The 57,671-nt window shown below is 71.6% G+C and carries 44 protein-coding genes; 15 read left to right on the top strand and 29 right to left on the bottom strand.

From position 1 onward, the window contains the following. Window positions 1-617 precede the first annotated feature (617 nt). The gene (locus DEI82_RS02385) at window positions 618-7,262 is read left to right on the top strand and encodes a PA14 domain-containing protein (RefSeq protein ID WP_146242808.1); all 6,645 of its coding nucleotides are present in this window, start codon (window positions 618-620) and stop codon (window positions 7,260-7,262) included. Window positions 7,263-8,624: 1,362 nt separating this feature from the next. On the opposite strand, the gene DEI82_RS15930 is transcribed toward DEI82_RS02385, so the two are convergent. Together DEI82_RS15930 and DEI82_RS15925 are read right to left on the bottom strand one after the other, a co-directional pair. Beyond that, entirely contained in the window at window positions 8,625-8,852 is a 228-nt protein-coding gene (locus DEI82_RS15930) for a hypothetical protein (RefSeq protein WP_146242806.1), read from the bottom strand. Next, on the bottom strand, window positions 8,849-9,133 hold the full coding sequence (locus DEI82_RS15925) for a hypothetical protein (RefSeq protein WP_146242805.1): 285 nt from the start codon (window positions 9,131-9,133) through the stop codon (window positions 8,849-8,851). The genes DEI82_RS15930 and DEI82_RS15925 overlap by 4 nt, the downstream gene beginning before the upstream one ends. A 200-nt stretch (window positions 9,134-9,333) precedes the next feature. Here DEI82_RS15925 and DEI82_RS02380 point away from each other — a divergent pair, with 200 nt between their 5' ends. Then, complete coding sequence (locus DEI82_RS02380; protein ID WP_111035816.1) at window positions 9,334-10,050, top strand: TetR/AcrR family transcriptional regulator C-terminal domain-containing protein; 717 nt, start codon at window positions 9,334-9,336, stop codon at window positions 10,048-10,050. A gap of 182 nt (window positions 10,051-10,232) precedes the next feature. Here DEI82_RS02380 and DEI82_RS02375 read toward each other — a convergent pair whose 3' ends face one another. Then, complete coding sequence (locus tag DEI82_RS02375) at window positions 10,233-11,429, bottom strand: MFS transporter (RefSeq protein WP_111035685.1); 1,197 nt, start codon at window positions 11,427-11,429, stop codon at window positions 10,233-10,235. 91 nt (window positions 11,430-11,520) lie between these two features. Here DEI82_RS02375 and DEI82_RS02370 point away from each other — a divergent pair, with 91 nt between their 5' ends. The 4 genes from DEI82_RS02370 to DEI82_RS02355 all read left to right on the top strand — a co-directional run bounded on the left by DEI82_RS02370 (window position 11,521) and on the right by DEI82_RS02355 (window position 19,308). Then, complete coding sequence (locus tag DEI82_RS02370; RefSeq protein ID WP_111035684.1) at window positions 11,521-12,084, top strand: TetR/AcrR family transcriptional regulator; 564 nt, start codon at window positions 11,521-11,523, stop codon at window positions 12,082-12,084. A 309-nt stretch (window positions 12,085-12,393) separates the two neighbouring features. After that, the gene (locus tag DEI82_RS02360) at window positions 12,394-18,030 is read left to right on the top strand and encodes an RHS repeat protein (RefSeq protein ID WP_181435073.1); all 5,637 of its coding nucleotides are present in this window, start codon (window positions 12,394-12,396) and stop codon (window positions 18,028-18,030) included. Window positions 18,031-18,087: 57 nt separating this feature from the next. Continuing rightward, window positions 18,088-18,393 (top strand): hypothetical protein, encoded by a 306-nt coding sequence (locus tag DEI82_RS15920; protein ID WP_146242804.1) that lies wholly within the window; start codon window positions 18,088-18,090, stop codon window positions 18,391-18,393. Window positions 18,394-18,813: 420 nt separating this feature from the next. Further along, on the top strand, window positions 18,814-19,308 hold the full coding sequence (locus DEI82_RS02355; RefSeq protein ID WP_111035681.1) for a hypothetical protein: 495 nt from the start codon (window positions 18,814-18,816) through the stop codon (window positions 19,306-19,308). A 173-nt stretch (window positions 19,309-19,481) separates the two neighbouring features. Here the strand turns inward: DEI82_RS02355 and DEI82_RS02350 are convergent, their stop codons facing one another. From DEI82_RS02350 to DEI82_RS02315, 8 genes are all read right to left on the bottom strand, one after another. Further along, window positions 19,482-21,224 carry a discoidin domain-containing protein gene (locus tag DEI82_RS02350; protein WP_111035680.1) on the bottom strand — a complete coding sequence of 581 codons (1,743 nt, stop codon included), beginning with the start codon at window positions 21,222-21,224 and terminating at the stop codon, window positions 19,482-19,484. 95 nt (window positions 21,225-21,319) lie between these two features. Next, window positions 21,320-22,573 carry an RNA polymerase sigma factor gene (locus DEI82_RS02345; protein ID WP_111035679.1) on the bottom strand — a complete coding sequence of 418 codons (1,254 nt, stop codon included), beginning with the start codon at window positions 22,571-22,573 and terminating at the stop codon, window positions 21,320-21,322. Beyond that, the gene (locus tag DEI82_RS02340) at window positions 22,570-22,956 is read right to left on the bottom strand and encodes a YciI family protein (protein ID WP_111035678.1); all 387 of its coding nucleotides are present in this window, start codon (window positions 22,954-22,956) and stop codon (window positions 22,570-22,572) included. The genes DEI82_RS02345 and DEI82_RS02340 overlap by 4 nt, the downstream gene beginning before the upstream one ends. Before the next feature lie 121 nt (window positions 22,957-23,077). Then, window positions 23,078-24,268: a Fic family protein gene (locus tag DEI82_RS02335; protein WP_111035677.1), complete on the bottom strand. Its 1,191-nt coding sequence runs from the start codon at window positions 24,266-24,268 to the stop codon at window positions 23,078-23,080. A 181-nt stretch (window positions 24,269-24,449) separates the two neighbouring features. Beyond that, entirely contained in the window at window positions 24,450-26,018 is a 1,569-nt protein-coding gene (locus DEI82_RS02330; protein ID WP_111035676.1) for an alpha/beta hydrolase, read from the bottom strand. 164 nt (window positions 26,019-26,182) lie between these two features. Continuing rightward, window positions 26,183-26,806, bottom strand: a complete 624-nt coding sequence (locus DEI82_RS02325; protein WP_111035675.1) for a trans-aconitate 2-methyltransferase — start codon at window positions 26,804-26,806, stop codon at window positions 26,183-26,185. 34 nt (window positions 26,807-26,840) lie between these two features. Beyond that, window positions 26,841-27,152 carry a hypothetical protein gene (locus tag DEI82_RS02320; RefSeq protein ID WP_111035674.1) on the bottom strand — a complete coding sequence of 104 codons (312 nt, stop codon included), beginning with the start codon at window positions 27,150-27,152 and terminating at the stop codon, window positions 26,841-26,843. 137 nt (window positions 27,153-27,289) lie between these two features. Beyond that, a complete protein-coding gene (locus tag DEI82_RS02315; RefSeq protein WP_111035673.1) occupies window positions 27,290-27,694 on the bottom strand; it encodes an arsenate reductase ArsC in 405 nt (134 codons plus the stop codon). A gap of 149 nt (window positions 27,695-27,843) precedes the next feature. On the opposite strand from DEI82_RS02315, the gene DEI82_RS02310 reads away from it, so the two are divergent. Beyond that, complete coding sequence (locus DEI82_RS02310) at window positions 27,844-28,455, top strand: TetR/AcrR family transcriptional regulator (RefSeq protein ID WP_111012057.1); 612 nt, start codon at window positions 27,844-27,846, stop codon at window positions 28,453-28,455. Between the two features lie 76 nt (window positions 28,456-28,531). Here the strand turns inward: DEI82_RS02310 and DEI82_RS02305 are convergent, their stop codons facing one another. Then, window positions 28,532-29,332 (bottom strand): sugar phosphate isomerase/epimerase, encoded by an 801-nt coding sequence (locus tag DEI82_RS02305; protein ID WP_111010277.1) that lies wholly within the window; start codon window positions 29,330-29,332, stop codon window positions 28,532-28,534. 151 nt (window positions 29,333-29,483) lie between these two features. On the opposite strand from DEI82_RS02305, the gene DEI82_RS02300 reads away from it, so the two are divergent. From DEI82_RS02300 to DEI82_RS02290, 3 genes are all read left to right on the top strand, one after another. Beyond that, on the top strand, window positions 29,484-30,728 hold the full coding sequence (locus tag DEI82_RS02300; protein WP_111035672.1) for an MFS transporter: 1,245 nt from the start codon (window positions 29,484-29,486) through the stop codon (window positions 30,726-30,728). A 123-nt stretch (window positions 30,729-30,851) separates the two neighbouring features. Next, window positions 30,852-31,697 carry a helix-turn-helix transcriptional regulator gene (locus tag DEI82_RS02295; protein ID WP_111035671.1) on the top strand — a complete coding sequence of 282 codons (846 nt, stop codon included), beginning with the start codon at window positions 30,852-30,854 and terminating at the stop codon, window positions 31,695-31,697. Window positions 31,698-31,888: 191 nt separating this feature from the next. Next, on the top strand, window positions 31,889-32,569 hold the full coding sequence (locus tag DEI82_RS02290; protein ID WP_111012061.1) for a phosphatase PAP2 family protein: 681 nt from the start codon (window positions 31,889-31,891) through the stop codon (window positions 32,567-32,569). Window positions 32,570-32,626: 57 nt separating this feature from the next. On the opposite strand, the gene DEI82_RS02285 is transcribed toward DEI82_RS02290, so the two are convergent. Both DEI82_RS02285 and DEI82_RS02280 read right to left on the bottom strand, forming a co-directional pair. Continuing rightward, window positions 32,627-33,496 (bottom strand): ABC transporter permease subunit, encoded by an 870-nt coding sequence (locus DEI82_RS02285; protein ID WP_111035670.1) that lies wholly within the window; start codon window positions 33,494-33,496, stop codon window positions 32,627-32,629. Then, a complete protein-coding gene (locus DEI82_RS02280) occupies window positions 33,493-34,401 on the bottom strand; it encodes an ABC transporter ATP-binding protein (RefSeq protein WP_111027326.1) in 909 nt (302 codons plus the stop codon). The genes DEI82_RS02285 and DEI82_RS02280 overlap by 4 nt, the downstream gene beginning before the upstream one ends. 165 nt (window positions 34,402-34,566) lie before the next feature. Here DEI82_RS02280 and DEI82_RS02275 point away from each other — a divergent pair, with 165 nt between their 5' ends. After that, window positions 34,567-34,875, top strand: a complete 309-nt coding sequence (locus DEI82_RS02275) for a hypothetical protein (protein ID WP_111012064.1) — start codon at window positions 34,567-34,569, stop codon at window positions 34,873-34,875. 12 nt (window positions 34,876-34,887) lie between these two features. Here DEI82_RS02275 and DEI82_RS02270 read toward each other — a convergent pair whose 3' ends face one another. The 5 genes from DEI82_RS02270 to DEI82_RS02250 form a co-directional block, all read right to left on the bottom strand. Beyond that, window positions 34,888-35,976: an acyl-CoA desaturase gene (locus tag DEI82_RS02270; protein WP_111012065.1), complete on the bottom strand. Its 1,089-nt coding sequence runs from the start codon at window positions 35,974-35,976 to the stop codon at window positions 34,888-34,890. A gap of 228 nt (window positions 35,977-36,204) precedes the next feature. Beyond that, the gene (locus tag DEI82_RS02265) at window positions 36,205-37,380 is read right to left on the bottom strand and encodes a pyridoxal phosphate-dependent aminotransferase (RefSeq protein ID WP_111035669.1); all 1,176 of its coding nucleotides are present in this window, start codon (window positions 37,378-37,380) and stop codon (window positions 36,205-36,207) included. 120 nt (window positions 37,381-37,500) lie between these two features. Further along, window positions 37,501-38,460 (bottom strand): DMT family transporter, encoded by a 960-nt coding sequence (locus DEI82_RS02260; protein WP_111035668.1) that lies wholly within the window; start codon window positions 38,458-38,460, stop codon window positions 37,501-37,503. A gap of 3 nt (window positions 38,461-38,463) precedes the next feature. Then, a complete protein-coding gene (locus tag DEI82_RS02255; protein ID WP_111035667.1) occupies window positions 38,464-38,880 on the bottom strand; it encodes a GNAT family acetyltransferase in 417 nt (138 codons plus the stop codon). Between the two features lie 75 nt (window positions 38,881-38,955). Then, window positions 38,956-42,453 carry a bifunctional proline dehydrogenase/L-glutamate gamma-semialdehyde dehydrogenase gene (locus DEI82_RS02250; protein ID WP_111035666.1) on the bottom strand — a complete coding sequence of 1,166 codons (3,498 nt, stop codon included), beginning with the start codon at window positions 42,451-42,453 and terminating at the stop codon, window positions 38,956-38,958. A 168-nt stretch (window positions 42,454-42,621) separates the two neighbouring features. On the opposite strand from DEI82_RS02250, the gene DEI82_RS02245 reads away from it, so the two are divergent. Further along, on the top strand, window positions 42,622-43,524 hold the full coding sequence (locus DEI82_RS02245) for a LysR substrate-binding domain-containing protein (RefSeq protein WP_111035665.1): 903 nt from the start codon (window positions 42,622-42,624) through the stop codon (window positions 43,522-43,524). Window positions 43,525-43,544: 20 nt separating this feature from the next. Here the strand turns inward: DEI82_RS02245 and DEI82_RS02240 are convergent, their stop codons facing one another. The 9 genes from DEI82_RS02240 to DEI82_RS02195 all read right to left on the bottom strand — a co-directional run bounded on the left by DEI82_RS02240 (window position 43,545) and on the right by DEI82_RS02195 (window position 52,758). Continuing rightward, window positions 43,545-44,105 carry a hypothetical protein gene (locus tag DEI82_RS02240; RefSeq protein ID WP_111035664.1) on the bottom strand — a complete coding sequence of 187 codons (561 nt, stop codon included), beginning with the start codon at window positions 44,103-44,105 and terminating at the stop codon, window positions 43,545-43,547. Continuing rightward, on the bottom strand, window positions 44,102-45,553 hold the full coding sequence (locus tag DEI82_RS02235) for a DUF58 domain-containing protein (RefSeq protein ID WP_146242803.1): 1,452 nt from the start codon (window positions 45,551-45,553) through the stop codon (window positions 44,102-44,104). The genes DEI82_RS02240 and DEI82_RS02235 overlap by 4 nt, the downstream gene beginning before the upstream one ends. Next, window positions 45,550-46,638, bottom strand: a complete 1,089-nt coding sequence (locus DEI82_RS02225; RefSeq protein ID WP_258371914.1) for a MoxR family ATPase — start codon at window positions 46,636-46,638, stop codon at window positions 45,550-45,552. The genes DEI82_RS02235 and DEI82_RS02225 overlap by 4 nt, the downstream gene beginning before the upstream one ends. Further along, window positions 46,635-47,138 (bottom strand): hypothetical protein, encoded by a 504-nt coding sequence (locus DEI82_RS02220; protein ID WP_146242802.1) that lies wholly within the window; start codon window positions 47,136-47,138, stop codon window positions 46,635-46,637. Before DEI82_RS02220 ends, DEI82_RS02225 begins: the two co-directional genes overlap by 4 nt. Continuing rightward, window positions 47,135-47,899 (bottom strand): DUF4129 domain-containing protein, encoded by a 765-nt coding sequence (locus tag DEI82_RS02215; protein ID WP_146242801.1) that lies wholly within the window; start codon window positions 47,897-47,899, stop codon window positions 47,135-47,137. Before DEI82_RS02215 ends, DEI82_RS02220 begins: the two co-directional genes overlap by 4 nt. 117 nt (window positions 47,900-48,016) lie before the next feature. Then, window positions 48,017-49,603, bottom strand: a complete 1,587-nt coding sequence (locus DEI82_RS02210; RefSeq protein WP_111035660.1) for a hypothetical protein — start codon at window positions 49,601-49,603, stop codon at window positions 48,017-48,019. Between the two features lie 83 nt (window positions 49,604-49,686). After that, on the bottom strand, window positions 49,687-50,847 hold the full coding sequence (locus DEI82_RS02205) for a hypothetical protein (RefSeq protein ID WP_111035659.1): 1,161 nt from the start codon (window positions 50,845-50,847) through the stop codon (window positions 49,687-49,689). Window positions 50,848-51,083: 236 nt separating this feature from the next. Next, the gene (locus DEI82_RS02200; protein ID WP_258371913.1) at window positions 51,084-52,037 is read right to left on the bottom strand and encodes an AraC family transcriptional regulator; all 954 of its coding nucleotides are present in this window, start codon (window positions 52,035-52,037) and stop codon (window positions 51,084-51,086) included. Window positions 52,038-52,164: 127 nt separating this feature from the next. After that, entirely contained in the window at window positions 52,165-52,758 is a 594-nt protein-coding gene (locus tag DEI82_RS02195) for a TetR/AcrR family transcriptional regulator (protein WP_181435071.1), read from the bottom strand. Between the two features lie 258 nt (window positions 52,759-53,016). Between DEI82_RS02195 and DEI82_RS02190 the strand changes: the two genes are divergently transcribed. Further along, complete coding sequence (locus DEI82_RS02190) at window positions 53,017-54,291, top strand: FAD-binding protein (protein ID WP_111035656.1); 1,275 nt, start codon at window positions 53,017-53,019, stop codon at window positions 54,289-54,291. Between the two features lie 217 nt (window positions 54,292-54,508). Here DEI82_RS02190 and DEI82_RS02185 read toward each other — a convergent pair whose 3' ends face one another. After that, on the bottom strand, window positions 54,509-55,537 hold the full coding sequence (locus tag DEI82_RS02185) for a LacI family DNA-binding transcriptional regulator (protein ID WP_111011212.1): 1,029 nt from the start codon (window positions 55,535-55,537) through the stop codon (window positions 54,509-54,511). A gap of 183 nt (window positions 55,538-55,720) precedes the next feature. Here DEI82_RS02185 and DEI82_RS02180 point away from each other — a divergent pair, with 183 nt between their 5' ends. After that, the gene (locus tag DEI82_RS02180; protein WP_111011213.1) at window positions 55,721-56,668 is read left to right on the top strand and encodes a carbohydrate ABC transporter permease; all 948 of its coding nucleotides are present in this window, start codon (window positions 55,721-55,723) and stop codon (window positions 56,666-56,668) included. Next, on the top strand, window positions 56,665-57,630 hold the full coding sequence (locus DEI82_RS02175) for a carbohydrate ABC transporter permease (protein ID WP_111035655.1): 966 nt from the start codon (window positions 56,665-56,667) through the stop codon (window positions 57,628-57,630). Before DEI82_RS02180 ends, DEI82_RS02175 begins: the two co-directional genes overlap by 4 nt. Window positions 57,631-57,671: the final 41 nt, after the last annotated feature.

The following is a 57,671-nucleotide window of genomic DNA, read 5'->3' as shown; positions in this document are numbered from 1 at the left end:
ACCGCCAGTGTGATCGATCTACAGACCGGTCTCCAGAAGAGCCCTCGGCCGCGGCCGGGGGTTCTTCTGTTTGAGGCGGCGCGCTCGCGAGCCGGGCGCTCTGATCAGCTCTTTCGCCGTCAGTTCTTCGCCATTGTCACTAGGGCTGGCTGGCCGGTGTCCGAAGCCTGTAGGAAACCTCAGATCCGCTGATTTGTACCCTTTCCCCCCTCGGACGCATTCTGGTGTTCCTGTGTTGGCTACCAGCGAAGTGGATCCGATGACCCCCTGTTGAGGGGAATTACTCGTACCCCGACACTTCATTCGTGTGAAGTAGTTCAGTCGGCTACCCACTTGGCTCTTAGGCTCCGCTGTCCCTACTCTCAGCTTCGCGCGCTCGGTCGCGCGTTCGCCGCGGGGGAGCCCGCTGACGCTTTGGGGTGTTGATGCTGGTCCGGGGGTCTCGTCGTTTCGCGACGGCTGCTGTTGTTCTCACTGCTGCATTGTTTGCGGAGGTGCTGGTCACCGTGCCGGCGCATGCGGATACGCCGAAGGGCTCGGATTACTCCATCGTCCCGCCGGAGTCGTCGAACGCGGTGAAGGCGGCGAAGCCGACGGTGCCGGTCGGGGATCTGACGATGCCGGAGCAGGATCTGCCGACGGCGCCGGACGCGATCACGCATCAGCCGAAGCTGCTAACGGCGAAGGCGGACGCCGCGATCGATGACTCCCCGAAGTCGTCGTTCGACCCGGACACCTCGGATCTGGTGTCGCAGTCGGAGTTCCGGAACACATACCGGAACGATGACGGCACGCGGACCGTGGTGATCTCCGAGACGCCGTTGAACGTCAAGGGCAGCGACGGTGACTGGACGCCGGTGAACACCGACGTGACCGTCCGCTCCGACGGAGACGCGGTCGTCAAGGACCACCCGCTGACGCCGGAGTTCGCCGACCAGGCGTCCGACACCGGGGTGCTCACCGTGCACCACGACGGGTACACCATCCGGTACACCCTCGAGGGTGCGGCGGACAGTGACCTGCACCACAGCAGCAAGGACGCCCTGTCCGACGTGGTGACCTACCCGAACGTGTTCCCGGACACAGACCTGCGGTACACGGTCTCGAACGCGCAGGTGAAGGAGGAGCTCGTCCTCGGCGCGGTGCCCGACGCGGACGAGGAGAGCTGGACCTGGGACGTCGACGCGGACGGCCTCTCCGCAGCCACCGAGGACGACGGCACCATCGTGTTCACCGCCCCGGATGGGACCACGGAGTTCGCGATCCCCGCCCCGCGGATGTCGGACTCCTCGGGCGTCGCGGGCGTCCAGGAGCCGGCTTCCACGACCGTCGCAACGACCTTGTCGAAGACGGACAGCGGATGGACGATCCGGATGAGCCCGGACCGTGCGTGGCTGACGGACCCGGCGCGGGTGTACCCGGTGTCGGTGGACCCGTCGTCCGCCACAGCATGGTCGGACGACCAGCACGCCTACAAGTCCGACGGCAGCACGATCACCGACGGCATCATGCGCATCGGGAACTCCCGTGATGGCGGCGACAAATACTGGCGCAGCATTCAGCACTTCAAGTACGAGCAGCTGTTCGGCAAGCAGATCATCTCCGGCCGAATTGACGGCTACTACCACAACGCCGGCACCCAGGACGCGTTCACGGGGTCCGTGCACGAGGCAACGTCGTTCTCCTACGGCGGGGTCGGGACCAAGCTCAGCGGGTGGACGATCAGTTCCTCCGGCAGCGCGCACGAGGACGGCGTCGCGAACGAGTACGCCTCCCTCGTGCGGGCACAGCGCTCGGGCATGTACATCATGGCGCGCGGGTCGGAGACGCCCGGCTCGTACACGTACAAGACCATCGACGCGGCACTGATCCTCGGGTACAAGGACTTCCCGAGCGCCGGCGGCGCAATATCCCCGGCCCCCGCCAACGGCGGCCGCAGCTCCCTCTCCCCGACCCTTGCGGTGTCGGCCACGGACCCGTCCGGGGAGGGCCTGCAGTGGGAGTACGAGGTCAGCACGTCCTCGAACCCGGACTCGAGCACGGTGTGGAACTCCGGCTGGGGTGACCAGCAGGCGCAGGTCCCGGACGGCACCCTCAAGCCGGGCACGAAGTACTACTGGAAGGCGTACGTGAAGGACGCCTACGACGGCGTGTACGGCACCAGCACGCAGGAGCCGTCGTCCGTGTTCTCCTTCACCACGAACACCCCGGCCGTGGCGTCACAGTCCTCGGCGCTGCCGGTGGACAAGGCCGTGCAGACCTCGACGACGCCAACCCTGTCGACGCCGCTGCTCACCGACGTCAACGGCGACAAGGTCAAGTACGACCTCACCATCGCCACCGGCTCCGACGCGGTCAGCGGCGCCGTGATCTCCACCGGCTGGGTGGACCCGTCGAGCCTGCCCGCGGGCGGCGCGGTGACCTCCGCGAACGGCCGGTTGAGCTGGACGGTCCCCGCGAACGCCTTGCAGGACGGCGGCCACTACACCTGGACGGTGCAGACCACCGATGGCTACGACCCGCAGCTGACCCCGTGGGCGAACGAGCTGACGGTGAACAAGCGCATCGGCGACGCCGGCCCAGCACCGACCGACACCGCAGGCCCGGTGACGGTGAACCTCGCCAACGGCAACGTCGGGATGAGCTTCTCCTCACCGACGGTGTCCACCCTCGGCGGCAGCATGGGGGAGGGCTTCAGCTACAACTCCCTCCAGACCGCCTCCGGCGGCCTCACCGGCTCCTACTACGACGACACCCCCGCCTCGGGTGCGTCCCCGGACTACTCCTTCACCGGGAAGACCCCGGTGCTGGTGCGCACCGACCCGAACGTCTCGTTCAACTGGGGGAAGAACTCCCCCGGGCCCGCGGTGCCGAAGGACTACTTCCTGGCACGGTGGACCGGCTACATCCACGTCCCCACCGCGGGCAGCTACACCTTCAGCGTCACCCGTGATGACGGTGCGCGGGTGTGGATCGGCGCCGCCGGCACCACCATCAAGGACACCGACAAGCCCCTCTACGACGGGTGGACGCCGTCACCGCACGCGGAGCAGACCGCCGCGGCGGTGCAACTCGGCACCGGCGCGCTGCCGTTCCGGATGGACTACTACGAAGGGTCCGTCGACGCGAACATCTCGCTGATGGTCACCGACCCGCAGGGCAACAAGTACGTCGTGCCCTCCGACTGGTTCAGCCGCGACGTGCAGACCCTGCCCGCCGGATGGTCCTCTTCCACCGCCCTCGAGGGCGACGCGGGCAGCTGGGCCAGCGCCCAGGTGACCGAGTCCGCGGTGATCCTCACCGACGCTACCGGCACCGCCCACACCTACACCAAGACCAGCGGCGACGGCTCCGGCACCGGCTACACCGCACCCGCCGGCGAGTACGGCATCGTGTCGCTGGACCAGAGCGGCCGCGTCACCTACACCGACGACGACGGCACCGTGACCGTGTTCGCCGCGAACGGCCTCGTGCAGACCGTCACGAACCCCGCCGACGCGATCAAACGCGCCACCCCCATCTCCACCTACCGGGGCGGGACCGGCATGATCGACAGCATCCGCGACCCGCTGTCCTCCGACACCAACCCGCGACAGATCCGCTTCGCGTACTCCGGCGACAAGGCCGCCGACGTCGGCCTCGCCGCGGCCGACACCGACAGTTCCGGCCTGGCCTGCCCGACCGCGACCGGGTTCGGTGCGGTCCCGCCGAACATGCTGTGCCGGATCATCTACCCCGGCCACACGCCGGGCAGCAACGACACCACGCAGCTGTTCTACGACGCCGCCGGGAACCTCGCCCGAATCCAGGACCCGGGCAACGAGATCACCGACTTCGGATACGACAACGGCAAGCTCACCCTGCTCCGCGACTCCACCGCGAACGACTGGCTCGCCGCGGACCCCACCCGTACCGCCACCGCGAACGCCGCGACCACGATCAGCTACACCAGCGACGGCAAGGCCGCCAGCGTGCAGCTGCCCTCACCGGACGGCACCGCGAACACCACCCGGCCGCTGAAGACCTACACCTACGGCGACCACACCACCTTCGTCGACGTCCCCGCGCTCGGACTGCCCGCCGGCACCCACGCGGAGACCGTCACCTTCGACGACGGTTGGCGGGAGACCTCCAGCACCAGCCCCTCGGGCTTGAAGAGCAGCCAGACCTGGAACGAACGCGACATGCAGCTGTCCTCGACGGACCAGCAAGGCCGCGTGTCCACCACCGTCTACAACGACCAGGACCGCGCCATCGCCAGCTACGGGCCGGCGCCGGCATCCTGCTTCAACGCCGACCGCACCCCTACCACCGCATGCGCGGCGACCGTTCCCGCATCGACGACCAAGTACGACGAGGGGATGCAGGGCCTCAGCGCCGCCTGGTACACCAACGACTCCCTCTCCGGCGCGCCGAAGTCCTACAGCCTCGGCATCGGGAACACCGACGGGTCCGTGAACCAGACCTGGGGGAAGACCACCCCGCCAGCAGCGGGGAACGGCTTCGTCGCCGACAAGTTCTCCCTCCGCCTCACCGGCCTGGTCACCGCGCCGCAGGACGGGACCTACACGTTCCTGACCAAGGCCGACGACGGCAGCCAACTCTGGATCAATGACGAACCCCTGATCGACGACTGGGGACCCCACTCCGCGACCGAGACCACCGCCTCCAAGTCGATCACGCTGAAGAAGGGGCAAACCGCACGGATCCGACTGCAGTACCGCGAGATCACCGTGGACGCGTCCCTGGTCCTCGAGTGGAAGATCGGCACCGGCGCGACCACCGTCGTTCCCGGCTCCGCCCTCACCCCCGACTTCGGACTTACCACCTCCACCACCACCGCCGACCAGGCCCCGTCCGGCTACACCGCATCGCAGGTCTCGCCCACGACGACGAGCACCAGCTACACCGACCCGTGGCTCGGCATGGCGACCACCACGACCGTGGACCCGGGGAACCTGAAGCTGCAGTCCACGAGCACCTACGAGCCGCTCGGCACCGGGTACCTGCGTGAGACGTCGAGCACCCTGCCCGCGCAGGCCGCCGGTGGGGCGAGCACGTCGACGTACTTCGGTGACACCCAGACGATCAAGGACGCCTACGGCACCACCGATGGGCAGATCTGCGGCGTCGACGTCACCACCCCGCAGTACGGACAGCTGATGACCAGCACCGACGCGACCCCCGCCTCCGGGAGCCCCGTCGTCACGTCGTACATCTACGACCTCTGGGGCCGCGTTGCCGGCACCAAGGAGTCCGGGGACGCCGACTGGTCCTGCACCTACTACGACACCCGCGGCCGCACGGTGAAGACCACCACCTCAGCGTTCAACGGGCAGCCGGGTAGCACCGAGACCACCAGCTACTCCGCCGACGGCCTCACCACGGCCGTCACCGACAACGGCGTGACGGGGTCCCCGAACGGCGCCACCGTCACCACCAGGACCGATCTCCTCGGACAGACGGTGAGCTACACGGACGTGTGGGGGACCACGACGACCAGTCAGTACGACGCGGCCGGGAGGGTCACCTCCGTCACGGCGACCACGCCGGACGGCGCGACGCACACGACCGCGTTCGAGTACAACAGCGACTCGCAGGTCGAACTCGTCCGCGTCGACGGGAAGCCGATCGCGGATCCCACCTACAGTCAGGGTGAGCTCGCGACGGTGACGTACCCGTCCGGTGCGGGGAACGCCGGGAACGGGTCGGCGTTGGCGCAGATCGTCAAGGACGCGACCGGCGCGGAGACGAGCAGCACGTGGTCGTTCCCGAACAACCAGCCCTCCGTCACCGACTCTGTGGTGCGGTCGCAGTCCGGTAACATCCTCCAGGACACGACCACGAACGGGACCATCTCCAACGTGTCCACGTACGGCTACGACACCGCAGGACGCCTGACCTCAGCAACCATCCCGCGGCACAAGCTGACCTACGGGTTCGACGCCAGCAGCTGCACCCAAAGCGGCGCGGTCGCGGCGGCCGGGAGGAACGGCAACCGCACCAGCACCACCGACCAGCTCACCGACACGGCCGGGAACCCGGTCGCTTCGAGCCCGGCGACGTCCACGGCGTACTGCTACGACGCCGCGGACCGGCTGCTGAGCACGACCGTGACCAACCCTGTCCCCGGTGCAACGCCAGTGAACCAGACGCTGCCGGCGTCGGCGATCGCCTACGACGCGCACGGGAACACCACCCGCCTCGCAGACGAGACCCTGCAGTACGACGGCGAAGACCGGCACGTCGCAACCATGCTGGACGACGGGTCGAAGGTCACCTACGTCCGCGACGCCACCGACCGGATCGTGCAGCGCACCGAGACGGGGAAGGACGGCACGAAGAGGATCACCCGGTACGGGTTCACCGGTGACGGCGACACCCCGGACTTCACCTACGACGGCACCAACGTCACCACGGAGTGGGACGTCGCCCTCCCCGGCGACGTCACCGCTGAACTGCGCGGAACCACGAGCTCGTGGTCGTACCCGAACATCCACGGCGACATCATCATCACCGCCAACCAAACCGGTACCGCAGCCGCTGGTCTTGCCGTGTACGACCCGTTCGGGCAGGTCGAAGACCCCGCCACCGGGCTCCTCGGCACCACCGCCGCCAACCAAGCCGGCCCCGACACCCAGTCCGGGAACGCCGACTACGGATGGCTCGGACAACACCAGAAGCTCAGCGAACACCTCGGCGACATCGCCACCATCGAGATGGGCGCCCGACAGTACGTCGCCGCACTCGGACGATTCCTACAAGTCGACCCCGTGAAGGGCGGCACCGACAACGCGTACGTGTACGTCAACGACCCCATCGGCGACTTTGACCTGAATGGGCAGTCCGCCTGGCGTAGATTTCTTCACGGGCTCGGCGCTGTGACTAAGAATAAGTGGGCGAAGGCCGCGGTGAGTGCCTGTGGATACATTCCGGGATGGATCGGGATGGGTTGCAGCGCACTGCAGACCGCCTCCTACCTGGCCCGGGGGCGCCGATACTATGGCGAAGCAGCGGCGTCTGCAGTCGGGATGCTTGGCGGCGGAGTGGTCGGAAAACTGGCGGAGCGAGGCGTCAAGTTCGCGGCAACTGGACGAGTAGTGCGGTGGGCAGCCAGGCGGGCGCGACCCAGGGCCTGGATGAAGCGCATTCGAGGAGCAGTGGGCTGGGGTGCCAGTAGCGCGTTCGGTTATGCTTGGGGGAAGGTGTCTGTTCCCTCGCGTTCCTGGAAGCGCCGCCCGCGTTATAATCGGTGGGTATGAGCAACCGCGGCTTATCTATCGTAGGAATTGTGCTGGGAACTCCGGCCTTGGTCTCGACGGCACTTGGGGTGATAGGTTTTCCGCTGCTCTACCTGCCGTCGAGAGCTGGCGCGGCGGAAAGCGAGCGAAACGCTCATACCTTCCATCAGGCTATGGAGGCTTGGGAACAGCACGACGGCTGGCGGTTGAGCGCTGCGAGTTGGATATACTTTGCCATTGCACTCGGTCTTCTTGGTCTTTACCGAAAGTTCCAGCAGGAAGAAAATGGCAAAATTGGGAGCGTTTGGAAACAAAGCTTGCGGTTTGCTCTCCCAGCGGTGATGGTCTTCGCTGCGGGTGTAACGCTTCAAATCTCCCTTGGCCTAGGGCAGGATAACTACTCCAACGACGCCGCCTTGCCTACGCGGTTGCTAGCGTTGCCGGCTGCGGCTATCGCGATATGGTTGGCGATCACTGGGGTAGCCGCCGTTCGCGCACGTCAAAGTCGAAAGAGGGTTCGCCACGTCGGCCGCACAGGACGACACTCCTAAACTGCCTACGCCGCGTACGCGAATACAACTCGTCGCGCGGCCGAAGCCCCGCACTACGACGGCGCGCCAAAGCCGCCGCACGACCACGCGCGCGATTGCGCACTCCGCGCACGAGTCCTGGCGATGATCGACTAGCTGCGGCCCCGACTCATGGCTACGACCTGGATCTCCGTCGTCTTAGCGCACGGCGGTAAGCAGACGGAGCTCGCCGCGCCGGCAGGCCGCGGCTGAGGACTTCCTCGTCATGATCAGGGGCGACGACCCAACGACGTTGATGCCGCGGGTGCTCGGGGTGACGCAGCTGCTCTTGAACCAGCAGCGGGTTACCGCCGGGAGTCTTAATTGGCTCCGCGCAGGGCCTCGTCCCATCGTCGATTCGCGGCCGTCCTTGACCTCGGCCTCGTCGACGCTCAGCTGGACGGTATCAAGCCGAACCCCATCCGATCAGGAGATTCGCCTCGCGAGGGGAAAATCGACGACGGTACAGGGGGGCATAGCCACCAGTGAGGAGTCAACCCCTGTCGTTGCCCGGAGAAACGGGCTTGTCCGAGACCTGCAAACGGACCGCCACGGAAAACCCCCGTTCACGCGGGGGTTTTCTTGATTCCGGAGAGTGGCTGTGGTTCAGACACCCTCGGCCTCGGCCGGGGGCTTTCTCTGTTTGGCGCCCACGGTCTCGATGATCCTCATCCTGCTGGCAGTGTTCGATCTTCCGGTTGCTCCTCATCGGAACGGCGCGTGGCTCCCACTGTTGGTGGTCATGCCCTGCATTCTTTGGCTTCGCCATCGAGCGACCGACGCCGCCTGCTGGTGTTCCCGTTGAGGTTGTCGTTCACCTGAAGAAGTCGGCGTACTTCGGCCCCATGTCGCCGAAGGGCGGCACGTACTCGCTGCGGTCTTCGATTGCCTCTGCGGCTTGCGGACTGACGGTGGTCGAGCTGTCCTCGCGGAGCCGAGCTTCGATCATCGCCGCGAGCTCGCTCGGAGGCGTCAGCCCTCGGCGTCGCCACTCCCGCGGTGACCGCCGCAAGGCATCGAGTTCCGAGTTCCCCAACTTCATCTGACATTCCCTCTTTGCGTGTGGTGATCGCGCCAGACGGAGCGGCAGAACACGATGGGCATGTGCTGCAGTGCCATGCCGCACAGCATCCGTGTCTGGCCCTGAGGAGCTGCATCTCGTGAGCGCCGCGGGCTCCGCGAAGCGTTGCCTCGCTCTTCCGCTGCGATGCGCGGCGCGTCCTTCACAGACGGCTTCTCGTACCCCGCCCGGAGGACGCCGCTCTCGAAGTCCGCGTCGTCCAGGGGCGCGGAGGGTTCGGAGGAGTCGCTGTTGTCGATCACGTACTTCTCCTTCTCAGCGGCGTCGTCGTCCGAGCGCAGGTGCGGAGTCTCGAGGTGCGCACACCTGGCGCGCTTGTCCGGCTTACGGCGTAAGTCACGTCGGAACTTACGCCGTAAGCGCGGGTACCGTCACCAGGACCGGTCGCTGCCTCCCGGTGACCGGGAGGCGCGGGATCGCGAACCAGCAGGGAGACGTGTCGGTGGCAGAGCATCCGAGGACGAACCGGTCAGGATCGGGAGCGCCGAAGCTGAGTCGCGACCTCGTGGTCGAGACCGCGCTCGCGCAGATCGACCGGTCGGGCACGCAGGGCCTGTCGATGCGATCCCTCGCGCAGGAACTCGGTGTCGAGGCGATGTCCCTCTACCGGTACGTCCACGGGAAAGAGGATCTCCTCGAGGGGGTCGTCGCGTCACTGATGGGCGAACTGACCTCGCAGCTCGAGGAAGCGCAGGGGGAGCACTGGCAGGTCTTCCTGCAGACGGTCGCGCACGAGGTCCGCCGGATCGCCGACAGCCACCCGAAGGCGTTCCCGCTCGTGGCCACACGCCACCCGGCAGCACCGTGGCTGCGTCCGCCGCTCCGGAGCATCGAGGTCGTCAACACGTTCCTCACCGCGTTGACCAGGAACGGCTTCACCGATGCACAGGCCGTGAACGCCTACCGCGCGTTCAGCAGTTTCCTGCTCGGGCAGCTGCTGCTGCAGTCTGTCGTCCGCGGAGCCGAAGCAGGGCCCGCTGAGGAACCCCTCGACGAAGGAGGCGCCTCGGTCCCCGAGGGAGATGGATCGATGTCGTTGGACGCCGCGCCGGAGGTCCGTCGACTCCGGGCGTTGCTCAGCGAGGACCGGAGTGACGAAGAGTTCGAGGTGTCCCTCGAAAGTCTCCTCGATCGTCTCGACCGCGAGCTGTCGCAATGAGCAAGTCCGGGTAGCGCATCGGTCGGAGCACGACACCCATTCCCGCCTGGCCTCCACAGGGAATGGGTAACCGGGCAGTAGGGCACGTCAGAGTAACTGAACCTGCAGCAGTCCCTCATCACCGAGCCTGATGGCGTGTGCGGCACGGGCACGCAGGAGCCGGCCTCGGCGTTCGGCGCGGGTCAGCCGGTCACCGCAGCCGTCCGCTTGCCGGCGTGGAAGTGCACGAGCGCAGCGACGGCGACGAGCGCCACCACCAGCGCACCGTACGCGACGGCGGTCCGCTGCAGGCCCCAGACGCCAGCGGCGAGCCCGGCACCGAGCGCCGGCACGCTGAACGCGGCGTAGCTGACGATGTACATGGTCGCGAAGACCTGACCGCGCTGGTGCCCCGGCGCCTCCCGACCGAGCGCGTCGATGATGTGCCGGAACGTCGCGCCGTACCCGATGCCGGCGATCGCCGATCCCACGGCGTAGAGCGGGAGGGCGCCGAGCAGGGTGGCGGCCGTGGTGACACCGACGCCGGCGGCGAGCACGGCGGCGCCCGCGACCGAGCGGAGCCGTTCGGGGACGGTCGAGGCGAGTGCGGTCCCCGCGGTCCCGGCCACGAAGAAGACGGCGAGGACGACCCCGACCACGAAGTGGTCCTGCACGCCGAGCACCCCGCCGATGACGGACGACCCGAGCGACAGGTACAGGCCCGCGAGAGCCCAGGCGGCGCAGATGAGCGGGAGCAGCGCGAGGAACGTGGAGCGGACCTCCCGGGGGAGGCCCGCGGTCGGCAGCAGCGACCGGAGGAGCGATTCGCGCGGTACCGGACGGTCCTCGCTTCGTTCGCCGACCCTCCAGACCAGCGCCGCGAGCGCGAGGTCGACCGCGGCGAGCACCCAGAACACGAGCTGGCGCGGCAGGGGCGCGTACTCGACCAGGCCGCCGGCGAGGACGGCGCCGACGGCGATGCCGAGCGAGGGCACCGCGCTGCTCACGATCGAGCCGGACCGGGCGGTCGGGGCCGCGTCCACGATCATGGCCGTCAGTGTGCCGGTGGCCGCGCCGACCGCGAGACCCTGGAGGACCCGGGCTGCGATGAGCGCACCGGTCCCGTCGGCGCCGGCGAACACGAGCATCCCCACGGCGAGGACGAGCAGGGACGCCGAGGCCACCAGACGGCGACCGACCCGATCCGAGAGGGCGCCCACCGCGAGCAGGGCGACGAGCAGTGTCGCAACGTAGACCGCGAAGACGACCGTGAGGGTGAAGGTCGAGAAGTGCCACAACCGCTGGTACGTCGGGTACAGGGGCGCGGGGGCAGAGGCGGCGGTCAGGATCGCCGTGCCGGCCGCAGCGGCGATGGCGAACGCGACGGGTCGGGACGGCATGCGGACGGTCCTCCTTAACGCAGTGATCGTTGCGATAAGAACGTTAGGTCAGGACCGACACAAAAGCAACGGACGTTGCGACAATGGAGGCATGCCCTCCTCGGAACCGGTCAGCCGTCCCGGCGGGCGGAGCGCGCGCGTCCTCGAGGCCGTCTACGCGGCCGTCGGCCAGCTGGTCGGCGAGGGCGCAGAGCGGATCACCTTCCCGCTCGTCGCCGAACGGGCCGGCGTGAACCCGACGACGCTGTACCGACGGTGGCCGGACGTCGGCGCACTCCTGCAGGACGCCACGGTGGCGGCACTCACGCGTGAGGGGGACCCGGTTCCCGACACCGGGTCGCTCGACGGCGACCTCATCGGCTGGGCCACCGCCGTGGTCCGGGACATCGGCCGGATCGAGCGCGCACGGTTCCTGCGTGCGATGGTGTCGGCGCGGACGGACCTCGTGGTGCACTGCGCCGTCACGGAGCGGCGTCGGGAACAGGCCGCTGCCGTGATCGGCCGGGCCGCCGCCCGTGGTGAAGCATCGCCGACCGTCGACCAGGTCCTCGATCACGTGATCGCACCGCTGTACTACCGGACGGTGTTCGCCCTGCCGGTGAGCGAGGAGGACGCGGTGCGGTTGGTGGGGGACGTGCTCGCGATGGCGCGGTGAGCCGGAGCGGGGCTCCGTGGCCCGCCATGACTTCGGCTGGATGAGGGTCCTGACAGTAACGGGTCCCTCGACCCCCGGAAACATCGCGCACCCCTCGGACAGGGGTGCCCAGCGCCGTCACGCTGCTCGCTAGCATCGCGCCTGAGTGAGAGTCGCTCGTACTTCTCACCGATCGCACTCTGGGGGAAGCATGGCCGGCATCGTGGCGCGGGCGTATCGGCTATCGGCGTCAGCCGCATGAGCCACCACGGACGTGGCCTGCGCTCGAGAGCATCTCTGAGTCGGGCTGCCGTCGTCACGATCGGAGTCATGGCGGTCGTCGCAGCCGCGCTGACCGCGACACCGGCGACGGCCGCGTCGCTCAGCGCGGCCCCGGGGACGTCGGTCACCGGCCACGTCGCGAGCCCGGCCCTCGTCGCCGCCGCGCCGGCATCCTCCACGAGCGTCAGCACGCCCGCGGTCAGCCGGCTCTCCGGGACGTACACGGTGGCCCTGAATGCGACGCGCTGGACCGCGGTCGGCGGGACCGGCATCCAGGTCAAGTCGCAGGGCAGCTCGTCCAGTGCGGTCCGGAGCGTCTCGATCAGTGTCGTGAGCCCGACCGCCGCCCAGGCGCGGCACCTCGACGGCCTGGCTCTCGACATCAAGCGGACCGATCGCACCACGCGGTCCGGGGCGGTCCAGCTCGAGGTGCCGAGGAGCCTGCTGACGAACGCCGGCGGCGCTGACGTCGCGGACCGGACGACCTGGGTGACCCTGCCCGCCGGAGTGGCGCTCTCGGCGACGAACGCGACGGCGGTGACGACGACGGCGAGCTCGGGCTCAGTCGTGCTCACCCCGAAGGTCACCACGACGGCGACCACGGTCGCGGCGACGAGCGGACCGGTGTCGGCCAGCGGCACTGGATCGTTCGCCGCGGCCCCGACCGTGCCGTCCGCGGCCCCGACCGTGCCGTCATCCGCTGCGACCGTGCCGTCATCCGCTGCGACCGTGCCGTCATCCGCCCCGACGATCGCGTCCTCCGCCGCGACCGTCCCGTCGTCCGCTCCGTCCGTCGCGTCGTCCGCCCCGGACGTCGCCGCACAGACGGGGTCCCTCTCGTGGACCTACCCGATGACGGTCCCGCCTGCGGCCGCGGGCCCGACCCCGCACCTCGCGCTCGCGTACGACTCGCAGTCGGTGGACCGCGAGACCGGTTCCACGAACAACCAGCCCTCGGCGATCGGCGACGGATGGAGCCTCACCGGCGGCGGGTCCATCCAGCGACAGTACGTCTCGTGCTCGCGGGACGACAGCGCCGCCGTCACGTCCTCCGGCGACCTCTGCTGGAGGACCGACAACGCGACCCTCGAGCTCGACGGCCGCAGCACACCCCTGGTCCGCGACAGCGCAACGGGTGCGTGGCACCTGCAGACGGACGACGGGTCCCGCCTCGAGCACCTGGTCGGGACGGCGCACGGCTGCGCCGCGAACGGGACGTCCGACACCGACTGCTGGCGCCTCACGACCACCGACGGCACCCAGTACTGGTTCGGGCTGAACGAGCTGCCCGGCTGGGCCAAGGGCAAGGCCACCACGAACTCCGCCTGGACGGTCCCCGTGTTCGGGAATGGCGCCGGTGAGCCCTGCCACGCGTCGACCTTCGCGTCGTCCTCGTGCATGCAGGCGTGGCGGTGGAACCTCGACTACGTCGTCGACACGCACGGCGACGCCGAGGCGTACTACTACGACGCCGAGACGAACAGCTACGGGAAGGACGGCAGCAGCACCACCTCGTACACCCGCGGCGGACAGCTCGACCACGTCGACTACGGCCTGACCAGGAGCACGGTGTACTCGTCGAACGCGGCCACGGCCCGGGCCTCGTTCGGTTACGACGCCTACGGCCGGTGCAGCGACACCACGCACAAGACGTGCGCCAAGGAGAGCATCACCGCGGCGGCGACCAAGCCGGCCACCGCCTCCGCCTACCCCGATGTGCCCTGGGACCAGTCGTGCAGCGCCAGCTGCTCCGCGCACCGCGTCCCCACGTTCTGGACCGACGCGATGCTCGACACCGTCACCACGAGCGTCCGTTCGGGTTCGGGCTACGCGGCCGTCGACAAGTGGACCCTGTCGCACTCGTTCCCCTCGCCCGGCGACGGCACGAGCGCGGCCCTCTGGCTGACCCAGGTGCAACACACCGGGTACGCCGGGAGCACGAGCATCAGTGAGCCCGCGACCAGGTTCGCGGGTGTCAGGATGCAGAACCGGGTGTCCGCGACGGGCGGGCTGGCGCCGCTCGACAAGTGGCGGATCTCGTCGATCACCGCCGCGACGGGCGCGGTGACCTCGGTGAACTACTCCGCACAGCAGTGCACCGCAGCGCGGGCGACGGCGATCGAGGCGGCAGCGGCGAGCAACGACGAGCGGTGCTTCCCGCAGCCGTGGGCATCGTCCGTGGTGCCGGCGGCCGCAGCGCGCCAGGACCTGTTCCACGAGTACGTGGTCACGAGCGTCGTCCGCGACCCGAAGACCGGCGGCGGGAACGACCCCGCGCAGGAAACCGACTACGTCTACACCGGAACACCGGCCTGGAGGTACGACACGAGTCCGTCGACGCCGGTCGCGCAGCGCACGTGGTCGGTCCCGGCGGGCTTCGACCGGGTCGAGGTGCGCGAGGGCGCGCCCACGACACCGTCGGCCCAGAAGACCACGGACTACACGTTCTTCCGGGGCCTCGACGGCGATCGCGCTGCCGCCAGCGGTGGGACGAAGACCGTCGCCGTCACCGGGACGACGATCCCTGACGCGCGGTGGTTCGCGGGCCGGGTGTACGAGGAGAAGGACCTCGACGGGGTCGGCGGCTCGCTGTTGTCCGGCACCGTGCACGCCCCGTGGGCCGGGAGCGTCGAAGCGGACGACGGCCTCGACACGGCCCGGGTCGTCGCCGACGGGAACAGCACCACCACGGAGCCGATCGCGTCCGGTGGGAGCCGCACCACGCAGACCACGGCGACGTACGACGCCCACGGGGACCCGACGTCCGTGACCACCGCGACGTCGGACGCCGGCACCACGTGTGTCACGACGTCCTACGCGCCGGCGAACACCGACGCCTGGATCGTCGACCTGCCACAGGAGGTGACGGAGACCGGCGCTGCCTGCGGTGGCGACCCGGGCCTCCCGGCCGACGTGGTGTCGGACACCGAGACGAGCTACGACGGGCACGCGTTCGGCGCCGCGCCGACCGTCGGCGACGCGACGTCCACCCGGAAGGTCACGTCGTACAGCGGATCCACACCGGTGTGGACGACGACCGACACGAGCACGTACGACGCACTCGGCCGGAAGACCAGTTCCCGTGACGCGCTCGGCCGGACGACCACGACCGCCTACACGCCGACGGTCGGCGGGCCGGTCACGCGCGTGACCACGACCAACCCGATGGGCTGGACGAGCACCACCGGGTACGACGGCACGCGCGGCGAGGTCCTCACGCAGACCGCGGCGGACGGCGGTCTCACCACGACCGCGTACGACGCCCTCGGGCGCCGTACCGACGTGTGGCTGCCCGGTCGGCCACGCGCGACGTACCCGACGTCGCCGTCCTACGCCTACGCCTACACCGAGTCGCAGACCGCGCCGTTCGCGGTCGCCACCACCACCTTGAACGCCACCACGAGCGTGACGACCGACACCCTGTTCGACGGCCTCGGGCAGCAGGTCCAGACGCAGGCGCCCTCTCCCTCCGGCGGCTCGATCGTCACGGACGACCAGTACGACGCCCAGGGGCGCGTGGTCGTCGTCGACCACGACTACTGGGCGAGTGCGGTGGCGCCGTCGGCCAGGCTGTTCGTGCCCGCGAACCAGCAGCAGATCCAGTCGTCGACCCAGACGCAGTACGACGCGGCCGGACGCACGCTGGCGACGGCCACGCGGTCCTTCGGCAAGGAGCTGTACCGGACGACGGACACCTACCCGGGGAGCGACGAGGTCGTCACCACGCCGCCGAGCGGTGGGATCCCGACGGCGACCTCCACGGACTCGCTCGGGCGGCGGACGAAGCTCGTGCAGTACCTGGGCAGCACGCCGTCGAGCAGCACGGCGGCCGCCACGACCACGTACGGGTACGACGCCGCCGGGCAGATGACCTCGATGACCGATCCGGCCGGCAACGAGTCGCGGTGGACGTACGACCTCCAGGGCGACCAGGTGTCCGCCGTCGACCCCGACTCCGGGACGACGACCGCCACCTACGACCTGGACGGCGAGCAGCTCACCCGAACGGACGCGCGGGGACGGACGGTCGCGTACACGTACGACGACGACGGCCGGAGGACCGCCGAGTACGACGGCAGCACCAGCGGCGCGCTGCTCGACTCGTGGACCTACGACAGCCGCAAGGTCGGTCAGCTGACGTCATCGTCGAGCTACACGGGCTCGGTGCCCGGTGTTCCCGGCGCCGCGTACACGACGTCCTACTCCGGGTACAACGCGTACGACGAGCCCACGGGCGAGACGATCTCCATCCCGTCGTCGGCACCCGCGTTCGGTGGCACGACCTACACGCTCGCCTACGGGTACGCGGTGGATGGTTCGCTCCTCGCGACCACGTACGGAGCGATGGGGGGCCTCGCGGCCGAGAAGGTCGTGACGAACTACAGCGCGCTGGGCGACCCGGTCGGGATCGGCGGCGCGGCCGACTATGGTGACGTCCTCGTGAACGCGCTCGGCCAGGTCGCGCAGATCGACCGCGGCGGAACCGTGGCGAACTCCTCCGCCTACTCGTACGACGAAGCGACCGGGGCGCTCACCGGCATCGAGGACATGACCGGCACCGGATCCGCCACCGTGGTCCAGGCCGACCGGACCTACCACCGGAGCGACGCCGGCGTCATCACCTCGGCGATCACGACCGGCGCGGCGGGGGCCGAGACGCAGTGCTTCGGCTACGACTCGCTCCAGGAGATCACCAACGCCTGGACCCCCGCCTCGGGTGCCTGCGCCAGCGCTCCCACGGCCGCAGGCCTCGGCAGCGCTGCGCCCTACTGGCACAGCTACACCTACGACACCGGCACCGGGAACCGCCTGTCCGAGACCGACCACTCCACCACCGGTGGTCCGGACACGACGAGCACGTACGCCTACCCGGCAGCGGGCTCGAACCAGCCCCACGCCGCACAGTCGGTGACCACGACCGACGGGACCACCACGACGACCGACCAGCTCGCCTACGACGCGGACGGTGACACCACGAGCCTCGACGGGCGCGCTGTGGCGTACGACGCTGACGGCGGGGTGCAGTCGATCACCGCGGCGGACGGTGGCCAGGTGCAGGGTGACGTCCATGACGCGAACGGCCGCCTGCTGCTGCAGGACGACCGCGTCGACGGCGCCTCCCTCGTCATCGGCGACACCGAGCTCCACCAGGCGCCGGGGTCGACCACCGTGACTGCGTCGCGCACGTACTCCGTCCGGGGCATCACCGTCGCCGAGCGGGACACCGACGGCACCGGTGCCGCGACCGTCTGGTTGCTCGACGCCGACGTCGACGGGACCGTCGACCTCGAGAGCAACTCGCGGACCGGTGCGGTCGTGCGGCGGTGGCTCGACCCGTTCGGCGTCGCCGTCAGCAGCGGTGCCGGCTGGAGCTCCGACCGCGGCTTCCTGGACCAGCCGACCTCGAGCTCCACGGGGCTGACCGAGGTCGGACCGCGGGTCCTCGACTCCGCGCTCGGGCGGTACCTCGCGCCCCAGACCGTTCCCGGAGCCGGAGCCGGAGCCGGAGCCGGACCCGACCCCAGGCCGACGGGCGTGCCGCAGTCGGACCAGTACTCGTATGGCGCGAACGATCCGGTGACGCCGACTGGTCCGGGCGGCGCGTGGTCCTCCACGGTCACGGGCCCGCAGGCGTCGGCCAGCCTGGAAGACTGCCGCGACCATCACCTATACGAGCGCGGATGACGGGATTCGAGTTGTGGTTGATTGGGAGACGGGCCGAGTTGTGACGGTGAGACCGCAATGATCGAAGGCGATGCGCGTGCTCGAGGCAACATCGCTCACGCCCAGCGTCTCATCCTCCTATTGGAATCCGGAGCCACGTCGTTCCCGGTTTTCTGCTCGGAGATCGAGAATTCGCTGCGAGAACTCGACGGATACTTCGATGCTCATGGGTCGCTCATCGATAGTTGGGAGTACTTCGAGACCGTGAATGCCCTGATGCTGGAGAGTGAAGCTTTTCGCTCAGACATACGGACGGTAGAAGAGCACTTGAATAGACTGCGCGAAGACCTCGCGCGCCTCTCCGAGACGTCATCAGGAGAATGACGGCATGGGAGTGCGGCGAGAGCGAACGCGGAGTCGGGTCAATCCTTCTGCGCCTTTTCACTGCTTGCTCCGGTCCTCGTGTTCCGGTCCCGACTTCCGCAGACCCTGCCAGAACCTGGGTCGCCGCAGACCATGGCAGATTTGTCACTCCTCCGTGCGGGCGAGTCGAGGCTATTGCAGTGCCTGCAAACGTACTCATCTCTCGTGCGGGCGAGAACAGTGCTCCGTTGAGAGCAGACGGGACGATGAGTCGAGTCGAAGCGTCGCTTTCTCATCAAGCGGCGCGCGGTTCTTGGTAGTCCTGGTGATCATTGCACTTGCCGGTGAACTCTCGGACAAAGCATTTCCTGCTCGGTATGTTCCCGGCTCACCGGATGAGATCCTACCTCGTAGTTCGAGAACGCCGCAGATTGGACTGCCGTGATATTGTCTTCGCTCCTGTCCTCGGAGGCTACGATCCTGAAACCGCTCCGGTCCCAGGAGCTGGACGATGTCCTCGTCGAGGCGCAGCTCGTATCGATGACCGTGGACACCGTGTTCCCCTGCGTAGACCTGTTGTTCGATGCCCGAGGTGCGCTCAGCGGTGAGGAGTATCCGGTCGCGGCGCTGCGGCTGTCCGGGGCCGCCTCCGTGCGATCCAGGCTCTTCGACGGGCTCCTGTCGTCGGATCCGCGAGCTCTGATTCTCGAGCGAGTGGAGTTTGCGCCTCACCTAACCGGACTCAAAACGATCGTCACTGCGATTGATGGTGCCTGGCTTGAGGTGGAACATCTGAAGGGCACGCTTGTTCGTGCTCACCTAGAAAAATCCCTTCAGATTCCGGACTATGAGAGGGACGGGTTAGTGGAGATCCGAGCCCAAACGCCCTCGTGGCAAAGTGCTTGCCGGGAACCCGCTTCAATCATTCGTTACTGATTGCATGACGCTTCGCTCACCCGGGCCAGCTATGTGTGGCTCATCAGGACGTTCTGACACACATGAGGGACTGTGCCGCAGCCGTGGCATCGGTGTGGAGTTCTCGCGCTGAGCGTGTCACCCAGCGCTCAGCCGCGCTCTCGTTGACCGCGGTTTCCGGGGGACGGGAGGACCTAGCTGACCCGCACGGACCCCGTCTCGATCCCCACGTTCCCGTGCCCGTCGAGCGCGTACACCGCGATCTTCCACACGCCCGCCGTGCTCGGCGCGCTGATGCGGAGGGTGCTTGCGCCGGTGCTCGTGGCGGCGACCTGCTGCATGGCGGCGTTGCCGTCGATGTACTTGCTCGTCTCCCACACCTGGTAGGTGATCGGGTCGCCGTCGGGGTCGGTCGCGGGTGCGGCGATCGCGATGGACGACCCGGGGGCAGCGCCCGTCGAGGGGGTCAGTGTCAGGCTGGTCATGACCGGTGGCGTGTTCCCGGTGACGGACCCGCGGTAGGCCTTCTCGACGGCGTAGTAGCCGAGCCGCTTGAGCCCGTCGGTCCGCAGGTTGAGCCAGACGCCCGGCTCGTCGTTCTCGGTGCCGTAGTTGAACATCGTCGCGCCGAGCGCCACTCCCGGGTCACCGACGATGTCGCTCCAGGCGTTCGTGTAGGCCTGGGCGGCCGCGGTGTCCGTGGGCTGGCGGGGGATCCCGTTCGCGTCGTCCGCGACCTCCCACGAGCCGGCCGGCCCGGTCTCGGTGACGAGGTACGGCTTGCTGTACCCGCCGCTCGCCCAGGCCTGCTTGACGCCGGAGATCCCGTTGTAGGTGTTCACCGCGTACAGGTCGAGGTCCGGCGCGTACTTGGCGTAGTACGCCCAGGCGCCGGTCCAGGCGTCCGTCGAGGTCACCGGGTGGTTCGGGTCGATGGCGTGGATGGCGGTGGCGACCTGCTCGACGTACTTGGCGTACGCCACCCGCTCGGTTTCGCTCTGGCCGATCATGACCTCGTTCCCGACGTCCCACATCAGCAGGCCCGGCTTGCTCCGGTAGGCCGTGACCGTGGCCTGGATGCTGGCGAGCGTCGACGACTCGTACGACGTGTTGGTCGCGTAGTCTGCGTTCTGGTCGAGCCACAGCCCCGCGACGACGTGGAGGCCGTTCGCCGCGGCTGCGTCGAACAGCTGCCCCGACGACGAGTCCGTGCCCCAGGTGCGCACGGTGTTCGCGCCCATCGCGGCGACGTCCGGCATGGAGGTGGCGGCCTGCGCGTTCGCGGGCCCGAACGTCACGCCCTTGACGAGGTACGGCTTGCCGTCGACCGCCAGCTGCCAGTGCCCCGGGGTGCCCGTCACGTGCACTCCGGTGGTCGGGGCAGCGGTCGGGGTCGGAGTAGGCGTCGGGGTCGGCGTGGGGGTCGCCGTGACCGGCGTGCCCGACACCTGGAACTCCCACAGCGAGTACCCGTACTGCGTCGCCCGCTTGACGCCGAGCATCCGCACGTAGCGACCGGTCGCGGCGACCTTGGTCGTGGTGACACCGCCCGTGCCGGCGGTCGTGCTCGCGACGGTCTTCCAGGTCGTGGCGTCGCTCGAGACCTGCAGTTTGTAGGCCTTGGCGTAGGCGGCCTCCCACCGGAGCGTGATGCTCGAGATCGCGGCCCGCGCGCCGAGGTCGATCCGCAGCCACTGCGCGTCGCTCCGAGCACTCGACCATCGCGTCGTCGTGTTGCCGTCGACCGCCATGGCCGCCGTGTGCGCCGAGCTCTCGACCGAGGACGCCGTGACGGGCTTGCCCTGTGACAGCAGGGTGGCGGCCGCGCTCGCCGAGGACGGCGTGCGGACGGCGGCCAGCAGGACGGCCAGGAGGACCGCGGCGACCACCATGACCCCGGTCCGGACAGCGGCGCTGGCGCTGGTGCTGGATCGCATCGAGTTCCTCTCGTCGGCCGGACCAGGGTAGGCAGCGCCGCGCGGATCACGCGACCCTCGGACGAGGGGATGTGGGCGAACCGAGCGATGAGCACTCAGCCTCGCTCGACCCCCGCGTAGACCGCCCGCCGCGCGAGCAGGTGATCTCGCTCGGCCGTGTTCTCGACCAGGGCGAGCGCGCGATCGCACGCGACCACGGCCTCCTCGGGCTGCCCGCTGCGGTGGAGCAACTCGGCGCGCGTCGCCGCGAGGTGGTGGTTCCGGGTGAGCTGGGAGTCGTCCCGCAACCGCTGGAGTTCGACGAGGGCGGCGGCAGGGCCGTCGACCTCGGCGGTGGCGACCGCCCGGGCGAGCAGGACCATGGGGGACGGCCACGCGCGGGCGAGCGCGTCGTACAGCGCCCGGATCTGCCTCCAGTCCGTTGCCGCGGTGGACGGCGCCTCGGCGTGCAGGACGGCGATCGCGGCCTGCAGCGCGAAGCGTCCGGGCCGGGGCCGGAGCGCTCGGAGTGCGCGGTCGCGGGCCTCCTCGATCATGGCGCGGTCCCAGCGGCTCCGGTCCTGGTCGGCGAGCGGGACGAGCGCGCCGGCGGCGTCGACCCGCGTGCTGCGTCGGGCGTCGGTCGCGAGCATGAGCGCGAGCAGGCCCTGCACCTCGGGGTCGTCGGGCAGCACCGCCACGAGCATCCGTCCGAGTTCGATGGCCCGGTCCAGGAGGTCCGGCTGCAGCAGTCCCGCACCGGACGGAGCCGTGTGGCCGGCCGTGAACACGAGGTGCACGGTGGCGAGGACCATCGGCAGTCGGTGCGGGAGCTCGGCGGTCGGCGGGGTGCGGAACGGGATCCGCGCGTCGTGGATCTTCCGCTTCGCCCGGGTGAGCCGGGCTGCCATGGTCGCCTCCGGCACCAGGAGCAGCCGCGCGGCGTCCGCGGTGGGGATCCCGCACGCCAGACGGAGCGTCAGCGCGAGCTGCGACTCGGGGGCGAGCGCCGGGTGACAGCACAGGAACACCAGGTCGAGGCGGCGATCGGGGGTGTCCTGCGGCTCCGACGGGGACGGCGACGGATCCGGCTCGACGAGCAACGGGAGCTTCCGCCGCAGCGTCATCGCCCGGCGGACGGCGTCGAGTGCGCGACGACGGGACACCGTCGCGAGCCAGGCCACCGGGTCGTCGGGCACGCCGCCGGTCGACCAGGCCTCGATCGCCGTGGCCGACGCCTCCTGCACGCACTCCTCGGCCAGGTCGAGATCGCGCGTCACCCGCGCCGTGGCGGTGAGGAGGCCCGCCCACCCGCGGCGGTGGGCCTCCTCGAGCGCTGCGCGCACCACCGCCGGGGTCGTGCCCGTCATGCCCCGTCGGCGGCGGGGACGCCAGGAGCCTGCCCGGAGGCCGCTCTCACGTCGCCGCGGACCCATCCGCCGACCACCGGCCGGACCTCCACCGCGCCGCCCTGCCACGTGGCCGGGTTGCGGGCGGCGATCGCGAGTGCAGCGTCGAGGTCGGGCGCCTCGATGATGCCGAGGCCGGCGATGACCTCCTTCGTCTCGGCGAACGGGCCGTCGCTGACCACGCCGTCCCGGACGGTGGTGGTCACCTCGGGCGGTGTCAGCGCGAAGGCCGCCACGAGCGCGCCCGACGCAATGAGGTCGGCGGCGTGCTGGTCGTGTTCGGCGAGGTCGTCGGCGGTGGCCGGACCTGCACCGGGGTAGATGAGGATCGCGTACTGGGTCATGTCGTCTCCCGTCGTCGTCGCCGGTGGTTCCACCGGTACTCCCTTGTCGAACGGGGTGTGCGGGAATCGACAGGCGGCGCGGACGACGTTTCCACAGGGGCAGGGTCGGGACGCGTTCCGACTACCCGCGGCGCTCTGCCGTGATGGCGTTCCGGATGCGCAGGTCGAGGTCGTCGAGTTCGTCGAGGACGTCGCGCGCCGCGAACACACGGTCACGCTTCCGGTCCGTGACCTCGTGGATCACGCCGGAGTCCTCGAGTCGAGCGACAGCGCGGAACACCGTCTGCTCGTCGCGATGCGTCTCATGGGCCATCTGCTCGACGGTGAACACCGGGAGCGCGAGGAGATGGTCGATGACGTCCTCCGCGCCCGAACCCCGGCGTGGGCTGGCGGCGGCACGCCAATCGGAGGGCAGGGTGCGGAACAGCGCGGCCGTGTGCTCCGACTCACGGGCAGCGATCTGCGTGGAGAGCGCGATGTCCTCGACGATGCGGTCCGCGTCGCCATCCCGGTAGGCAGTGAGCGAGTCGAAGTAGTGCTCTGTGTCGGCCGAGAGCGCCGAGGCGACCGGCACGACCGTGCTCCGGGCAACGCCGCGACGGCGGAGCACGGCACCGAGGAGCGCTCGTCCGATGCGGCCGTTGCCATCGGTGAACGGGTGGATGGTCTCGAACTGCGCGTGCACGATCGCGGCCTGCGCCACGGGATGGACGTCGTCGGCGTTCGCGAACGTGATCAGGTCAGTCATGAGGTCGTCGACGGTCTCGGCCGGTGGCGGGACGTAGAGCGCGCCTCGCGGACTGTGGTCGCTGCCGCCGATCCAGTTCTGGACGTCACGGAGTCGCCCGGCGGAGATGCGCTCGGACGGACCTTCCGACATCAGGGCGTGGTGCGCGGCCAGGATCGCGTCGAGGGTGATCGCCGGGTGCGCCGTGTCGATCAACTTCGTCATGGCGCGACCGGCGGACACCATCGAGACGGCCGACGAGTTCGACCGGACCCCGCCCAACGCACGCGCGAAGTCCTCGACGGACGCCGTGACGTGCTCGATCTTCGACGAGGCGACGGACTCAGTCCTGACGAGGAACCCGGCGAGCGGTCGGAGGACGTCGGCGTAGGTCTCCTCGAGCGTCCGCACCTCGCGCATCGCGCGCTCGAGTTCTCGCGAGGCCACGGCCGTGAAGGGGAGCCCGGCGATGTGCGGTGGCACCGAGACCTCGACCTCGGTCAGGCGCCGATCGGCAGAGGACCCACGCCGTGAGGACGGAGTCCACGGAACGGTCCGGAACGTCCGCGCGGGCCAGGACACCACGTCTCCCTCCTGCACACAACTGACATCAGCGAGGGTCAAACTATCAGTTGTGGCCCGTAAGTGACAGTAACGGCGCCGCTATTCTCACTTAGAAGCGACAACTGACAGTAACGGGAGCATTGCTGTCACTTCCGAGGCCAGCGGGCGGGCCCCCCGCTCAGCGTCTCAGCGTCTCAGCGTCTCAGCGGCATCGCGGATCGCGACTCGGCACGAGCCCCTGCACGAGGTACGCGTCCACCGTGTCGTCGACGCACTCGTCGCCGTAGTTGTACGCCAGGTGCCCCTCGCCGACGTGGGTGACGAGGTGCCCGGACGGGAACAGCGCTGCCAGTGTCTTCGCCTGGTGGTAGGGGGTCGCGGGGTCGCCGGTCGAGCCGATGACGAGCACGGGGTCCTGCCCGCCGTGTGTCGGGGGCGGCGGGGACGCGACCATGCCGTCCGGCCACTGCCCGCAGGTGACGTCACCGTACGCCTGGTAGGGGCCGAGCGTCGGTGCCGCGTGCGCCAGCTGCTTCGCCTCGTGGCGCATGTCCGCGGTCACGTCGTCGGCGCCGCCGTCGAGGCAGCCGATCGCGGTGAACGCCTCGGTCGCGTTGTCCCAGTACTTCCCGTTCGATCGCCGGCCGTTGTAGGCGTCGGCCGCGTGGAACGCCTTGGCCGGGTCGCCGGCCGCGACGCCGCGGAGCATGGTGGTCAGGGCGGGCCACTGGGTGGTGCTGTACAGGTCGTTGACGATCGCGGTCGAGAGCGTCGCCCCGTCGAGTCGCCGCCCGTCGCTCGCCATCAGGGGATGCGTGTCGGCCGCGTGCAGCAGGTGACGGATCCGGCTCATCGCGTGGTCGACGGTGCCCGTGAAGGGGCAGGTGGCGTCGCCGACGACGGCGCTCTCCGATCCGCGGACGCAGGCCCGGGCCCAGGCGCGGAGGTCGCCCTCGAAGCCCTTCGCCTGCGCCACGACGCCGTCGGTGGAGGTCGGGGTCCAGATGTCGACGGCACCGTCGAGCACGAACCTGCCCACGTGGTGAGGGTAGAGGGACGCGTAGACACTGCCGAGCTCGGTGCCGTACGAGTACCCGAGGTAGTCGAGGCGCGGCATGCCGAGGTCGGCGCGGAGGAGCTCCATGTCGCGGGCGGCGCTCACCGTGTCGACGTGCCCGAGCAGCGCTCCGGTGTGCTCGGCGCAGTCGTGGGCGAACGTCCGGGCACGCTCGCGGTCCGCGGCGAGCCACGTGCTCGATCCGATGGTGCCGGGGAGGACGCTGTAGAGGTACCGGTCGAGCTCGGCGGCGCCACCGCAGTGCACCGCGCTCGAGTACCCGACGCCGCGGGGGTCGAACCCGACGACGTCGTAGTGCCGCGCGACCGTGGCCGTGACGGCGTTCCGGACGCTGCTCCCGACGAGGTCGACGCCGGACTCACCCGGCCCGCCGGGGTCGACGAGCAGCGTGCCGAGGCGCTTGCCGGTGGCGGGGTGCTCGATGAGCGCCAGGTGGATCGCGCGCGTGCCCGGGTCCTCCCAGTCGAGCGGGGCCTCCACGGCGGCGCAGCGGTCGTGACCGCACGCGGTCCAGTGGACGGCCTTCGTGAACTCGCCGAGGACCAACCGGTGCGCGATCACCGGCCCGGTCGTGAACGCGGCGATCGCCCCACCGATCAGCCCGGCGAGCACCGCCACCACGATGAGCAGCAGGACACCCCCGGTGCGGCGTTCGGTGGTCCCCGGATGCTCCCCGGTCGTCCAGTAGGTCACGTGCTCCCCCTCGTCGGCCCGGGAACGCTACCAGTCGTGCCGTCCGCCGCGGTCCTCCCCAGAACGGGGATGTGGAGGGTCCCCGCAGCACACCCGGTGGGGAGGGCCGTCACGGCCTCACCCCGCGGGTCCCTCCGCGTGGACCCTCCGCGTGGGCCCTCTGGTCAGGGCAGGCGCGTGGCGCGCACCACGACGTCGTGGAGCACGACCGGGCCGCTGCGGCGCACGATCTCGCGCCGCGGCTCCTCCGCACGGTCGACGCGCCAGGCGGGTCCGTCGAACAGGGCGGCGACGTCGGCGGCACCGACCGTGGCCTCCTCGGGCGGTGCGGCGTCGTGCCGGTGGTGCGACCCGTGTCGGTGCCCGACGACGAGCAGCGTGCCACCGGGCGCGACCCATCCACCGATCCGCTCGTAGAGCGCGAGCTGCGGGATCGTGGCGTGCGCGTAGGCGGTCGTCACCAGGTCGAAGCGGCGCTCGGGCTCCCAGGTGGTCAGGTCCGCGGCCACCCAGGTCACCGCGTCCGTGACCTCCGCCACGGCTGCGCGCCGTGCGGCGCGTTCGAGCGCGGTCGGCGCGATGTCGACGCCGGTCACGTGCCAGCCGTGCTCGGCGAGCCACACCGCGTCCGTCCCGGTGCCGCACCCCGCGTCGAGCGCGGAGCCGGGAGGCCCGGCCTCCGCCGCCTGCACCAGGTACGGGGTCGGAGTGGTCGGCCCCTCGGCTTCGTCGCCGTCGACGTCGCGCCAGTGGGCGTCCCAGGAGTCGCGGTCGAAGCCGATGGTCATGACGGCATCATGCATCCAGTGCGGGTGCTCGCCGTCATGGCCGACTGGTGGCGTACTGGTTCGCCGTGATGAGCCGGTACGTCACGTCGGGGCCCGAGTCGGCGACCTTCACCCACACCCGCTCGCGGTCGCTGAACTTCATCGACACGCGGTCGTAGGCCTCGCCGCCGATGCGGTGCCCGGCGAAGTACGACGGCCGGCCCTCGGTGCTCGACAGCAGGACGCCGACGAACTCCGCGTCGGTCGGGGGTTCGCTCAGCAGCTCCGCCGGGTCGAGCTGCAGGATGATCACCTCACCGCGGACCACGTTGCCGGGGGTGCCGTCGGAAGCGTTGCGTTCGGTCATCGTCGACTCCTGCTCTCCGGGCGATCTGAGGACAGCGTAGGCGCGGGCCGATGGAAGCGGTAGGGCCGCGGGAGCGGTCCGGCTGCAGAAGCGACCGTGCCGCAGAAGCGACCGTGCCGTCGATCGCGCCGGACGGGTCAGGCGTCGAGCTCCGCGACGAGCGCCGTGACGCGCCGCCGGATCTCGTCGCGGACGGGCCGCACCTGCTCGAGCGGCAGGCCCGCGGGATCGGTGAGCTCCCAGTCCTCGGAGCGCTTGCCGGGGAACACCGGGCACGCGTCGCCGCACCCCATGGTGATGACGACGTCGGACGCGCGGACGGTGTCGGTCTCGAGCACGCGCGGTCGGCCGGCGGTGATGTCGATGCCGTCCTCGGCCATGGCCGCGACCGCGACGGGGTTGACGTGGTCCGCCGGTTCGCTGCCCGCCGACAGCACGGTCACGCGGTCGCCCGCGAGGTGCTGCAGGTAGCCCGCGGCCATCTGTGATCGCCCGGCGTTGTGGACGCACACGAACAGGACGGTGGGGCGGTGGTCGGTCATCGTGCTCCGGGGCCTCGTGGGGCGGTGCGTGCCGCGGGACGTGTGGCACGGTGAGCAGGTTGCCCTCCCCGTCGCTCCGGCGCAACCCGACCGGCGGCCGATCTCGCGAACGTGCCCCCGGCCCTCCCGGCTGGCGCTACGTTGGGGGCGTGACCAGCGCTGGAGCCGCCGAGGACGCCCCACGGCGCGGGTACCGCAAGGGGGCGGAGCGGCGCGCGCAGATCCTCGACGAGATGATCCGGATGGTCGCCGAGCAGGGGGTCGACGCGTCGTCGATCCGTTCTGTGGCGGACGCGCTCGGCATCTCGCACGCGGCGCTGCGGCACTACTTCTCGTCCCGGGACGAACTCCTCGTCGCCGTGTACCGGGAGCACGAGGTCCGCACCGTCTCGGCGGCCGAACCCCCGACCTCGGCGATCGGGGACATGCGCGAGAGCACCGACCGCAACCGGTCCGTGCCCGGGCTGGTGCAGCTCTACACGACACTCGCGGCCGACGCGGTGCAGGAGGGCCACCCGGGGACGCGGGAGTTCATGCGCGAGCGTTTTCGATCGCTGCGCCACGACCTCGCCGAGCTCATCCGACGCGACCAGGAGGCCGGGCGGATCCGCGCGGACCTCGACGCGCAGGACCTCGCCTCGCTGAGCATCGCGGCGTCCGACGGGCTGCAGGTGCAGTGGCTGCTCGACCCCGAAGCGGTCGACGGCGCGCGGGTCCTCCGGCTCCTCGAGTCGATCGTGCCGCCGGGGCCGGCCGCCTGATCGGGACGGCGCTGCCGATGGGAACGGGGCGGGGCCGCGCCGGATCACCCGGCGCGGCCCCGCCGTCGAGCTCAGCTCAGTGGTCGTTCTCGCGCAGCCAGGCCAGGGACTCGGCGATGCCCTCGAACACGTCGCCCTTGTAGGCGTCGAACTCGACGACACGCAGGGCCTGCGGGGCCGCGGCGAGGATCGCGGCGACGTCGACGTCGCCCTGACCGGCGGGGGTCTGGTTCTCGAACGCCGCCTTGAGCGCGTCGGGCACGACGAGCGCGCTCTCGCTCGACGGGAGGGCCGTGGCGATGTCCCCGGTCACCTTGCCGTCCTTGACGTGGATCGCGACGACGCGGTCGCCGAGCCCGCGGAGCACGGCCGGTGCGTCGGCACCGCCGACGGTGGCCCAGAACGTGTCGACCTCGAGGACGACCTCGGGGGCGAGCTGCTCGACGAACAGCTCGTAGATCGGACGACCGTCGACCTTGTTCGTGAACTCCCACTGGTGGTTGTGGTACCCGAAGCGGAGGCCGGAGCCCGCCGCCTGCTCGGTGAGCGTGTTGACGCGCTCGGCGAGGCGCTTCGCGTCGTCGGCGGTCTGCCACCGGTCCGTCGGGATGAACGGGTCGATGACGGTCGTGATGCCGAGGCGCACGGCGGCCTCGAACACGGCCTCGGGGGCCTCCGAGTCGATCACGGCGGCGTGACCGGACGGCGCGGTGAGGCCGGTCGCGGCGAACACGCGCTCGTAGTCGTCGACGCGCTCCTGGAACGCGTACGGCTCGACGTGCTCGTAGCCGATCTCGCGGACCCGCGCGACGGCGGCGTCCAGGTCGGCCGCGACGGCGTCCCGCAGCGAGTACAGCTGCACGGAGGTGGTGGGCATTCGGAACTCCTTCGGTCCTGGCAGGGGTGTCCACCCGTCGCGGCCGTGGGATGCTCCGGCGTCGTCGACAGGATCGGGACGACGCTACACGCAATACCTTCCGGTGTGTAGTTTCCCCGGCGCGTCCCGCGGCGCCGTTACGATCCGGAGCGTGACCGACTCCCGTTCCGGTGCCGACGCCGTCGTCGACCGCCGTGTCCTCGTCCGATGGCGGACCGCGATCATCGTCGCGTTCGGCATCGGTGGCATCACCCTCGCCGCGTGGGGACCGCGCCTGCCGGAGCTCCGCGCGGAGCTCCACGTGACGACCGGCACCATCGGCGTCGTGCTCGCCGCCGTCACCGTCGGGTCCGTCGCCGGGCTGCTGCTCGCCACCCCGCTGCTGCGGACGCTCGGGAGCCGACGTGCGATCGCGAGCACGATCCTCCTGGTCGCCGTCGCGCTCGCCGTCATCGGCCTCGCCGCCGCCCTCGGGTCCGTTCCCCTGGTCGCCGTCGCGTTCGTCGCGGCCGGGCTCGGGATCGGGTCCCTCGACGTCATGATCAACGTCGAGGGCACGGCTGTCGAGGCCGCGATGGGCCGCACCTTCCTGCCGCTCATGCACGCGGCATGGTCGGGAGGCGCGGCACTCGGGTCCGGGATCGGTGCGGCTTGCGCGGCGCTCGGCATCGCACCGTCGGTCCAGTTCGTCGGCGAGGCGGTCGCGATCGCCGTGGCGGGCCTCGTCCTGACCCGCTCGATCCCGGCCGGCGCCCGGACCGAGGAGCCACGGGAGCCCCAGAGCACCGGCCGCAAGGTGCTCGAGTGGCTGCGCGGATGGGCCGACTGGCGGCTCCTGCTCATCGGGGTCGTCATGCTCGGCGTCGAACTCGGCGAGGGGTCCGCGAACAACTGGCTCACCCTCGCCACCCGGGACGACCACGGCGAACCCGCAGCGGTCGCCGCGCTGTTCTTCACCGTGTTCGCGCTCACCGAGGCCGCCACCCGGGCACTCGGCGGCCCGTTCGTCGACCGGTTCGGCCGCGTGTGGACCGTCCGCGTGACGGCGGCGCTCGGCGTGCTCGGCGCGGTCGCGTTCATCCTCGGCGGGACCTGGTGGATCGCGCTCGTCGGGGTGCTGCTCTGGGCGGTCGGGGTGTCGATGGGGTTCCCGCTCGGCATGTCCGCCGCGGCCGAGTCCGGCCCGGACCCCGCCGCGCGGGTCAGCGTCGTCGCGTCGATCGGGTACTTCGCGAACTTCGCCGGTCCGCCGGCCATCGGGCTCCTCGCCGAGCGGTCGAGCGTCCTCACCGCGCTGTGGCTCGTGGCGGCCGCGTTCGTCGCCGCGTTCGTGGCCTCCGGGGCGCTGCGGCCGCGGACGGTGGGGCCGACGGGAGCGGCGGCGGTCCGGGCCTGAGTGCGGTCGGGCGGGGCTGCGTCGTCGGGCTGTGCGCGAACGGCTGCGGCTCCGGCGTCGTCCGCGGCGTCCTGGGACCGGTGGACCCAGGACACCGCCGCGCCGGTCGCGGAGACTGGACGGGTGCAGACCTGGGAGTTCGGACGGACCGTGCGGCGCTGGCGAGACCGCGTCGCGCCCGAGACCGTCGGCGTGCCCGTGGGCGGCCGCCGACGTGCGGTGGGCCTCCGGCGCGAGGAACTCGCAGCGCTCGCCGGGATCTCCGCCGACTACCTGACCCGGCTCGAACAGGGGCGGGCGACCTCGCCCTCGGCGCAGGTCGTCGAGGCGATCGCCCGAGCCCTGCGGCTCTCCGACGCCGACCGCGACCTCCTGTACGACCTCGCGGGACACGCCGCACCCGGCCCCGACCTCGTGCCGTCGCGGATCTCGGCAAGCGTGCAGCGCCTCCTCGACCGGCTCGCGACCACCCCGGTCGCCGTGTACGACGCCACGTGGACGCTCATCGTCGCCAACGCGCCGTACGACGCGCTCATGGGACCCACTTCGACCTGGCGCGGGATCGAGCGCAATGCAGTCTGGCGCAACCTGATCGGCCCCGGCACCCGCGTGGTGCACAGCCCCGAGGAGCTCGCCGCGCTGCAGGCCGGACAGGTCGCCGAACTCCGTCGTACCGCGAGCCGCTACCCGGCCGACCGGTCCGTGCAGGCCCTCGTGGCCGAACTCGCCGCCGGGAGTGCCCGGTTCGTCGAGCTCTGGGAGGCCGAGACGGTCGCCGCGGACCGTGGCACCGTCAAGCGCAAGGTCGTGCAGCACCCGACCGTCGGGCCGATCGCGCTCGACTGCGACGTGCTGGTCGTGGCGACCGACGACGTCCGCATCATGCTCTACACGGCCGAGCCCGGCACCGAGGACGCCGAGCGGCTCGCCCTCGCGATCGTGCTCGGGACGCAGACGCTCGTCGACTGAGCCCGCGTCGGACGGGAGGTCCGTTGCTGCGGTGGACGCGCCTCCCGGATGACTCGCGAGTCCGGCTGCCGCTCGAAGGTGGGTCGCGGGTTCCGGCTGCCGCCTCGAGGTGGCTCGGCGCTCGTGGGGCTCGGGTGGCTCGGGGAGGGGCTCCCGGGTGGCTCCCGGGCGCGCTCGGCCAGGATGAGCCGATGGACACGCGCCGCCGGACCGCCTCGAGCCGGGCACGCGTCGCCACCGCGGGTGCCGTGCTCGTCGCGCTCGTCCTCGTCGGCGTCGTCATCACGCACGACGCCGACTGGCACGCCGCCGAGCTCGCCGTGGACCAGGCCGCGATCGACGGCGCGCCGCCGTGGGCGCACGCGATCGCGCTGGTGATCGGGAACACCCTCGCCCCGGGTGGGGCCACCGTCATCGTCCTCGTCATCGCGGCGATCACGTGGGCGGTTCGGCGCCGGTCGGAGGCGGTGCTGACCTCCCTGGCGCTCACCGTCGTGCCGTGGTGGGCGACCGAGGCGCTCAAGCTCATCGTCGAGCGGCCGCGTCCAGCCGTGCGGGGGGTCGCGGCGATCTCGACCCCGTCGACGTGGTCCTACCCCTCCGGTCATGCCGCCGTGGCGACCGCGCTCGTGATCGGCGTGCTGGTCCTGCTCGCGCCGACGCTCCGGGAGCGGCCCGTGGCGCGGCGGGTCGCCATCGGCCTGGGCGTCGTGGTGGTGGGGGTGGTCGCGGTGTCGCGTGTGGTCCTGGCGGTGCACTACCCGAGCGACGTCGTGGCGGGACCGCTCTGCGCGGCCGCGTTCGCCGTCATCGTGGGGGAGATCCGCCGGGCGATCATGCGGCGGAGCGGGCGCGCGTCATCGCGTCGGTGACGAAGCGGGAGCGGAGGCCCGACCGGACGACCGGCTCGAACAGCCCGGCAGCTCCGGTCAGGCGTCTCGGCGCTCGGCGGCGAGCACGCCGAGACCGACGAACACCCCGGCCCAGAGCCCGAGTACGAGCGCGGCTTGCCAGGGGTCGAGCGACGACGTGAGGCCGTGCGGGTCGTACGACGACATCGTCGAGGCCGCCTGGCTCGGCAGGTAGGCGATCAGGTCGGTCACCCAATGCGCCTGGGTGACACCGCTGAGGATGCTCATGATGATCGGGAGCACGAACAGGATGCCGACCGAGAGCGTGATCGCGAAGGCCGAGTTCCGGACGAGCATCCCGATCCCGACGGCGAGCAGACCCACGAGTGCCAGCGCTCCCGCTCCGCCCAGCAACGCCCCCCACAGACCCGGCTCGCCGAGGTCCGGGTGGAGGCCCGCGCCGGTGACCACGGCGATCGCGATCCCGGTGCTGATCGCGACCGCGACGATCCCGACCCCGAACGCGACGAGGACGAACACGAGCGCCTTGGCGCCGAGGGCGTCGAAGCGGCGCGGCGCGGCGAGGAACGTCGTACGGATCATGCCGGTGCCGTACTCGCCGGTCACGATCAGGGCACCGAGCACCGCGACCACGAGCTCCGCGATGCTGGTGCCACCCGTCGCTGCCTGCGCGAGCGCCGAGGTCGCTCCCGGGCGGCTGCCGGTGTCGCCGAGCCCGGTACTCGAGATTGCGACGGCGACGAGGAAACCGAACCCGACCGTCAGCGCGACCGCGATGAGGAAGCACCAGTACGTCGACCGGAGCGTCCAGAGCTTGATCCACTCGGCATGGAGCAGACCGCCGAAGGTCAACCGGGCGGCGACGCCGGAGCGGGGAGCGGTCGGCGCTGCCCGCTCGGTGGACGTCCCGATCTCCACGCCGCTCATCGCGCGCCTCCTGACACGTACTCGGTCTCGTCTCGGGTCATCGCGAGGTAGGCCTCCTCGAGCGAGGCGGAGCGTGGCGTGAGTTCGTGCAGCACGAGTCGGTACTCGGCAGCGAACTCGCCGATCCACGCCGCGTCGGGCCCGGTGATCTCGAAACGATCCGGGGCGACCTGCTGGACGCGTCCGCCGCCCCGCGCGACCGCCTCGGTGAGCGGATCGAGCGCCGGGCCGGCGACGACGACGGACGACCCGGACCGCGCGAGCAGGGCCGCCATGGGTTCGTCGACGAGGAGCCGACCCTTGCCGACGATGACGATGCGATCCGCCGTCTGCGCCATCTCGCTCATGAGGTGGGACGACAGGAACACGGTCCGGCCCTCGGACGCCAGGTGCTTGGCGAGGCCGCGGACCCAGAGCACGCCGTCGGGGTCCAGGCCGTTGACCGGCTCGTCCAGGATCACGACGGCCGGGTCACCGAGCAGCGCAGCAGCGATCCCGAGGCGCTGACCCATGCCGAGCGAGAACCCGCCGACGCGCTTGCCCGCCACGCTGTCGAGCCCGGTCAGGCCGATCACCGTGTCGACTCGGGCCTGGGAGATGCCGTGCGTCGCGGCGAGGGCTCGGAGGTGTGCTCGCGCGCTCCGCCCCGGGTGCACGGCCTTGGCGTCGAGCAGCGCGCCGACCTCGTGCAGGGGCGCGCGGTGGTCGGCGTAACGACGGCCGTTGATGGTGGCGGAGCCCGCGGTGGGACGGTCGAGCCCGAGCATGAGCCGCATGGTCGTCGACTTGCCCGCGCCGTTCGGCCCGAGGAACCCGGTCACGAGCCCAGGTTGCACCGTGAACGTCAGGTCCTGCACGGCCGTCGTCGCGCCGAAGTGTTTCGTCAGTCCTGCAACGTCGATCACGTCGTCGCCCTCCCCCTGGCTCCCGCGCCTGTGCGGCGGTGGCACTCACCATAGGGGAGGAACGGGTCGCTCCGGCAGGGTCAATCGGCGCGGATGTGGATCGACTCGGCACTCGACGAGCGTGTGGAGGACCTGGCACGCTGTGGCTGACGAGGGGAGCGACCGATGGCCGAGGACGAGCGAGATCGCGCACCGGCGCCCGAGGAGGTCGCACGCTTCGCGCATCTGCCGCCGGCGGTGGATCCCGCCGAGGTCGTCATCGAGATCCCGGCGTTCGAGGACGACCGCCCTGCTCCGCCGCCCGTTCCGCCCGCCGCGGCACCCGAGCTCGTCGCCGCGACCCAGGTCGCCCAGGCGTCCGGCGGTCGGAGGACGATCCACCGGACGCAGGTCCGCGCCGGACTGCTCATCGCGGGCGTGCCGATCGCGGGCGTCGTGGTGGTCGCCCTGCTGGAGATCCTGTTCGGGGAGTGAACCCGAGGGCGGTCAGCGCACCCGGAGTTCGGCCACGAGCGGGCAGGCGAACGGGTCGCGCGCGGCGAGGCCGACCTCGTTGAGGTACCGGACGACGATGCCGTAGGACCGCACGAGCGTGGTCTCGGTGTAGGGCACGTCGAGCGTCGCACAGTGGTCGCGGACGAGCAGGCGAGCCTGCTTGAGCGCCGGCCGCGGCATGCTCGGGAACAGGTGGTGCTCGACCTGGTAGTTGAGGCCGCCCATGAGGAACGACACCCACCAGCCGCCGCGGATGTTCCGGGAGGTCCGCACCTGTCGCGAGAAGAAGTCGACCTGGGCGTCGTGCGCCAGCACCGGCATGCCCTTGTGGTTCGGGGCGAACGAGGCGCCCATCATCACGCCGAACACCGCGAGCTGCACCCCGAGGAACGCGAACGCCATGCCGAGCGGCAGGAACCAGAACACCACGGTCAGGTAGATGCCGAAGCGGGCCGCCAGGAGGCCGCCCTCGATCCAGCGGTGTCGGGCGTCCGCCTTGGTCGCGGCGCCGGTCACGACCGAGCGGACCGCGAGCCAGTGGAGATTGATGCCCTCGAGGGTGAGGAGCGGGAAGAACGCGTACCCCTGGACCCGCACGAGCAGGCGGAGCGGACCGCGCGCCGCGGCGGCGTCCTCCGGACGGAACCGGATGGTGTCCGGCGCGATGTCCGGGTCCTTGCCGACCGTGTTCGGGTTCCCGTGGTGCCGGGTGTGCTTGTTCATCCACCAGGAGTAGCTCAGCCCGACGAGGAAGGTCCCGAGCAACCGGCCCGCCTGGTCGTTCCACTTGTGCGATGCGAACACCTGCCGGTGCGCGGCTTCGTGCGACAGGAACGCGAACTGGGTGAACAGGACGCCGAGCGCGGCCGCGACGATGAGCTGGAACCAGGAGTGGCCGAGGAGCGCGAACGCGGCCCACACGACCCCGAGCGACCCGATGAGGGCGCCGAACAGCGCCCAGTAGAAACCGATGCGGCGGCCGAGGAGGCCTTGCTCCTTGACCTGGGCGAGGATCGAGGAGTACGTCGACGTGCCGCTGGTGGTGCCGGAGCGGGGACGCGTGCGGACGATGCGCGGCACGGTCGGATCGGTGGTCGTCAGGGCGACTGCTTCCGTGGGGGGAGCGGCCCTTCGACCGGCTCCTGCGGGTTCCCCCGCGGGTGCGAGGTTGGCGTCAACGTAGGGGGACGAGATGCGCGTTCGCTGTCCATGCGCCCTGAGTCGGCCTGGCTCGCCCGTACCCCGATCGGTCCTCGCTGCCGTCCCGAAAGCCCGGGTGCCCGCTGTGTCGCGGGCCGGTGCCACCGATCAGCCCAAGGACGACACGAATCGGCCGAGGCGCGCCAGACCCTCGTGCAGTGCGTCCATCGACGCCGCGTACGACAACCGGACGTGCGACTCCGCCGTGTGGACTCCGAAGTCGCGGCCCGGCGTCAGGGCGACGTGCGCCTCGTGCAACGCCCGCTCGCAGAACTGCCACGAGCTGAGTCCGGTCCCGGTCACGTCGAAGTACACGTAGAACGCACCGTCCGGCGGGACCGGCACGGGGAGGCCGATCCGCGCGAGGCCGTCGAGCACGACCGCCCGCCGCGCGGCGAACTCCGCTCGCCGCGCCTCCGCCACGGCGAGCGATTCCGGGGTGAAGCACGCGAGTGCCGCCGCCTGCGCCGGGGCGGACGCGCACAGGAAGTAGTTCTGCGCCAGGCGTTCGGTCACGGGCACGAGTTCCTCGGGCACGACGCACCAACCCAGACGCCACCCCGTCATGCCGAAGTACTTCGAGAAGCTGTTGACGACGATGGCGTCGGGATCGATCGACAGCACACTGCGCGCACGCCGACCCTGCTCGTCCGGGTCGCTGAGGTCGAGGTAGATCTCGTCCACGATCCGCCACGCGCCGCGCTCCCGCGCCGTCGCACAGATCGCCGCGAGGTCCTCGGGACGGATCGAGGTGCCCGTCGGGTTCGAGGGCGTCGCGATCATCACGCCTGTGGTCCGCTCCGTCCAGTTCGCCCGGACGGCGTCGTCGTCGAGCTGGAACCGCGTCTCGGCGGTCGTCGGGACGAGGGTCACCCGTCCCCCGAACGTCTCGACCAGTTCGCGGTTGCAGGGGTACGACGGGTCCGCCATGAGCACCTCGTCACCGGCGTCGACGAGCGCGGCCGTCGCGAGGAGCAACGCCGCCGACGCGCCCGCCGTCACGACGATCCGCGCGGGGTCGATCTCGACGTCGTGCTGCGTCCGGTAGAACGCGGCGATCGCCGCGCGCAGCGCCGGGAGGCCCAACGCGGCCGTGTAGGGGAGTGGCCGTCCGTCGGCCACCTGGCGCAGGGCCTCCAGGACGGCGGGTGGTGCGCCGGAGTCGGGCTCGCCGAGGCTGAGCTTGACGACGTCGTGGCCCTCGGCCTCGAGGGCTGCCGCCTGCTTGCCGAACTCCATCGCGTAGAAGGGTGCGACGGCGCGGGCGCGGTGCGAGAGCTGCATGGGGACCTCCGGATGCTGCAGGCACTCGATTCTCCCTCAGCCGCCGGCAGGTTCCGGCCCCCGAGCCCTTCCGCCTGTTCTCGGCGACCGGCTCCGCGGAACCAGCGGTTCCTGGGGAGGTCAGCGCGGCGTGCGGACCAGCACCACCGCGACGAGGAGCAGCACGATGCCGACCACACCCACGACCGTGAGCGGCTCGTGGAGCACCACGACCGACAGCACGGTCGCCACCAGCGGCTCCACGAGTGACAGCACCGCCGCGGTCGTCGCCGCGACCCCGCGCTGGAGTCCGCCGTAGAACGCCAGGTACCCGAGCACGGTCTGCACGAGCGCCAGGAACGCGACCCCGCCCCACGCCGAGGGCCCCGCGCTCGCGAGGTGGAACCCGGTGCACAGCGCGAACACGGCGGACAGCACCCCGGCGAGGGTGAACGACACGGCGATGAGCGTCGACGGCCCGAGACCCGGGATCACACGCCGGTTCACGATCGAGGTCCCCGCGAACGCCAGCCCGGCCACGAGCGCGAGCAGCACGCCGACCGTGTTCGAGGACCCGACGGCAACGCCGGCGCCGGAGACACTCGCGCTGCCGGCCCCGGGCTCGGAGCCCGAGACGTCGCTGACGAGCAGGAGCCCGACGACCGCGGTGGCGAGCGCGAGGACCACCGTGGCGCGGGGCGGCCGGCGCTCGTGCAGTGCCGTGGCGACCGCGACCGCGACGGGCGCGACCCCGAGGGAGATGACGGTCGACACCGCGACGCCGACGAGCGAGACCGACTCGAAGTACGCGGTGCCGTACACGCCGGTCAGGACGGCCGTCAGGAGGACGTGCCCCAGGGCCTCCCGGCTGCGCGGCACGCGCCGGAGGCCGCCCATCGCCGCGGTGACCGCGAGCATGACGAGTCCGCCGCCGAGCAGACGGAGCGCCGAGATCGCCGGCCAGGACATCGCGCTGTCCGCGGCCACGATCGTGCCCGCGACCCCACCGGTGCCCCAGAGTGCGGCGCCGAGTGCGACCAGGACGCTGCCGGACCGGGCCGAGTGGGGAACGGCTCGGCCGGTGTCGCGAGGATCGGGCACGACTCAGTCCTCGATCAGGCGCTTCCCCATGCTGACGGCCTCGTACGGGGCGTAGCCGAGGTGCTCGTAGAAGTCGACGACCCCGGTGTTGTCGGGCCGGACCTGGAGCTGCACCTTGGGGCACCCGAGCGCCAGGAGCGCCCCCTCCGCGCGTTCGACGAGCGCGCGACCGAGTCCCGTGCCGCGCTGGTCGTCTCCGACCGCCAGGTAGTTGATCCAGCCGCGGTGCCCGTCGTACCCGGCCATCACCGCGCCGACGATCCGCCCGGAGTCCTCGGCGACGAAGAACATCTCGGGCTGCACGGTCTGCTTGCGGCGGACGTCCTCGTGCGGGTCGTTCCACGGGCGGGTCAGCCCGGCCTCACGCCAGAGCGCCACCACGGCCTCGGTGTCGGTGTCCTCGAACGAACGGATCTCCATCGCACACACTCCTTCTGCGGCCATCCTCTCGTGCACGGCTTCTCCGCTCGGGCGCGGGGAGCCAGCGACGGCGTGTCAGATGAGCCCGTCCGACAGGTGGTTCGGCGTCCCGAACCGGTGGGCCGTGATCGCGATGGACTGCTCTCGCAGGAACGGCAGCAGCTCGATGCGGCCCGCCTCGGTGACCGGTCCGGCGTACACGGCGAGGTCGGGCCTCCCGTTCGTCGCGACGGCGAGGGCACGCACGGCCTCGGCGTCCCCGTCGATGAGCCGGATCCGCCCGCCGCCGAGTCGGCCAGCACGGGCGTGGAACGCCTCGGCGGACTCGACGGCCACCGATCCCACGTGGGGCTCGGCGCGGAGTGCGGTCCGCACGGCCTCGGGGAGCGTGCACTCCGGGTCGACCGAGACCGCGACCGCCGCCCCCGCGGCAGCCGCCGCACCGACCGCGCGGACGAGCGACGCGACGCTGCCACCCGCGACGAGCCGGACGAGCACGGGTTCCGGCCACGGCAGGTACCGGGCCACGTTCCGCTCGGCGCTGAGCCCGGAGACGTCCGCGGCGGTGCCGAACAGCGTCGACCACGCGTGCGCGTCGGACCGGAAAGCGCGCGCGAGCAGCGCACGGTCCGGCTCGGACAGCCCAGCACCGGCATCAGCCTGGAGGCGCGCCACGGCCGCGGACGTCACCGCATCACCGGCGCTCGCCGCGGTCGGCTCCCACGAACCGAGGCCGATGAGGTAGTTGACACCCCCGGCCTTGGTGCCCGGCCCGACGGCGGATCGCTTCCACCCGCCGAAGGGCTGCCGCCGGACGATCGCGCCCGTGATCCCCCGGTTGACGTAGAGGTTCCCGGCCTCGACCCGCGACAGCCATGCGCCGATCTCGGCGGGATCGAGCGCGTGCAGCCCCGAGGTCAGTCCGTAGTCGACCTCGTTCACGATGTCGATGGCCTCGTCGAGGGTGTCCGCGGTCATGACGCCGAGGATCGGCCCGAAGTACTCCGTGCGGTGGTAGTCCGATCCGCGTCGAACCCCACCGCGCACCCCGGGGCTCCAGAGCAGACCGCGATCGTCGAGCTGCTCGGGCCGGAGCTGCCACGTCTCGCCAGGGCCGAGCTCGGTCAGGCCCGTGAGCAACTTGCCGCTGGCTGGCTCGATGATCGGGCCCATCTGCGTCGTCGGGTCCCAGGGGTACCCGACGGTCAAGGACGACACCGCGTCGAGCAGCTGGTGCTTGAACCGCTTCGACCGGGCGACCGAGCCGACCAGTACGACGAGCGACGCCGCGGAGCACTTCTGCCCGGCATGCCCGAAGGCGGACTGCACGACGTCCTTGACGGCGAGGTCGAGGTCCGCGGACGGCGTCACGATGATCGCGTTCTTGCCGCTCGTCTCGGCGAGGAGCGGCAGATCGGGCCGGAAGGACCGGAAGCGCTCGGCCGTCTCGTACGCGCCCGTGAGGATCACCCGATCGACGAGCGGGGAGGCGACGAGGTCTCGGCCGAGGTCCTCCTCCGACACCGGCACGAGCGCGAGCACGTCCGCCGGCGCATCCGCGGCGGCCAGTGCATCGCCGATGACACCGGCCAGCACCGCGCCGCAGCGCTCGGCCGGACCGGCGGGCTTGAGCACGACTCCCGATCCGGCCGCCAGCGCCGCGAGCGTCGACCCGGCCGGGATCGCGACGGGGAAGTTCCACGGCGGCGTCACGAGCGTCAGCGCAGCGGGGACGAACCGGGCTCCGTCGACCTCGTCGAGCGACCGCGCGAGTTCGGCGTACCAGTGGGCGAAGTCGACGGCCTCGGAGACCTCGACGTCGGCCTGGTCGATCGTCTTGCCGGCCTCGGCTCCCATGACCTCGACCAGCTCGGTGCGGTGCGCCTCGAGCGCCGCACCGATGGCGTGCAGGACCCTCGCTCGGTCCTCGCCGGACCACGATCCCCACGTCGAGCCTGCCTCGCGCACGCGCTGCAGGGCGGCGGCGAGGGTGTCCGGCTCGGTGATCCGGGCCTCCTGCACGGCGTCGATGCCGAGCGTGCTCGTGGACATCCGCTCGATGACGCCGCGCGCCCACACGCGGTGCTCGGCGACCGACGGATCCGTGTCCGGCGTGTTCTCGAAGTGCCCGAGGGTCGGCCGCGGAACTGCCGCGAACCGGTCGGCGACCCGATGCGGAGCAGGAGCCTCGAGGCCGCCGGACTCGGCGAGCGGAGCGAGTGACGCGCGGAACCGGTCGGCCTCGCGCTCGAACAGCGCCTCGGAGGTCGACAGCTCGAACACGGCGGACATGAAGTTGTCCGGCGAGGCGCCTTCTTCGAGGCGACGGATCAGGTACGCGATCGCGACGTCGAACTCGCTCGGGTGCACCACCGGCGTGTAGAGCAGGAGACCCCCGACGGTCCGCTTGACGGCCTCGGCCTGCCCTTGGGCCATGCCGAGGAGCATCTCGAACTCGATGCCGCTCTGCACCCCGCGCTCCCCGGCCAGGAGCCAGGCGTGCGCGATGTCGAACAGGTTGTGCCCGGCGACCCCGACCCGGACGTTGGCGATGCGCGACGGCGTGAGGGCCCAGTCGAGCACGCGCTTGTAGTTCGTGTCGGAGTCCTGCTTGGTGTGCCAGGTCGCCAGGGGCCAGCCGTGGATCGAGGCCTCGACCTGCTCCATGGGCAGGTTCGCGCCCTTGACGAGCCGGACCTTGATCCCGGCGCCGCCGCGGGCGCGGCGTGCCGCGGACCACTCCTGGAGCCGCTGCATGGCGCCGAGCGCGTCCGGCAGGTACGCCTGGAGCACGATCCCGGCCTCGAGGTCGAGGAACGCCGGATCGTCGAGCAGCGTCGTGAAGACCGCGATCGTCAGGTCGAGGTCCTTGTACTCCTCCATGTCGAGGTTGATGAACTTGTGAGGGGAGGCGGCGGACGCTCGGGCGAACAGGGGGCGGAGCTTGGCGACGACGTCGGCGACGGCTTCGTCGAAGGCCCAGGGCGAGTGCGGATGCACGGTCGACGACACCTTGATCGACACGTAGTCGACGTCGTCGCGGGCGAGGAGCCGCTCGGTGCCTTCGAGTCGACGCGCGGCCTCGCGCTCGCCGAGGACCGCCTCGCCGAGCAGGTTCATGTTGAGGCGCACGCCCTCGCGCTTGACCCGTTGGATCGCCGGCCCGAGCGCGGAGTCGGACGCGTCGATGATCAGGTGCCCGACCATCCGCCGGAGCACGCGGCGCGCGATCGGCACGACGACGTCCGGCAGGACCGGGGCGAGCCCGCCACCGGCGCGCACGAGCGCACGCATGGCGGCCGGGAGGAACGTGGGGACGTCCGGCGCGATCCGACGGAGCGTCCGGGCGGCGACGGTCCGGTCCTCCGGCCTGACCACGCCGTCGACGAAGCCGACGGTGAACGCGAGGCCCTTGGGGTCGCGGAGCACGCCCGCGAGTTGAGCAGCCGAACCGTCGACGGGGTGGCCGTCGGCCTCGGCGAGCCACCGACGGACGAGCACGATCGTGGCGTCGACGAGGGGATCCGCGGCGGCGCCGTCGATGTCGTGCCGTGGGGTGGCGAGGTCGGTCATGCGCCCAGTATCGGGCTCCGGTTGCGGTAGCACCAGTGACGGTTGGTTCACGGTTATCGGTAGCGTTCCTACCTGGTTATCCACAGGCGTGACAGGTGGCCCCACGCACTGGTCGCGATCCAGACACAGTGACATCCCACGGTCCACACACCCACACGAGGAGTCCGCATGCTCGACGTCCGGCGCATGGTGATCCTGCGCGAACTCGCCATCCGGGGCACGATCGCCGCCGTCGCCGAGGCGATGTCCTTCACGCCGTCGGCGGTGTCCCAGCAGCTGAACGCCCTCGAGCGCGAAACGGGCCTGGAGCTCCTCCGACCCGCCGGGCGGCGTCTGCAGCTCACCCCGCAGGCCGAGGTGCTCGTCGCCGCGGCGAGCGAGGTGCTCGACGTGCTCGAACGGGCCCAGGGTGCGCTCGACGAGTCACTCCCGAGCGTGCAGGGGCGGGTCCGCGTGGCGGTGTTCCAGTCCGCGGCGCTCGCCCTCATGCCGCCGGCCCTCCGCGCCATGGCCCGCACCCACCCCGACGTCCGCGTGGAGATGGTCCAGCACGAACCGGAGAGCGCCCTGCGCGCCACGTGGGTCCGGGACTTCGACCTCGTCATCGCCGAGCAGTACCCGGCGCATGCCGCCGCGTGGCACGCCGGGTTGGACCGCCAGGACCTGACCCGCGACGCCGTGCGCCTGGCGCTCCCGCCGGTCGACGCACTCGACCAGTCGGTGGACGACCTGCTCGGCGCAGCCGCCATGCCGTGGGTCATGGAGCCGCGCGGGGCCGCATCACGACACTTCGCGGAGCAGCTGTGCCGATCAGCGGGGTTCGAACCCGACGTGCGGTACGAGACGCCGGACCTGCAGACCCAGATCCGCCTCATCGAGTCCGGCAACGCGGTCGCGCTCATGCCGGACCTCGTGTGGACCGGCCGGAGCACCACCTGCCGCCTCGTGCCGCTCCCCGGGCGTCCACAGCGGACCGTCTTCACGGCACAGCGGGAAGCCGGGGCCGGCTCTCCGGCGCTCCGAGCGCTGCGGCGGACCCTGGAGGCGGCGGCACGGCAGCTCCGGGCATGACCGGACGACGCGGGCGACCCTCAGCCGTCCGACGACCGACGACTCCCGCCGAGCGCCGGGACGAGCACCGCGACCGCGACCGCGACGATCGCCACCGCCGCGAGGACGGCGATCCACGTGATGCCGTCATCGACGCCGCCACGGACCCCCACCATGCGCACCACGGCCGCCACGAGCTGCGTCCCCGCCTGCACCGCGACGAACCGGAGTGCCGACGGCCGCAATGCCCGCAGTTGCACGAGGGCTCGCCGGGGTACGACCGACGCCACCATGCCGACCGCGACGATCAGGTGCGTGCTGAGGAGCACGACTGCGAGCGGACCCCATCCAGCCCCGGCACCCCCGGCGACGGCGGCCACTGCGAGCTGCACGACCAGTCCGGCGGTGAACGGCCCACGCGGGAACACCGCCGACGCGGCGACGAGCGCCGCCGCGAGTGCGAACCACCACCCGCTCGGACCGACGGCCACCCACGCCCCACCGAGGCCCGCGACGACGCCGAGCGCGGTCAACACCCACGCCGGCAGGGCACGTCCGACATGGGGGAACGACCGGGAGGCCCGGCTCGCCTCCGCACTCATGGCCGCCGCCTCGCTCTGCTCAGCAGCCGCACGGCGACCGCGGGCGGCGTCCCGTCGGCGGTCCGCCAGGTGATCGGTTCCACCCCGGCCGCTCGCATCCGATCGAACCGGACCCGGCGTTCGAGCTCGACGAGCCGCGACGCGACGCGCTCCTGCCGGTCCGCGTCGGAGCGATCGAGCGGCGGGAGCACGTCGACGGCGACCACGCGGCGGCCGGTCGCCGCCCAGGTGATCGCCATCGCTGCGGGATGGTCGTCGAGGAAGGTCGAGAGCACCACGACGAGCGAGGCCGCGGGCACGGTCGGCGCGCGCACCGGCCCCGGGGTGTCGCTCGTCGGGACCGCTCGTGCCGTCGCAGAGCGGAGGCGGTCGAGCTGCCGCACCCCTCCGCGGGGTTCGATGCCCGTCACAGCACCGGCGAGGTCCCGGAAGCCCACTCGGTCGCCTGCGCCGATGTACGCCGAGGCCAGGGTGGTGGCGGCCTCGCGGGCGAGGTCGAGCGACGTCGCGCTCCGCTCGGGTCCGGCGGTACCTGACCAGCGGGTGACGTCCGGCCCGACGTCGTCACGGTCGTCGAGCACGATGACGACCACGGCGTCGGCGGTGGACGACGTGCGCCGCACGTACAGCTCGCCGGGCTGCTGCCCTCGTCGTGCCGTTCGTCGCCAGTCGATCCGTCGGAGCCGGTCCCCGGGGGCGAAGAGCGCGAGGTCGCGGAACTCCCCGCCGTCGCCGCGGCTGCTCGACTCGTGGGTCCCCGTGGTGCCGACGAGCCGGTGCGGCATGGGCAGCTGTTCGATCCGCAGGCGCGGTGGCGGGACGACCGCGCGGAGCGTCGGTCCCTCCTCCGGCAGGGTGACCGCGGTGCCGCCCTGCGCGATGAGCGCGAGGTCGAGCCGGACCACGGCCTGCGGCCCGGAGTGGAGGACCGTGACCGGCCCGCGGAGTGCCGCCGCGGTGGACGGCGTGACCAGGACACGCCGGGTGGATCCGTCGGCGAGGGTGGCCACGACGGCGACCGCCTCGGCGACCTGGGGTGCCCGGAGTTCGACGTCGACCACGACGCCCCGCCCGTTGTCCTCGGGTCGCACCGCGGTTCGGGTCCGGATGACACCTGCGCGGCCGCGAGCGGGGTCGTGCCCGAGCGCGGCGATCACGAGCAGCGGTGCGGCCACGAGGGCGAACTCGACGCGGGCCGTCACGAGCGCGAGCCCGGCGAGGAACACCGCGGCTGCGATCGCAGCGGTGATCGGCGGGTTCGGCACCCACCGCACGCGGTACGCCTGGTCCGTCGAGCGCACGCCGGGCGTGGCGTCCTCGGGCCCGGCGGCGGACGAGGACCCGGGCGGCGCCCCTCCGGGCAGCAGCGCTCCGGACGGCGCCCCTCCGGACGGGACAGCTCCGGACGGGACCCCGACGGGCAGGTGCCATCCGTCGTCGTCGCTCACCGGGCCTCCCGACCGGCAGTGGCGTCCGTCGCCCGACCCGTGCCGATGCCGCCACCCGTGCCGATGCCGCCACCCGTGCCGGCGCCCCGACCCGAGGCCACCGCGGGCGGCCCCGCCACCTGCTCGGCCACCGTCCGGACGACGGTCGCCGGATCGACGCCGTTGGCCCAGGCCTGCGGGGTGAGCGAGAGTCGGTGGGCGAGCACCGGGACGGCGGCGGTCTTGACGTCCTCGGGGGTGACGAAGTCGCGGCCGGCCATCACCGCACGGGCGCGTCCGACGAGCAGGAGCGCCTGTGCACCGCGCGGCGAGGCACCGACCTGGATGTCGCGGTGCTCCCGTGTGCCGACGGCGAGGTCGACGCAGTACAACGCGATGTCCTCGTCGACGTGCACCTGCTCCACCGTCGCCTGCATGCGCAGGAGATCTGCCCCGCTGATCACCGCCGGCACCGTCGCGACCTCGCGCTGGCGTTCGACGCGGTTGAGGAGCACGCGCTGCTCCTCGGTCCTGCTCGGGTAGCCGGCGGCGAGACGCACCATGAAGCGGTCGAGCTGCGCCTCGGGCAGGGCGTAGGTGCCCTCGTACTCGATCGGGTTCGACGTCGCCACGACGTGGAACGGCCGCGGCAGCGGGAAGCGGTCACCCTCGACGGTGACCTGCCCCTCGGCCATCGCCTCGAGCAGCGCCGACTGGGTCTTCGGCGACGTCCGGTTGATCTCGTCGGCCAGGAACAGCCCCGTGAACACCGGGCCGGGCCGGAACACGAACTCCGCCGTGCTCGGGGCGTAGACGAACGAGCCGGTGATGTCCGCCGGCAACAGGTCCGGCGTGCACTGCAGGCGCCGGAAGTCGAGCCCGGACGCCTGCGCCAGGGACCGTGCCGCGAGGGTCTTGCCGAGCCCGGGCACGTCCTCGAACAGGACGTGCCCGCCGGCGAGGATGCTCGCGAACGCCAGCTCGAGGGGCTCCCGCATGCCCACCACGGCGGTCCCGACGGCGTCGAGGACGGCGGCGCTGAGCCGGGCGACCTCGGCCACGGACAGCGGGCTGGGGGTGGTGGTGTCGGCGGTCTGATCGGTCACGGGAGCCTTCCGGACGGTTCCCCGAGCGCCTCCACGGCGATCAGGAGGGACGAGAACGTGGCGAGGTCGAGTTCGGGGTGCCGCGGGCTCAGGAGCACGCGGACGACGTCGGGCGGGAGCAGGCGCTCGACCGCGGGTCGGGCCTCCGGGTCGTCGATGTCGACCCCGTGGTGCACGAGCAGCAGGTGGCCTGCGGCCGCGCGGAGGCGCACGACGGGTCGCTCGGGCACCCCGCCGCGTGAGCGCAGGGACCACGCCAGCGCCTGGACGTCGCGGCGCGCCCCGCGGACCACGTCGGTGGGTGGTGCCGGCCACGTGAGCCGTTCGTCGTCGCGCACCGCCGACCAGGTCAACCCGACCGCGGTGATCACGGCCGCGACGACGACGGCCTGGGGCGCCGGGAGTCCGAAGAACCACCCTGCGGCACCGACGACGACCGCGACGACGACCACCTCGACGACCCGGCGCCGAGCGGGCAGTCCCACCGTCCGGCCGCTCACCGGCGCTGCTCCGAGGCCGCGGTGGGTGTCCCGCCCGGCCACCGCTCCTGCAGCGTCCGCAGCGCCACGCGGGCCGCCTGCACCTCGGTCGGCCCGGCCGGCGTGGTGCCGAACCGCACCATCACGTAGAGGTCCCGGAGCGTCCCGACGGCGTTCCGGTCCAGCTCGAGCCGGAGGAGCACCCGCGCCGTGAACTCGGTCGGGGTCTCCGCGATCTGCCGCCGGTAGCCGGCGTCCTCGGCGGCCTCCTGCAGGCCGAGCCACGCGGCGGTGATCGCGTCCGACGCCGGTCGGTCCTGGTCGATGACGTCGAGCGCGCGCGCGAGGCCGCGGTGCACCGTGCGCATCGCGGCCGCCGTGGTCGGGACGTCGACGTCCGACACGTCGTCCGTCAGCAGGCCGGTGGGGAGGCCCGGCTCGGCCCTGCCACGTCGCCGCCGTGCCAGCAGGCGGACCAGGAGCACCACGACGAGTGCGAGCACGACCAGGCCGGCGATCAGCAGTGGCCAGGTGAGGTCGACGTGGAGGGTCGAGCGGTGTCCGGCGGCGCCGGGCTGCGCCGTCGGGGTGGTCGCCGCGGTCGGTCCCGGTGCGGTCGTGGCGGTCGGCAGCGCGATCGTCGGGGACCATCGTGGTCCGCCGAACCGCAGCGGCCCGGCGAACGCCGCTGCCGCGACGACGAGCAACGCGGACACGATCGTGATCACCAGGACCGCGGGGGACCGCCGTCCGGATCCACTCGCGCCCGCCCTGGCCCTCATGGCAGCACGGTAGCCCATGGGTCTGAGCCGCGAATCGGACTCCGAACCGGGACGTTCCCCGGCTCGGAGTCCGAATCGCGGCTCGACTCGAGCGGATCGCCGCGGCTCAGCCGCGGCTCAGCGGCGGCTGCGGATCACCGACTCACGGTGCAGGAACAGCAGCGCGAGTCCCACGAGCAGGAGCAGCAGTCCGATCCCGCCGAAGACCGCGATACCCGTCGACCCCGTGTACGCGAGCGCCGCCGTGGAGGCGGTGGTCGCCACCGCGGCGACCGTGCCGGTGGTGGAGGCGGTGCGGGTCATCGCCGCGGCCGGAGCCGTCGAGAGCACCGTGGCCGGGACGATGCCCGCGGCACGGCCGGTCACCGTGCCCTCGTCCCCCGTCGTGGCGGTCGGGTCGTTCCCGGCCGGCGTGGTCGACACGGGGTCGGTGCCGTCAGCGGGGTCCGTGGTGCCCACCGGCGTGGTGGGCTCGGCCGGGCTGGTCGGGTCGGCCGGGCTGGTCGGATCCGTGACGACCGGGTTCGTCGGCCCGGCGGGCGTGGTGGGGTCCGGCGTCGTGGTGCTGTTGCCGCCGACCGCCACGGTGGTACCGCCGATGGTGACCGGCAGGCTGATCACCGGGGCGATCTGGGTGCCGGACGCGGTGCCGTCCGAGCCGGAGGTGGTGGTGCCGCCGGTCGTGCCGGTGTCCGTGCTGCCGGTGCCCGTGCTGCCGGTGCCGGTCGTGCCGGAGGTGCCGCTGCCGGTGGTGCCGGTGGAGCTGGCGTCACCGAGGAGCGCGATCCCGTTGCCGCCGACGGTGACGGGCAGGCTGATCACCGGGGCGATCTGGGTGCCGGACGCGGTGCCGTCCGAGCCGGAGGTGGTGGTGCCGCCGGTCGTGCCGGTGTCCGTGCTGCCGGTGCCGGTCGTGCCGGAGGTGCCGCTGCCCGAGGTGCCGGTGGAGCTGGCGTCGCCGAGGAGCGCGATCCCGTTGCCGCCGACGGTGACGGGTGCGCTGACCACGGGGGCGACCTGCGTCCCCGAGGCCGTCCCGTCCGAGCCCGAGGTGGCCGGACCCGACCCCGACGCCGGGGTGGACCCGGCGTTCGCGGCCGGTGCCGAGCCTCCCGAGCTGGTGCCGGTGGCGTCCCCGAGGACCGCGATGCTGTCCCCGGTGGCCGTGATCGGTGCGGCGACGTCGGGGGCGACCTGGGTGCCGCCGAGGACGCTGTCGGAACCGGAGGTGGTGGCGGCGGGAGCCGCCGGAGCCGTCGCCCCCGACGCGGAGGCGGCCGCCGGAGTCGGGGCTGCGGCCGGAGCGGGTGCGCTGGTCGCGTCACCGCCGACCGCCACCGCCGTCGAGCCGAGGTCCACCGGAACGCTCACGGTCGGCACGACCTGCGTGCCGGACGCGATGCCACCGGAGCCCGAGGTGGACGCCGACGAGGACGTGGGCGCCGCCGGAGCGGACGCCGCCGGAGCGGACGCAGCCGGGCCGGACGCCGCCGGCGCGGTGGAGGTGCTGGTCGCGTCCCCGAGGACGCTCACGGCGTCACCGGTGGCGGAGACGGGGAGGCCGAAGCTCCCGGCGACCTGCGTGCCGGAGGCGATGCCGTCGGTCCCCGTGGTCTCGGCGGCGTGGGCGGCGAGCCCGCCCCCGAGCGAGAGACCGCTGACGAAGAGGGTGAACCACAGCCCTCTCGAGACGTACTTGTTCATGGTCGTGCTCCTGATGTGATCGAGACTGGTGCGCCGCGTGTGCGGCGATGACGCGTCCTGCCAGCGGGGCAGGTGCGTCGGGCTCAATCAGGAGCGACGTCGTGGTCGGCGACGACGGATGCGGGGAGCACGTCGTCACCGGTGGGGAGGATCGGGCCGGCCGCCAGGACGACGGACGCGGGAGTCGAGATGGTCGCCACCGGGGTGGTGGGCGCACCACCGGCGGCGGCGCTGCTGCCACCGGTGGTCCCGGTGGGGGCCGCGGGGGCGGTCGGTGCGGCCGGCGCTGCCGGGAGGACCGGGGTCGCGTCGCCGGGGCGGGTCCCGCCAGCGGTGGAGACGGTCGGGACGGAGTCCGTCGTGCCGAGGCCCGATGCGCTGGAGGCCGAGGTCCCCGCGCCCGCACCCGAGCGGACGAGCGTGCTGTCGGCCACGGCGGAGTCGGTCGCGCTGTCGAGTGTCCCGGCGGGCTGACCCTGGGCGGGCTGGCCGTCACCGGGCTGACCCTGACCGGGTGCCACGGGGAGGACCGGACCCACGACCGGGGTCGTCGGGTCGAGGACGGTGGTCGCGGGCGGGAGGGTCGACGTCACGGGCGAGAGGACCGGGGCGATGCCGCCGAGCACGGGATCGACCACGGAGCCGATGCCCCCGAGGACGGGTGTGACGACGGGGGAGACCGCGCCGAGCACCGAGCCGACCACCGGGTCGAGGACCGGCGAGGTGACCGGGTCGACCGCACCGGGGAGTCCGCTGACAGCCGCGCCGGCGCCCCCGAGCGCGCCGTCGACGAGGCCCGTCACGGGAGCGGTCACGGACCCGAGGGCGCCGTCGCCGAGGACGGGTCCGACCACGGGCAGCGCACCGACCGGCCGCGACCCGAGGACACCCGCGACCGGCCGGAGGGCCCCGTCGAGGGTGCCGGCCGTCGCGCCGAGCGTGCCGCGCGTCCCACGGTCGGCCGTGGGCGTCGTGCTCGTACCGGTGCGCGTGCTCGCGCCGGCGGGTGCGGGCCGGGTCACGGGCTGGACCGCGGTGCCGACGCCGTCGACCACACCGCTGACGGTGTTCCCCACGGCGCCGAGCAGGGAGTGCGACGAGGTCGTGCCCGGGGTCGTCTCGGCCGCCGAGGCCGGCTTCGCCCCGAGGAGCAGTCCGAGCACGACGAAGGCCGCTGCGACGACGGTGCCGAGCAGGGCGAGCCGGACGAGCGCGATCCTGGGTGCGCGCAACGGCTTGTCCATGCGCTCACCTCCTGATCTGGCTGCGCACGACTGAGTGGTTGTCAGGGAATGTACTCCGGCTCGTGAGCGGGTCGACGAATGCCAGGGATTTCTCAGGTTCTCCGAGCGGCGGGCGCGACGACGCCCGCCGCTCGCGGAGCGTGCCGCGGGGACGCAGGCGCGCGAGCGTGTGGACCCACGAGCGCGGGTGGCTCCCGGGCCGACGCCGGGCTCCCGCGGTGCCGGCAGCGGGCCGGTCAGTGCCGGAGGGTCTCCTTCGGGTACTCCCCGAACCGCGCCGCGTAGGCCGCCGAGAACCGGCCGAGGTGCAGGAAGCCCCAGCGGTTGGCGACCTCGGCGATCGTCGTCGTCGTGGCACTCCGCTCACGGAGCTCCGCGTGCACCCGGTCGAGGCGGACCTCCCGGATGTACGTGTTCGGGGTGACGTCGAACTGGCGCTGGAACGCCTGCTGCAGCGCCCGGAGGCTCAGGTTGGCCTCCTGCGCCAGGTCGGTGCTCGTGATCGGCAGGTGCGCGTTCTCGTGCACGTACTCGACGGCGCGGCGGATGTGCGCGTTCCGGGGGAGCAGCAGATCGCGCGGCAGCCCGTCCGTCTGCTGCGGGAACAGCTCGAGGAACGAGACCGCTCCGAGCCGACCCATCTCGGCCTGGAGGAGCGGGCTGGCCTCGCGGTCCAGGACCGTCTTCGAGATGAGCGACACCGTGTCCCGCCAGAGCTGCATCGCCCGGTCGCTCGGCTCCGCCGTGTGGTCGAACCGGACCGTCGGCGCGTCGAGCCCGCGCTCGGCCGCGACCTCCTCGACGGTGGTTCGTTTGATCTGCACGAGCTTCTGGTCGTAGTCCTCGAAGGCGAACCGGAAGGGGCGGTCCGACGGCCAGATGCGGGGCCGGTTCGGCAGGAGGTCGACCTCGTCGCGTCCCAGGTCGAGCCTGCCCGTACCGGACGTGATCCACTGGACCACGTAGTCGTCCCCGCGCGGCATCTCGCCCTCGAGGCGGCCGTGGAAGCGGACGTTCCGCAACGTCAGGTGGTCGTCGCCGACGACGCTGTACCGGAAGTCGAAGTCGTCCACGGTGCGTTCAGCGCGCCACGATGCTCCGGCGTACTCCGCAGCGAGTACGTCGCGTGCCTCGTCGAGGTCAGCTCCTCGGAGGTCTTTGCGCACGCGGGATGCGCGGTCGTCAGTCATCATCCACCGCGCGCAGTGTCGCACATGCATGCAAACAATTCGTCGGCGCTGTCCGAAGAGCGCGGACGGGCCGCACAGCCGGCCATCGCCCGGGAGGACGCACGGCGCGTCCGACGGGCCCAGCGCCTCAGTGACCCTCGACCGTGTACACGGCGATGAGCATCGCGGCCGCTGACCGAGCGGACGACGCGGGACGGACCGACCCGTGGATGGCCGCCTCGACCTGCGCGCCCTCCGCGAGCAGGGACACGGCGTGCGCGAGGTGACCCGGCAGCCCCGCCCGGTCGCAGAGCTCGGCCAGGTACCGCTCGAACCAGGTCAGGTGCTCGTCCGCCAGTTGCGCGACGTCCGCATTCCGCCGGCCGAGTTCCCCGTAGCCGTTGATGAAGGCGCAACCGCGGTAGGAGCGCTGCCGGAAGGTCGCCTCGAGGTACGAGAACACCGCGAGGATCTGGTCACGCGGGTCGGTGAACACGGACACCGCGGCGGTCAGGTCCGCGACCCAGGAACGGTGCCGGGCCTCCATGACGGCGACGACCAGCTGGTGCTTCGTCGGGAACTCGCGCCGCAGCGTCTCGAGCGGCAGGTCGGCGTCACGAGCGATCCGCCCCACTGACACCGGCCCGAACCCGCTCCGGTCGAACAGTCGGTCCGCGCTCGACAGGAGCCTCGAGCGGAGCTGCCGTTCGAGGCTGGGGGTGTTCAGAGGAGGAGGCGTCATGGTGTGGGGTGTGCGGTGCGCCCCCGATGGTAGGGACGAGCGCTGAGCGCGTGCCCCGCCTGTCCGTGATGAGCGGGGACCGGCGTCGATCATCCAGGAAACGCTGGTCCTGGCCTCCGACCGTCACCGCGACCGCGCCGGCCGCGACGTTCCTCCACGTGTGGCGGTCGGGGTGGCGAGCGTCGGAGCGGCTGCACTACCGTGTGCACCACCGCGGGTGAGCGCTCACCCGCGACGCCCGACCCGCGGAGGAGCGGCATGAGCACCATCGAGACCACCGGCGCGGACCTCCGCACGAACTGGGCCGGGAACGTCACCTACCGGGCTCGCGAGGTGGTGAGGCCGACCACCCTCGACGAGCTCCGCACCGCCGTCACGAGCAACCCCCGGGTGACGGCGCTCGGCTCGCGGCACTCCTTCAACCTCGTCGCCGACACCGACGGCGTGCAGATCGCCCTCGGCGCGATGCCCGAGGTCATCGAGATCGACAGCGAGCGGCGGGTCGCCCGTGTCGCCGCCGGTCTGACCCACGCGCGCGCTGCCGCCGCCCTCGACGAGGCCGGGTTCGCCCTCGCCAACCTCGCATCGCTGCCACACATCTCCGTCGCGGGCGCCGTGGCGACCGGCACCCACGGATCCGGCGTCCGGAACGCGTCGCTCGCGTCGAGCGTCGTCGGTGTCGAGATCGTCCGTGCGTCCGGCGACGTCGAGGTGCTCGATGCCGACCACCCCGACCTCGACGCCCACCGGGTGGGCATCGGCGCACTCGGCGTCGTCACCGCCGTCCACCTGGCGATCGAGCCCCGGTTCGACGTGGCCCAGCGCATCCACACCGGCCTGCCGTGGGAGGTCGTCGACGCCCGCTTCGAGGACGTCATGTCCGCCGGGTACAGCGTCAGCATGTTCACCGGGTACGTCCACGACGGCATCCGGCAGGTGTGGACGAAGCGCCGTGTCGACCGTGACGACCCCGTGGTGGACCTCGAGGACCTCGGTGCCATGCCCTCGACCTCGCCGCTGCACCCCGTCCCCGGGTCCGACAACGCCGGCGTGACCGAGCAGGCCGGCGTGCCCGGCCCGTGGCACGAGCGGCTCCCGCACTTCCGATCCTCGTTCACCCCGAGTGCCGGTGCCGAGATCCAGTGCGAGTACCTGCTGCCCGCGTCGGACGCGGTCCCCGCGATCCAGGCCCTGCGCGGCATCGGCGAGGCCATGGCGCCCGTGCTCTACGTCTCCGAGATCCGTCGCGTCGCCGCCGACACCGCGTGGCTCGCCCCGAGCAGCGAGCGGGACTCGGTCGCGTTCCACTTCACGTTCCACCGCGACCCCGAGGGCGTCGCGGCCGTGTTGCCCCTGATCGACGCGGCGCTCGCCCCGTTCGACGCCCGGCCGCACTGGGGCAAGGTCACCGCGATGCCGGCCGACCAGCTCCACGCGGTCTACCCGCGCCTCGGGGAGTTCGCGGCGCTCGCCGACCGGGTCGACCCCGAGCGGCGGTTCCGGAACCCGTTCCTGACCGAGGTGCTCGGCTGAGTGAGGGCACCCGCCGCTCGGCTGCCCGGCTTCGGTGCTGCCCGGCTGCCCGGCTGCCCGGCTTCGGTGACGTCCGACGGTGCCGCTGTCGTTCGATCCGGGACCGTCGACGCATGCTCGTGCGTCGGATGCAGCCGCATCAGGCGACTCGACCGGTGTCGAACGACAGCGAGTGTCGGGAACAGGCGGCGTTCTCGAGAACCGGGACGCAGGGCGGCTAGCGGTTCGGCGGCGCCGCGCTCGCCCGCTCCACGAGTGACACGGGGACGAGCCCCCCGTGGTCGGGCGCCGACCGCCCCTCGATCTCGGCGATGAGGGTGGACACCGCGCGCCGCCCGACCTCGTCGAACGACTGGTGCACCGTCGTGAGGGGCGGCCAGAACGAGTCGGCCTCGGGCATGTCGTCGAACCCGACCACGCTCAGGGTCCCGGGAACGGCACGCCCGGCCTCGTGTGACGCGCGGAGGATGCCGAGCGCGGTCTGGTCGTTCGCGGCGAAGACGGCGGTGATCTCCGGCCGGGCGGCGATCCGCTGCCCGGCGGTGTAGCCGGCGTCGGTCGTCCAGTCGCCCCGGATGACGTCGGGTACGGGACGCCCGGCCCGTTCGAGGGTGGCGCGCCACGAGGCCTCCCGGCGCATGGCGGAGTACGACGCGCGGGGTCCGCTGACGTGCCAGACGGTGTCGTGGCCCAGGTCGAGCAGGTACTGCGTGGCGATCCGGGCGCCCTCGGCCTGGTCCGTGTCGATCGTGGGGTGCTCGGCGGTGGCGGAGGAGTCGACCACGACGACCGGCACGCCGTCGGGCAGCGCGACCTCGGCGGCGTCGAGCACGTGCGACTCGATGATGATCACGACACCGTCCACGGCCTGTTCGGACAGCCGGGTGAACGCGGACCGGACCCCTGCCTCGGTGCGCCGGGCCATCGGGAGCAGGGTGATCGTGAAGTCGGCTGCGCCCGCGGCCTCGGCGATGGCCTCGAGCGTCCGCATGTTGCCGAACGACGCCAGGGTGAACAGGATCACCCCGATGGTGCGGAACCGCCCCGAGCGGAGGGCCCGAGCGGCACGGTTCGGCCGGTACCCGAGCTCGGCCATCGCACGACGCACGCGCTCCCGGGTGTCGTCGCTGACGTTGTCGAACCCGCGGGCGACGCGGGACACGGTCTGCATCGAGACCCCGGCGGCCTGCGCGACCGCGGCCAGTGACGGGGCCTTGCGGATCTCGGACGGGGTCTCCGTGCTCATCGGGGTCCCCTCCTGGCCCGCCGCGATCGGCCGGGTCCACCTCGTTCGGCCGCATCATCGCACGAACCGGGCCTCTGGTCACGATTCTGCGTCGGCGCTTGCATGTTGACGTTGCCATGCTACGGTGAACCGCGCGATGTTGACGTCAACATCTGCGGAGCACCGTCTGGACGAAGGAGTCGTATGACCGCGATCACCGCGCGCCGGGGAACGTCACCCGGCGGCCGGAACGGCGCCCGTGGCGGCGCCCGGGGCAAGGGCCGAGCCCGCCAGCGCTGGACCGGCTGGCTGTTCGTCGCGCCGTTCATGATCGTGCTCGTCGCGATGCTCATCGTGCCGATCGGCTACGCGCTCTGGCTCAGCCTGTTCCGCGACCAGCTCATCGGCGGCAACCAGTTCGTCTGGTTCGCCAACTACCTGCAGCTGTTCCAGGACGCCAAGTTCTGGGCCGGGTTCCTGCGCGTCGTCCTGTTCCTCGTGGTCCAGGTGCCGGTCATGCTCGTCCTCGCACTCGTCGCCGCACTCGCGCTCGACAGCGGTCGCCTCTACGGCTCGGCGTTCTTCCGCATCGGGGTGTTCCTGCCCTACGCGGTGCCGGGTGTCGTCGCCGCGCTCATCTGGGGCTTCATCTACGGCAACCAGTTCGGCCTGACCGGCGCTGCGAACAAGGCCCTGGGCATCGACCTGTTCGAACCGTTCAGCCCACACTGGGTGCTCGCGTCGATCGGCAACGTCGTCACGTGGGAGTTCCTCGGCTACAACATGCTGATCTTCTACTCCGCGCTCCGGGTGGTGCCGACCGAGCTGTACGAGGCGGCCGAGATCGACGGCGCCGGACCGCTCCGCACGATCATGTCGATCAAGATCCCGGCGCTGCGCGGCTCGATCGTCATCGCCACGATCTTCTCGATCATCGGCAGCTTCCAGCTCTTCAACGAGCCGAACCTGCTCAAGACGCTCGCCCCGAACGTCATCGGCAGCGCATTCACCCCGAACATGTACGCCTACTCGCTGTCCTTCAGCGGCCAGCAGTTCAACTACTCCGCCACCGTCGCGATCGTCATGGGTGTCATCACCGCCGTGATCGCCTACGTCGTCCAGGTGCGCGGCACGCGAGCGGAGAACCGATGAGCGCCGTCCAGACCCCACCGCCCGTCACCATCGCGACCGAGGGCACACGCGGCCGCGACCCGCGTGCCCGCGCTCCCCGGGCCTCCCGTCCGGGTCGCCGGATCGGCGCCGGCTCGCCCAGGCCGCGCCGGAGCGGGATGCTCACCGCCGTCATGGTGGTGTTCACCGTCTACTCGTTCGCGCCGCTCGCCTACCTGGTGATCAACAGCACGAAGACGCAGTCGTCGCTCCTGTCGACGTTCGGCCTCTGGTTCGGCGGACACGTCAACCTGATCCAGAACCTGCACGACACGCTGACCTACAACGGCGGGATCTTCCTGCAGTGGTTCGGCAACACCCTGCTCTACGTCGTCGTCGGTGCCGGCGGGGCGACGCTCCTCGCCACGGTCGCGGGCTACGGCATGGCGAAGTACGCGTTCCCCGGCCGCCGGGCCGTGTTCGCCATCGTGCTCGGCGCGGTCGCGATCCCGGGCACGGCGCTGGCCGTCCCGACGTTCCTGCTGTTCTCGCAGGTCGGCCTGACGAACACGCCGTGGGCGATCATCCTGCCGTCGCTCATCAGTCCGTTCGGGCTCTACCTGATCTGGACGTACGCGATCGACGCCATCCCGATGGAGCTCATCGAAGCCGCCCGCATGGACGGTGCCGGCGAGTTCCGGATCTTCTTCACGATCGGGCTCCGACTGCTCATGCCCGGCGTCGTCACGGTGCTGCTGTTCGCGGTCGTGGCCACGTGGAACAACTACTTCCTCCCGCTGATCATGCTGAGCGACCCCCGCTGGTACCCGCTCACGGTCGGCCTGAACCAGTGGAACGCGCAGGCCACCGGCGCCGCCGCCCAGCCGATCTACAACCTCGTCGTCACGGGTTCGCTGCTCACGATCATCCCGATCGTCGCCGCGTTCCTCTTCCTCCAGCGCTTCTGGCAGTCCGGCCTCGCGGCCGGGTCCGTCAAGGCGTGACCTCCCGCCCCGTCGGCCGGGAGGCCCGGGGCAGCACCCAG

This window comes from Curtobacterium sp. MCBD17_019, from assembly GCF_003234555.1.
Taxonomy (GTDB): Bacteria; Actinomycetota; Actinomycetes; order Actinomycetales; family Microbacteriaceae; genus Curtobacterium.
Note: the sequence above shows the minus strand (reverse complement) of the source record. Positions and strands in the feature narration are given on the sequence as shown.

Coding starts and splice junctions, on each gene's coding strand:
- DEI82_RS02385 (WP_146242808.1), top strand. CDS start 618: ATGCCGGAGCAGGATCTGCCGACGGCGCCGGACGCGATCACGCATCAG.
- DEI82_RS15930 (WP_146242806.1), bottom strand. CDS start 8,852: ATGAAGTTGGGGAACTCGGAACTCGATGCCTTGCGGCGGTCACCGCGG.
- DEI82_RS02375 (WP_111035685.1), bottom strand. CDS start 11,429: ATGCCGTCCCGACCCGTCGCGTTCGCCATCGCCGCTGCGGCCGGCACG.
- DEI82_RS02370 (WP_111035684.1), top strand. CDS start 11,521: ATGCCCTCCTCGGAACCGGTCAGCCGTCCCGGCGGGCGGAGCGCGCGC.
- DEI82_RS02360 (WP_181435073.1), top strand. CDS start 12,394: ATGGCGGTCGTCGCAGCCGCGCTGACCGCGACACCGGCGACGGCCGCG.
- DEI82_RS15920 (WP_146242804.1), top strand. CDS start 18,088: ATGATCGAAGGCGATGCGCGTGCTCGAGGCAACATCGCTCACGCCCAG.
- DEI82_RS02350 (WP_111035680.1), bottom strand. CDS start 21,224: ATGCGATCCAGCACCAGCGCCAGCGCCGCTGTCCGGACCGGGGTCATG.
- DEI82_RS02345 (WP_111035679.1), bottom strand. CDS start 22,573: ATGACGGGCACGACCCCGGCGGTGGTGCGCGCAGCGCTCGAGGAGGCC.
- DEI82_RS02340 (WP_111035678.1), bottom strand. CDS start 22,956: ATGACCCAGTACGCGATCCTCATCTACCCCGGTGCAGGTCCGGCCACC.
- DEI82_RS02325 (WP_111035675.1), bottom strand. CDS start 26,806: ATGACCATCGGCTTCGACCGCGACTCCTGGGACGCCCACTGGCGCGAC.
- DEI82_RS02320 (WP_111035674.1), bottom strand. CDS start 27,152: ATGACCGAACGCAACGCTTCCGACGGCACCCCCGGCAACGTGGTCCGC.
- DEI82_RS02315 (WP_111035673.1), bottom strand. CDS start 27,694: ATGACCGACCACCGCCCCACCGTCCTGTTCGTGTGCGTCCACAACGCC.
- DEI82_RS02305 (WP_111010277.1), bottom strand. CDS start 29,332: ATGCCCACCACCTCCGTGCAGCTGTACTCGCTGCGGGACGCCGTCGCG.
- DEI82_RS02290 (WP_111012061.1), top strand. CDS start 31,889: ATGGACACGCGCCGCCGGACCGCCTCGAGCCGGGCACGCGTCGCCACC.
- DEI82_RS02285 (WP_111035670.1), bottom strand. CDS start 33,496: ATGAGCGGCGTGGAGATCGGGACGTCCACCGAGCGGGCAGCGCCGACC.
- DEI82_RS02275 (WP_111012064.1), top strand. CDS start 34,567: ATGGCCGAGGACGAGCGAGATCGCGCACCGGCGCCCGAGGAGGTCGCA.
- DEI82_RS02265 (WP_111035669.1), bottom strand. CDS start 37,380: ATGCAGCTCTCGCACCGCGCCCGCGCCGTCGCACCCTTCTACGCGATG.
- DEI82_RS02255 (WP_111035667.1), bottom strand. CDS start 38,880: ATGGAGATCCGTTCGTTCGAGGACACCGACACCGAGGCCGTGGTGGCG.
- DEI82_RS02250 (WP_111035666.1), bottom strand. CDS start 42,453: ATGACCGACCTCGCCACCCCACGGCACGACATCGACGGCGCCGCCGCG.
- DEI82_RS02245 (WP_111035665.1), top strand. CDS start 42,622: ATGCTCGACGTCCGGCGCATGGTGATCCTGCGCGAACTCGCCATCCGG.
- DEI82_RS02240 (WP_111035664.1), bottom strand. CDS start 44,105: ATGAGTGCGGAGGCGAGCCGGGCCTCCCGGTCGTTCCCCCATGTCGGA.
- DEI82_RS02215 (WP_146242801.1), bottom strand. CDS start 47,899: ATGAGGGCCAGGGCGGGCGCGAGTGGATCCGGACGGCGGTCCCCCGCG.
- DEI82_RS02210 (WP_111035660.1), bottom strand. CDS start 49,603: ATGAACAAGTACGTCTCGAGAGGGCTGTGGTTCACCCTCTTCGTCAGC.
- DEI82_RS02205 (WP_111035659.1), bottom strand. CDS start 50,847: ATGGACAAGCCGTTGCGCGCACCCAGGATCGCGCTCGTCCGGCTCGCC.
- DEI82_RS02200 (WP_258371913.1), bottom strand. CDS start 52,037: ATGACTGACGACCGCGCATCCCGCGTGCGCAAAGACCTCCGAGGAGCT.
- DEI82_RS02195 (WP_181435071.1), bottom strand. CDS start 52,758: ATGACGCCTCCTCCTCTGAACACCCCCAGCCTCGAACGGCAGCTCCGC.
- DEI82_RS02190 (WP_111035656.1), top strand. CDS start 53,017: ATGAGCACCATCGAGACCACCGGCGCGGACCTCCGCACGAACTGGGCC.
- DEI82_RS02185 (WP_111011212.1), bottom strand. CDS start 55,537: ATGAGCACGGAGACCCCGTCCGAGATCCGCAAGGCCCCGTCACTGGCC.
- DEI82_RS02180 (WP_111011213.1), top strand. CDS start 55,721: ATGACCGCGATCACCGCGCGCCGGGGAACGTCACCCGGCGGCCGGAAC.
- DEI82_RS02175 (WP_111035655.1), top strand. CDS start 56,665: ATGAGCGCCGTCCAGACCCCACCGCCCGTCACCATCGCGACCGAGGGC.